Genomic DNA, 57,005 nt, shown 5'->3' with positions numbered 1-57,005 from the left:
ACTACAGGCTCTTTATCAGGATTAACAGCCTCAACAGCTTATGATGTCCAGGTGCTGGCATCGAATGCCTCAGGAGATGGTGTTTTATGCACAGCTGTATCGATGAGTACATTACCAGCTATTCCGGCAGGACTAGTTTTTACAAGCGCAACAACTACTTCAATAAACTTTTCCTGGACTGCTGTTACAGGTGCTATAAGTTACAAAATTTATAAAGATGGTGTGTATATCAGTACAGTGACCACTACCACAGGGTCCTTATCAGGATTGTTAGCCTTTACAGCGTATAATGTTCAGGTATTGGCTACTAATACGTCAGGTGATGGAGGTTTATCTAATGCTGTATCTATGACTACAGCACCAGCAGCACCGACAGGATTAGCTTTTACGAGTGCTACTGCATCAGATATAAACTTTTCGTGGACAGCTGTTGCAGGAGCTACTGGTTATAAAATTTATAAAAATGGTATTTATGTAAGTACTGTAACTGCCCCTACAACTACAGGTTCATTATCAGGATTGACAGTTTCTACGGCGTATAATGTTCAGGTATTGGCCACTAATGCGTCAGGTGATGGAACTTTATGTACTTCTGTATCGATGAGTACATTGCCGGCTGTACCCACAGGATTAGCTTTTACCAGTGCCACAGCTACGTCTATAAACTTTTCGTGGACAGCAGTTGCAGGAGCTACAGCTTATAGAATATATAATGGAGGATCAGATACGGGTATAACAACAACTGCGAACAATGGTTCATTATCTGGATTAACTGCCTCGACAGCCTATGGTATTCAGGTGCTAGCCGTTAATGGATCAGGGAGTGGTACACTCTGTCCTGCAGTATCGATGAGTACATTGCCTACAGTACCTACAGGATTAACATTTACCAGTGCCACACCGTCATCAATAAGTTTTTCCTGGGCAGCCGTTGCTGGAGCTACTGCTTATAAAATATATAAAGATGGTGTATATACAAGTACAGTAACTACTACTACGGGTTCATTATCTCTATTAACGATATCGACAGTCTATGGAGTTCAGATACTGGCCTCTAATGCTTCAGGTGATGGTGCTTTATGTTCTTCGGTGTCAATGTCTACTCTGTTAGGAGCTCCTACAGGTTTGACTCTTACAAGCACTACCACATCTTCTATAAATTTTTCATGGACTGCCGTTTCAGGCGCTATAGGTTATAAAATTTTTAAGAATGGTGATTCTCCAATAACGACTACTGCTGCTACAGGTTCTTTTTCAGGACTCACAGCTTCTACTAATTATACAATAAGGGTGCTTGCTTACAATGCTTCGGGAGATGGTTTGTCCTCTTCTGTAGTAATGTCTACGGCTTCAACACCTGTTATGTTACCAGCTCCTACAGGTTTGACTCTTACAAGTAATACTACTTCTTCTATAAATTTTTCCTGGACAGCTGTTGCGGGAGCTACAGGCTATAAAATTTTTAAGAATGGAGATTCCCCAATTACTACTACTGCTGTTTCAGGTTCTTTTTCCGGACTCACAGCTTCGACGAGTTACACGATACGGGTGCTTGCTTACAATGCCGCAGGAGATGGTATGTCAACTTCTTTAGCAATGTCGACAGCCAGTATTCCGGCCCCTGTGATAGGATTTCATGTAACCGCAGGGACGTACCCCGCAACTGTAGGAACATCAGTAAACGGAACGATTGTAAATACTCGGACCACGCCTATTTATGTTTATGCTGCAGTACAATCTTTGACAGGATCAGGATCAGGCAGTGGTGGTGGTAGTGTTAATGGGACTGGTTTATCGGTGAATGGAACATTTACGACTTCCGGACAATATTTCGTTTCTTCAAATTATGCTACGATAGCTGCCGGGGCAACGGTTACTTTTAGTGGTGGTTATGGCGGTGCAGTTGGACGACTCCTTTTTGCCTATTCATTGACACCCGGAGGAGCATTAAACTATTGGTTTGTTTCTAATTAATAATGAAGAGCTATTTAAAAATGATTGTCAGGTCAGCGTTAACTCAGGAAATTTCCAATATACTTAGTTTAAATATCAAATAAGTTACATGAAAAAAAATCTATCAATATTGTTTGTGTTGTTATTTACCAGTATGAATATTGCGGCACAGCAATTTAGTAATGAGAATTTTATTTACACCGAAGCACCGCAGAAAGCGGTACAAAGCAGTAATTATAATACCTTGTCTAAAACAGACATACAGAGAAATATAAATTATTTTGATGGTCTGGGTCGTTTAAAACAGTCAGTTGGCATAAGTCAGGGAGCTAATAAGTTAGATAATAATTTATTAGATTGGAAAAATAACTGGACATTAGGCATCGGTGCAGTATCTTTTTTTACTGAAAATGGACAACTCACAGAGAACCTCAGAATTAACGGGTTGAATCCGTTTGGGAAGACAGACCGGTTATGGAGATGCGTTAATGATGCAGCAAGCGATGCCGATGGCGGCTGGAATACTTCACTGGTTCCTATTGATAAAACCCAATCCTATCAATATGCTGTTTGGGTAAAACGCACGGGAGGACAAAATGGTACCACTTTTCATGGTACACAAAATGTTGTCAATTTAGATGGCACTGCTAATGGAAACCCTTATTTTTGGTATGGGAATTTACCCGCGCTGGATACCTGGTACCTGATGGTTGGTCTGATTCAACCCTCGACCTATGCAGGAGGATATTCCGGAATAAGCGGTGTATATGATATGGCAGGCAATAAGGTATTAAGCGGAACTGATTTTAAATGGAGCAGTACTACGACGAATTCGTATTTTAGGAGTTATTTGTATTATGCAGCAGATGTTGCTGTAAGCCAGTATTTTTACAATCCTGTTTTACAAAAAATAGATAATAATCAGGCCAGTATTTTAGGTTTAGTAAAGGGATTTGAATCCAGCGATATTATAACCCACAATGAGTATGATAATCTCGGAAGACAAGCCAAAGAATATTTACCTTATGCTGTATCGGGTACCGGAGGTTTAATACAGACAGCCCCTCTTACAGATGTTTTGGCTTATTACAATACTACAAAATATGAGAATACGGCAAACCCGTTTAGTGAAAAATCTTTTGAGTCTTCCCCATTAAGCCGTGTCCTGAAACAGGCAGCTCCGGGAAACAGCTGGAAAACCCAACTGACTTCAGGCCATGAGGTAAAATTGGACTATCAGACCAATAGTGCGACGGAAGTGAAACAATTTATAGCGGTAAGTACCGACAATCTAACAACTTTAGGTCTTTATAATCCATCAATAACCCAGACTATTAACTATAATGCCGGCGAGTTATATAAAACGGTAACAAAAGATGAAAACTGGATATCAGGTTTAGACCGGACAACCGAGGAGTTTAAGGACAAAGAAGGCCGTGTAGTCTTAAAAAGAACTTATGATAATCAGGTTCCTCACGACACGTATTATGTTTACGATCAATATGGAAATCTAAGCTATGTATTGCCTCCTTTGGCTAATGGTGCTTTTGATGATACAACACTCAATAATTTATGTTACCGTTATAAGTACGATTATCGCAACCGATTGGTGGAGAAGAAACTTCCCGGAAAAGAATGGGAATATATTGTTTATGACAAACTCGACAGGCCGATACTAACCCAGGATGCTAATCTCAGGATCGGTAAAAAATGGCTGTTTACCAAATATGATGCTTTTAATAGGCCGGTTTATACCGGAGAATATGTCAATAGTGTAACTATTACGCGTAAAGCAGTACAAGATTTGGCTACCGCTAGTGTCGCTGCCTTAAATGAACAGGCTCAGGGCGCTACAGTAATTGGGGATGCTACCGCGTATTACAGTAATGCTTCTTTCCCTAATACGGATATCAATTTAAACATTATTAATTATTATGATAATTACAGTTTTGACCTGATAGGGCCTCTGCCTTCAGCAGTTGTTTCTTATGGTATTACTCCTGTAAGCAATGCAAAAGGATTGGCAACAGGAAGTAAAGTAAGGGTCTTGGAAAAGGCCAAATGGATCACCAACGTAATTTATTACGATGTTAAGGGCAGACCGATTTATAATTACAATTACAATGATTATCTGCAAATTACAAGCACAGTAAAAAGTAATCTTGATTTTACAGGGAAAGCAACAGAAACGACCAGTACCCATACCGGAGTAGGTGTAACAACAACAGTAGTTGATGGTTTTACATACGATCATACGGGAAGACGTCTGGTACAAAAACAAAAAATAAACAGCCAGCCTGAAGAAATTATTGCATCAAACACCTATGATGATCTGGGGCAACTGGTACTTAAGTCCGTAGGCGGAAAAACAAGCCAAAACCGTTTACAAAATGTAGATTACAGCTATAATGTACGAGGATGGTTAAAAGGAATAAACAATGTTAATGCCATAGGAACAGATCTGTTTGCTTTTCAAGTGAGTTATGATATTCCTGTTTCAGGCGGGACTGCATTGTATAACGGAAACATAAGCCAGACATTTTGGCGAACAGCTAATGCGGATACCAGTTTAAGAAATTATAATTATACCTATGATGCCTTAAACCGCTTAGCATTTGCGACAGATAATCTCGGAAATTATAATGAAAATCCGACTTATGACAAAAACGGGAATATAAAGACATTATTTAGAAAAGGGAATACAGTACCGGGCACCAGCAGTTTTGGAACAATTGACGATTTGATATATACCTACAATCCTTCCGACAACAGGCTTATTAAGGTAGAAGATAGTGCACCAATAAACACCGAAGGTTTTAAAAACGGAAGCACTGCAACTACAGAATATACCTATGATGATAACGGTAATATGAAAACCGATGCCAACAAAGGTATAATAACCGATATAAATTATAATTACCTTAATCTGCCTACGGATATCGCTTTGCTGGGCGGAACCATTAATTACGTTTATGATGCGACAGGTGTTAAACAGCGTAAGATTGCAGGGACTATCACTACTGATTATGCCAATGGCTATCAATATGAGAATAATAAGCTTAAATTTTTTCCTCAACCTGAGGGTTATGCAGCTAATAATGCGGGAACTTTTAGTTATATTTACCAGTACAAAGATCATTTAGGAAATATACGTCTAAGCTATGGCGATGGAAACGATGATGGTGCTGTTAATAGTTCAGAAATCGTAGAGGAGAGCAATTATTATCCTTTTGGATTAAGACAATTAGGCTATAATGGCGCAACAGTTTTAGGAAAGGGAAATAGTACAGGTCAAAAGTATAAGTACAATGGCAAGGAATTGCAAGATGAGCTGGGACTGAATATGTACGACTATGGAGCACGAAATTATGACCCTGCATTAGGCCGCTGGATGAATATTGACCCGTTAGCGGAAAAATCTAGAAGATTTAATCCATATACGTATGCACTAAATAATCCTGTCTATTTCATTGACCCAGATGGGATGATGGCTATACCTACTCCATTAGAAGCGGCTTTAATGGCTAAGCATGTATATGCTGACCCAAAGGATAAAGTAGAATTACAAGGAGGATGGAAGCCTTCTGCAGCAATGTCGAATCTAAGTTACAGTAATGGCAAAACTGGATTCAAATCTGCATTGTATGAACGAACTGTTGATGGAAAAACAGAATATACATATGCGACAGCTGGAACAGAAGACGGAAAAGACTGGAAGAATAATGGTACTCAATTGGCTGGAGCATCTGAACAATATAATCAATCAGTAGGTAATGCAAAAGCTCTCGAAAAGGGATTGGATGGCGAAATTACTTTTACAGGGCATTCACTAGGAGGAGGGCTTGCAGAAGCAAATGCGATTGCAACTGGAGATAGTGCTATAACTTTTAATGCAGCTGGTGTTAGTTTGTTTACAGGTGGTGTATCAAAGAAATCTGATACTGATGCGTATATTATGACAACTGACCCACTAAATGCTATTCAGCAAGGCTCAAAATTTGCTGTTTCGCCATTAGTTCCAACAGCTGGAGGAGAAAAACATTTTTTAAGTCCTAGAAATGCAAGTGGAATATACAATGGACATAGTATTAATTCCATTATAGATTCATTATCTCAACCAACAGCGATTCAAAGTATGTGGAATACGATTAAACAAGCTTTAACCCCTCCAAGTTTTCATTAATTATATGGTATCAAATAATAAATTGTAATGAAAAATAAAATCATATTGATAGTTTTATTTATAGCAGTTAGCTGTAATAATAAAGAAGAAAAAATAAACAATAGAGAAAGTAAAATAAATAAAAGTGAGCTTTTAGGCAATGACATCAGGTTATTTCAAGATACACCAGCTTGGAATTTAGCTAAAGCTATTGAAGATGAGAATCTTACGTTAATAAAAGAAGAAGTACATTTAAAAAAAACAAATCCAAATTATAAAGAACCAAAATTTGGAAGTACACTTTTAATGTTAGGAATAAAAAATAACAAGTATAAAAGTGTAAATCTTTTATTAGTCTTAGGTGCAGACCCAAATTTAGGAGATTCTTATACAGGAGAAACCGCAATGATATGTGCTACGAAAAATAACGATATAAATTATTTAAAATTACTTTTGAAGTATAAGGGCGATCCTAATTCAAGAGAAAATATTCAAACAAAAAAAGGTGACCAAGCAAGAAAAACAGCATTGACTTCTGCTATTTCATATTTTGATTCTACTAGTCTTGAAAAAGTAAAATTGCTAACTGATGCAGGCGCAGATTTAAATTATTATAACGAAGGTCATACAGACTTGCCTCTTGGATTATCACTTACATTAGACAAAATGGATGTTGCTCTTTATTTAATTAAGAAAGGAGCAAATTACAATTTACCAATGTCAAAAAATGCAAAAGGTCAAAATATTTACATTTTAAAGGCTTTACGGCAATGTGTTTTTGATTTAGATTCCCCTGAATATCAACAAAAACAACAAATTATACAATATTTAAAAAATAAAGGACTTAATTATTCTAATGAGCCTATTCCTGAAAAAACATTAAAAAAGATTAAAAAAAAATACCCAAATAACTGGATGGAATATATCGAAAAATATTAAGTTAACAATTGGTAATGTATCATATGTTGGTGGTTAATTATTACATCGAACATTTCTAGATTATCAATGATTTATATTGATATTAGAAAAAATTAAAACAGCCTTCGGGCTGTTTTTTTATTTTATAATGCCTTAAATCGAAAAAAATGGAATCAAATTAAACTACGTGGTACAGATGTGTTGGTGGCGTTCGAAAGATGATAAAGTATCGAAAGACAAAGTCTGGGAATCAAAGATATATTTTGCAGAAAATGCGGGAAAATCAGAGTTGAAAATTATGTATATCTGGCTTATAAGGGAGATATAAACCAGAATATTATTCAATTAACCAAAGAGAGACTAGGAATAAGAAGCACTGCAAGAATATTAAAAATTTCGAATACCACATTATTAAAAAGAATTATAACAATTGAGGAGAATATTCATCAGTCCATTATCAGTAAAGGAAAAACTTATGAAGTCGATGAAATGTGCACTTATATCAGAAACAAAAGAAATTTTATTTGGCTGGTTTATGCTCTGAAGAAGAATTCTCAAAAGGTTGTCAGCTTTAATGTTGGCAAACGAACCAATAAAACCTTAAGTTGTGTCCTAGATACTTTAAAATTATCAGAACCGAAAAAGATATTTACCGACAGGTTAAAAAACTACAGATATTTGATTGATGAGAAGAGGGTCCGTCTTTATGTTAATTCTATTAAATATGGACCTCACAAACTCTTCTTAGTGCAGGGTCACACCTAATATAGGCCCTCACAAAATTTCATAATAAATTATTTAAGAAAGATGATGAAATTTTGAGATTTGGGTACTTCATGTCTCTAATTTGGAATTAATTATCTGTTCTGAATTCATTTAATCGGTTATAAAAATAAATATCTGCTTTTATAAACCGAAAAATTCGTCATACTCATCCGCTATGCGAATACCAATTGTAAATGTTTTAATATTTATCAGGTAAATACTCCACATGACCTAAAAATTATCCTCTTCTCGGGATTACGGAATAAAGTTTTTTTAATACTTGATGAGGTAGTTTTGATTTCATAGATACAGTACATTCCCCTGTTTTTTTATGAACAATAGATCTATCGTAGATTATTTTTTTGGTAAACTATTTTTTAAATCTTTAAAAAAATAGATTCGCCAGGCTTTTGTTGAATTCTTGAGGGATTAACTATTTGTTTTTTATTATATATGTAAAAAAAGACGTTTTTATTTATAAAATAGTTGATTTGACCCTTTTATAATGTTGTAATGCCCCCCCTTTACTTTTATGTGTAATACTAGATTTACAATGTGAATTATATGTAACAGAGATGAAGTATTCTTAAAAAACTTGTAAAAAGTAAAATTTTAAGCAGTGCTGCTTTTTTAAATTATGTTTCTGTAATTCATGAATTTAACTAGTTTATTAACCAAAAATTACAACCAAAGATGACAAATTTTATTAGGAAAATCAAAGCTCCTGATTATGTATCCGGATTTGATTTTAAAAAGAAACTCACCATATTTTGTGCATTGGTTTCTTTTTCTCAAATGCAAGCTTACACTATTAATTCCAATAGTATAACGGGGCTTGAAAAAGTCCAACAGCAAAATAACATAAGCGGACAAGTTCAGGACCAAAATGGTGTGCCACAGCCTGGTGCCTCTGTCTCGATAAAGGGAACAAAAATAGGTACTATAACAGATTTTGACGGGAAATTTAGTTTAACAGGAGATGTGAATTCAGTATTGGTCGTTTCCTTTGTTGGTTTTGTAACTCAGGAAATTGTTATAAAAGACAAATCTAATATTATTGTCCAATTAAAGGAGAATGTCGCTTCTTTAGAGGAAGTTGTAGTAGTGGGATATGGTAAAATGAAGAAAAAGGATTTAACCGGAGCAATTGTCCAGGTTAAACCGGAAGCTTTAGCAAATCAAAACCCACAGACCGTTCAGGATTTATTGCGAGGCGTTCCCGGCCTAAAAGTTGGGTATTCAGCTGATGCAAAAGGAGGAGGGTCTTTGCAAATTCGTGGACAGACTTCTGTTTATTCTGACGGAGGTCATAATTCACCACTTATTATTCTAGACGGAATGCAATTCTATGGTGAACTTTCAGAAATTAATCCTGATGATATTGGTCAGATAGATATCTTAAAAGATGCATCAGCAACAGCTGTATATGGGTCTAAAGCAGCAGCAGGGGTTATTGTTATTTCAACAAAAAAAGGAAAAACCGGTAAGCCTGTTATCAATATTACTACAAACACAACAATTAGCAGCAAAAGTGCCTATCGCGATGTATATTCTCCAGAGGGGTATGTAAAATATCGTGAAGATTGGGAGACTGCTAAAACGTATGGACCAAATACAACATCAGGACAATACGAAGCTTATATTGCAAATCGTGTTGGTCAGGTGGGGTATTTCTCAAACCCTAACCAATTAGATCAGTATGGTATATCTCAGGCTCAATGGTTAGCTTATCAACCTGCCGGACAAATACAAGGGAAGAGTCTGAATGAAGTATGGGGACTCCGTTTGGGCATTACTGACGCTACGCTTTTGAAAAATTTTACAGAAGGAAAAACGCACAACTGGTATAACAGTACTTTTAGAACAGGAATAAATCATGACAATAATTTAAGTGTTTCGGGAGCAAGCGATAAAGTAAATTATTATATGTCATTGGGTTATTTAACTTCAGAAGGAGCTATTCAGGGTAATGATTATTCTGCAGTTCGTGCGAATATGAAAGTTGATGCAAAAATCACGAGCTGGCTTGAATTTGGAGCTAACGTTAATTTTCAGGATCGTTCAGATGGAGATATCTCTGTTGGTACCGGTACTAATTATTGGGATGCAAATATGTTAAGAAACAGCCCGTTTTCTAACTTTAAAAATGCAAACGGTGAATATGAAAGACAACCTATGGGACCAACTATTGGAGGGTATAATTATTACTATGACCGCCAATTTATGGAGCTTGAGAAAGGGTATACTGTGTTGAATACCATTTTCAATACTAAGGTAAATTTGCCTTTGGGTATTACTTATTCATTTAATGTTGCGCCACGTTATGAATTTTTTTATAATCGTTATTTTCAGTCATCAGGTCATAAAGGCTGGAATCCCGCTAATATAGGGGTGGATAGAGAAAGCGGTAAAAAATTTACCTGGAACCTGAATAATACATTAGCATGGGATTATACATTTGCTGAAAAACACCATATCGTAGCAACTTTTGTTCAGGAAGTTGAAGAACTTCAAACATGGTCTGATATTATTAGAGCCCGTAACATCCTGCCTTCAGATGCATTAGGGTTTCACAATACTTCTAATGCAACACTTTTAAATAGCTCGTTTTCTACCACGGATACACATCAGACAGCCGATGCATTAATGGCGAGACTTTTTTATTCGTTTAATAATCGTTATATGATAACAGGAACGGTGCGTCGTGATGGGTATTCAGCATTTGGAGCTTCGTATCCTTACGCAACTTTTCCTTCTGTAGCATTAGGATGGAATTTTAATAAAGAAAGTTGGTTCAATTGGAATCCTTTAAGTACAGGTAAATTACGCTTGTCATGGGGTAAAAACGGAAACCGATCGCTTGCTGATCCTTACTTAGCTTTGGCAAACTTAGCTTCAGGTACCGGAGCAACAATGGGATATATAGATGCTTCAGGAAATATTGTTGATATGAAATATTTAGGAATTGATCGTATGGCAAATCCAAATCTTCAATGGGAAAAAACAACTGCAACAAATATTGGTCTTGACCTGGGTTTTTTAAATGACCGAATTACAAGCACTATAGATGTTTACAGAATGATTACCAATGATATGATTATGAGTCAGCGTCTGCCTGAATTCACTGGATTTTCATCAATTGCAACCAATCTTGGAGAGGTTGAAAATAGAGGGATTGAAATAAGTCTTACTACTTTAAATGTAAAAAATCCAAACTTTGAATGGACTACCAGTGTTGCTTTTTCATACAATAAGAACACCATTAATGCATTATATGGCAATATGGAAGATGTTAAGGATGCCAATGGTAATGTTATTGGAACAAAAGAGGCAGATGATAAAACAAATGGATGGTTTATTGGTAAACCAGTTTCTGAAATCTGGGATTATAAAGTGATTGGGATTTGGCAAAAAGAAGAGTGGCAAGAAGCTGCAAAATATGGACAACGCCCTGGTGACCCAAAAGTTGAAAATAGCTACACTGCCGACGATGTTAATGGAAAACCAACTTATAATGAAAAAGACAAACAGTTTTTAGGACAAGCGGCACCTCCAGTTAACTGGTCACTTCGTAATGAATTTAAAATTTATAAAAATTGGAATTTAGCAGTTAATATGTATTCCTACATGGGGCACAAATCGCTTGACGGACGCTATATGAATACTTATAATGATGGCAGTTTATATACAAACAACTACAATCCATTTGTAAATCCATATTGGACACTTGATAATCCAACCAATGACTGGGCACGTCTTGATGCCAGAGGGCCTGCAGGAGCCGGAACAGCAAAATTATATGACCGTAGTTTTATTCGTTTAGACAATATTTCTCTGGCTTATACATTCCCTAAAGATCTTTTAGATCGTTTGCATGTGATAAATTTCAAAATTTATGCTTCGGTTCAGAACGTTGCAACATGGTCTGCTTCCGGCGAATGGAAATATTATGGAGACCCGGAAACAGGGGGACTGGCTACACGAATGTTTAATTTAGGTTTTAACGTTTCACTTTAATAATTACTCAACAATGAAAAGATATATAAAAAATAGAATCTCAACACTTGCACCTTTAGTAGTAGCTACTGCTCTTTTGGTTTCTTGTTCAAAGGATTTTCTGGATCCGGACCCGCTTTCGTTTTACGAACCTGAAACTACATTTACTACTGAATCCGGTTTACAGGCAGTTTTAGCAAGTGCCGATAAACAATTGCGTAATAATTATATTCATTATAATGCTGCCGGTAATAGTGTGCCTATCGGTACGGAATATGTTTTCTCTGATATGGCAAAATATGGAAAAACGGATAATAGCAGCACTATTTCTGATTTTGCTAACACTATAGTACCTACCGGAAGCTTTAAAACAGCAACAAATGATGATTTTTACCTTGGATTTTACTGGGTTGAAGGTTACAACGGTATTAAACATGCCAATACCATATTGACGTATATTGATAATGTGACAAGTTTGACTCAGGAAGTTAAGAATAAGTATATCGGTCAGGCCTATTTTCATAGAGCATACCGTTATCTGAATCTGGTATATCAATTTGGAGATATACCGTTAATTACTAAAATTTTGGAGGTCCCAAAGCAGAGTTATTATTCTACCAAAAAGGAAGCGATCATCGAAATGATTACAGCAGACATGGAGAAGGCTGTAGAATGGGTACCGGAGCAGTCAAAACTGCCTTATTTGGGTTTGGTTAATAAAGGGGCATGCCGTCAGTTGCTGATTAAGTGTTATTTGGCTTCCGGCAGATTTTCGGAAGCGGAAGCACAAGCAAATATTCTTATTAATCAGTCAGGTTATTCTTTAATGCAAAGCAATTTTGGAACTTTTGATCCGGGAGGAAATCCACAAACCTGGGCAATTACAAGAAATGTCGTTTGGGATTTACACAGACCCGAAAATAAAGTTATTGCTGCTAATAGAGAAGCCATAATGGTTATGCCAAATGGGGGAGTACAATCATTTTTACCGTTTGCCTCGATGAGAATTTTTGGACCAAACTGGAATTCAGGGACTCTTACAACACCTGATGGTAAACAAGCAGCAAGTCGTTTTGCCTCAAACAATGCTAATTACCAGGTTAAATATGATTATGCAAGAGCGCTGGGACGTGGTATTGCTACTATTAGTGCTTCTTATTATTCGCAGCACCCAATGTGGGTCGTAAACGGTATTGAGGATAAGCAGGATCTTAGGCATAATAATACTGTCGGTAACTGGGTGAATATGGAAGATCTTAAATACAGTGATAAGACTTCTGCATACTACCAGCAAAATTTTAGAATGAAAGAAGGAAACGTTTTATTATCAAAGGATACCCTTCGTGAATGGTTTGATTTTCCTTTGTATAAAATCTATCTGCATGATGTTGTAAATGAAACCAATACAAATGCAACTGATTTTCAGGGAGCCAGTACCGGAAGTAAAGCCCATTGGTACTTATATCGTTTAGCTGAAACTTACCTGTTAAGAGCTGAAGCACGTTTTTATCAGGGTAATATTGGCGGAGCAGCTCAGGATGTAAATACGATCAGAGCCAGAGCGGGTGCGTCACAAATGTACGGACAGGTAACGATAGGTGATATTTGTGCAGAAAGAGGAAGAGAACTTTATCTGGAAGAATGGAGAAATGTAGAATTAAAACGTATTTCGCACTGTCTCGCTCTCAGCGGAAAACCGGATGAGTGGGGGCAGACTTACAATAAAACGGATTGGGATAAACAGTCCGGAACTGATGCAGCCGGAGGTAGTTACTGGTATCAGCGTATTGTACATTATACACTCTACAACAAATATCCTAGTGGGATTGTTGTACCAAATGGTACTAAGTTTTATACTATGGACAAACGTAATAACTACTGGCCAATTCCAAACAGCGCTATAACGGCTAATATTAAAGGTAAATTAAGCCAGAACTACGGTTATGATGGTTACGATCCTAACGTTAAGGTTTGGGATAAATGGCAGGATGCTGTTGCTGATGAAAGCACATTATAGTATGCTAAAAATACTAATTTGAATGTACCGATACCAAATAGTTTAATGGCTCAAAATTACCTAACAGTTTTGAGTTTTAAACAACTGTACATTTATTTTGAAAGAGTTAAATTTTGCCCCCTCAATTAATAATTTTTTAAAAGCATTGACCACTAAGCATTATCTGTAAAAGGATAATGCTGGCGGTCTTTATGAATCTGGATTTTAAATATTCTTTTAATCCAGTCATAATTCACATGAATAAATAAAATTTTATAGGTTAATAACTGTAGTAGTCTTTTGGTTTCTGCATCACAATAATTTGTTACTAACTAAAAAATGTAAAACAATTTTTAAATAAGACTTTATATGAAAAAAATATACACATTTCTACTAGTCTGGTTATCCGTATTTTTGTTTCGGATACAGGCACAGGCCCCTAATTTACCGGTTAAGGCAAATTTAGCGACATCATTAAGCAGTTCTAAGGTATTCAGCAATAATGCAACTTTGGATGTGATATCATTTCCATTATCCAATCAGACAGAATTTACGCTGGAAGTAAAAGCCAAAGTAAATTCGGCACAGGGAAGAGGATTGGATGTGGAAGTTAAAAATACCGCCGGACTTGGATTCAGGACTTCTTTAGATAAAACTACTTTAAATCATTCAACAGTTTTATCAGCAGTTGAAAATTTAAGTACTTCTGTGGATAATGCTCAGGAACAAACTTACAGATATGCTGTAAAAAATGGTCTTGTAAATATTTATCAGGATGGGCATTACTTAACTTCAAAAGCATTGGATTTTGTACTTGATAATTCAGCTTCACCAATTGCATACGGATCTGATAATTTACTGGGGAGATGGGCAGGAGTGGCAGGAAATAATTCAGGAAAGCCAAATGATTATGGCTGGGCAAATACTGTTGCAACACTTCCGTGGAATACAGCCAATTCTACGAGCGGTGTCCGATATCTGGATGTAACTTCCGGACATACATTCGAATCCGATAATACAGCTTACAATGGAAGGATCATGTACATTCGCTGGGATAACAGCGCTTACTCTACTTCAACCTACAGTTATCCCGTAAAATTAGAAAAAGACCTGAAATATGAATTTTCATGGATTTATGAATATATATCCAATTCGGCACCCGGAACTCCGATTAATGTAGCCATTTCAGCAGCTGCGAACGGAACCGGAGCTGTCGCTTCTAAAACATTTGTAACCGGAAATGCCAATAAATTAAGAAAAGGAGATTTTTCTTTTATCGCAACTGCTGATGGTACTTTTTACATCACCATTACCGCAGGATCCGGGCTTATGGCAATTGGAGATTTAAAACTTAAATCGTCAAATTTAATCAATACATGGGATGGTTTTGCTAATGATAATTTAGGTTTACCCACTGCTTATGGCTGGACAAATTCTGTTTCTTCAGCTATTTTCAATACTGCAAACGCAGCCAGTGGAGTTCGTTATATGGATGTAACTTCAGGACATGCCCTTGAATCGGATGGTGCGAATTACTCAGGAAGGTTACTGTATATCCGATGGGACGGCACTCAGGAAAACTCCGTTTATTCATTTCCGGTACAGCTGGAAGCTTCAAAAGATTATCAGTTTTCATGGCTATATGAGTACATTTCAAATTTAGCTCCGGGCTCTCAAATAAATGTATCTGTTTCCACATCAGTCAATGGAGGAGGTACAGTTCTTACCTCTAAAAGTTTTGTAACAGGCGATGTTAATAAACTAAGAAAAGGTGATTTGTCGTTCCAGTCTCAGACTGCAGGTACTTACTACATCAATATTACAGGTGATAAAGCACTTTTTGGAATAGGGGATTTAAAAGTTCAGACACAACAAATAGCCAATATTGTTATCGGTAAAAATTATGCAGCAGGTGCCGTTGATATGGTTGTGAGTTCCGTAACTTTTGAAAATACGGCTTATGCTCCGGAAAAAATCATCAGCCCTTCAGCCGAAACTGAAGAAATAGCGAGCAGCCTTACAGTTGGAGCTTATGCAAAATCAAATGTGGTTTTAAATTCGGCGGCTTCTTTATATTTAAAAAATGCCTATAACCCGTTAATTAATGCAACCGTGAATTTAAATTCGGCAAATGCACGATTGTATTTTGAAAATGTTAAGCCTAGTGAAGTCATTAATTCATATTTAAAATTTGTATCGATAAATGGAGCTCTGGCAAGCAATGGTATTAATGCAAATGTCTCGAATTATGCTGGAGGTGCAGTGGTAGCTCCTTATTCTGTGGATGAAAAACCATTAGAAGTTTTTACTGCTGAAAATTTTGGAGGAACTTCACAGCTATTTGCAGCGGTTACACCACATGATAATTTAGACACATTTGATAATGCTGTCAAATCATTTAAATTGAAAAAAGGGTATATGGCAACTTTTGCTACCAATGCAGACGGATCCGGATACAGCAGGGTTTTTATAGCAGAAAATCAGGATTTGGAAATTGCGGTTTTACCCGTTAATTTAAACGGAACCATTTCATTCATCAGAACAATGAAATGGCATGAAGTCAACAAAAAAGGACTCGCAGGTGGAAGTACAGAGGCTATAAATGCAACCAATATTACTTGGTACTACAATTGGAATACCGGAATGGATACTACACCAAATGTAGAATATGTACCCATAAGACAAACTAATTTCTGGCCATCATTTACTCCTGCATATACTAAAGAAGGCTACACACATCTTTTAGGATTTAATGAACCAGATAGACCAGATCAGTCAAATATGACGGTTGAAGCAGCTATAACTTCATGGCCGGCACTAATGAAATCAGGTTTACGATTAGGTTCTCCTGCAACGTCAGATCCGTTTAATCCGTGGATGGGCAATTTTATGACCCAGGCAGAGGCTAATAATTACCGAATCGATTACGTCGCTATTCACTGTTATTGGTATAAGACTGCAGCCCAGTGGAAAAGTGATTTGCAAAATATATATGACAGATACAAAAGACCTCTTTGGATTACAGAATGGAATGTCGGCGCAAACTGGACAGGCAATAATTTTCCTGACGGGCCTACGGTACTTACTGATGCAAATGCAGTTAAACACAAAAATGATCTTGCAGCAATATTGACTGTTTTGGAAACTACAGATTATGTAGAGCGCTATTCCATATACAATTGGGTACAGGATGCAAGGGCAATGTATGTTACTATAGACGATGCCTTTAAAACAAGAAATCCAAACTGGCAAAATTACGTATGGCTTCAAACTGCACCCGTAATTTCAAGCACACCTACAAGTTATGTCGTCTTAACCCCGGCGGGAGAATATTATGCCAACAATGCTTCGGCTAAAGCGTATAGTTCAAATAGAGAATTCATTCCAATCTGGAAGACAAAAGTTGAAATACTGAGTTATGAATTGTCATCAGACTACCAAAATATTATTATAAACTGGACAGGTACCAATAATGATTTAGTAAATAAATATATTGTTGAAAGAAAATTAAATGGCGAAAGTGATTTTTCGGTTTTCTATGAATCAACAGATTATAAGATTATTAAAAAGACTGATCAGGTTCATTCAAGAGCAGAATACAGAATCAAAGTCGTTGGTAAAGACAATGTAGAGTCAGCATATTCGCCTATATTGGTGTTTGAGCAAGCGCCAATAGCAGCTACTCCAACAAATATTGAAGGAAAGGCATTATCGAGATCCATAATCAATTTAAAATGGTCGGCGGTTACAGGAGCAGAATCTTACACTATTAAGAGATCGGCAACTGTTGATGGCACGTATGAAAATGTTGCTGTATATCTTAAAGAGACCACTTTTGATGATATCAATTTAGAAGAGAATAAAGACTATTTCTATAAATTGGCATCAGTGAATACTGGAGGAGAAAGTCAGTATTCTTCACCTTTACAGGTCAAAACATTATCGTTTGCGATTCCGCCTGCCGTTACAAATGCTAATTTGGTATACGGTGACGCAAAGGTAAATCTTGATTGGGATTTTATGTACGATGCTAATTTTTATGTAAAAAGATCCAACTCACCATCAGGTCCTTTTACCGTTATAGCAACTGTTACTACAAATGAATATCAGGATGTAGCTGTTGTAAACGGGAACCCTTACTACTATAAAATTTCTGCTTTTAATGCCTTAGGCGAAGGCCCTGATTCGGGTATTTTAAGTGCAACACCTGCCCAAGGACAAAAGATTACGGGGACTATAATTGGTCATTCAGGGTCTTATCAAAATAGTGGCTTGACAATCGAAAAGGCTTTTGATGAAGATGTGAGCACTTTCGTGGATGGGCCAACTGCAATAGGTTATTTAGGTTATGATTTTGGACCTGATAAAAAAGCCCGTTTAACAGACATCAGATATGTTCCCCGAAGTGGTTTTGGTGCACGCATAAACGGAAGTGAGATTCGAGGTTCGAATAGCGAGGATTATCTTAATTCTTATGCCGTTTTACATGTGATCACACAGACACCGGCCAATGATATTTTTACAACGGACAGCGGTTTGGCAACTCAAAAATATAGATACATATATTGGTATACACCAACTGGTTACGGGAATATAGCTGAACTTGAATTTTATGGCAGTATTGATTCTATCTTATCTACAAATAAATCGCAGGCAGAATTTGTTGGGAATATAACGGCTTTTCCAAATCCTACATTGGGTCAATTTGATATTAATTTTCCAACCAACGGGGATTCCCAAAAAATTACAATTTATACCGTAGATGGGAAATTAATTTCTGAATCGAATTATAAGGTTGAGAATGGTAAAATTCATTTGAATCTGGACAGTAACACAGCAGGATTATATTTTGTAAAGTTTCAGTCTTATCCGGATAAAACGATCCGAATTATTAAAAAATAGATTTATCTGACAGAAAAGAAAAGTTAGTTTATTTAGTTTTTATAGTGTTTAGTTTTTGTAGTGATTATGGGGGATCGTGAGATCCCTCATAAACTTGTTTGTTTGCTGTTTTGCTTAGCTGTTTTCCGATGCAGAAATTAGCAATCCTGTGTTTTAAAGGTGTACAAATTTTGAGATACAATAGGGTATAAATTTGAACAGAATATCACAAAATAAAACAAACTTTATCTATTAAACCCTTTTTCAAATAGAGAGACTTTACAGTCTCTCGTAAAAATAAACCTCTGCACTGAAAGCGCAGAGGTTTTTAATTTAAGTTGTTTATCTACAATGTTTTATGGTGTATCTGAAAATGTAAACCCTGTTGACCGAGGTTTTTACTCCAGGTTCAAAAACTGGATTCCACCTTTTAGGTCAATTGATACAAGTTGGCTTTCGTCTTTTGATACTTTTAATTTATTCACAGTTGCTTTATGGTCTGTTAATGATTTTAAAAGCTCTCCGGTTTTTTTATCCCAAACTCTTATAGAACGGTCAATACTGGCCGTGAAAATTTTATTTTTAGCAAATTTTGCCGTGGTAAGATTCATGCTGTATGCGTCTTCGTATACTTTACTTTCATCGTATATATCATGCGTAATCCAATTGGGATGCTTTACTTTAAATTCCGGTTGATGCGTATTGCTATTGTATTTGGTACATTCATTATAATTTAAAGAAAGAAAATTTCCTTCACTATCCATATCCGTAAATTTATTCAGGTCAACTGAAATCTCTTTTTGTACCATATTGTTATTCATATTCCAATAGATAACTTTACTTGGAGTAACAATTATTGCTATGTTTTGTTTGTCAATTTTTACAATAGTTCCTTTTGGAAAATCAGATGGCAACATCAATTCCTGGTAATTTTTGGTTACATCCCAGATATATTGGTTTTTTTTCTGGTCCTGAGTAACCAGATAATTGAAATTATCCGAAAAGAAAACCGCAATAGACCAAGTAGTTTTTAAAGGCAGTTTTTTTATGATTTTTCCATTTTTCTCATTGATTAAAAGGATACCATTTTCTAAAGTGGCTGCTGCAATTTCTTTTCGTTGGGGATGATAAGCCAAGGAATAAATTTCATCCTCAATTTTTGCAATTGCAATTTCTTTTGGATTGCCATTTATTCTTTTGGAAATGCGCCCACTGAAAGTAGAAACAAGAACTGTATCTTTAATACCGGTATAAACTACGTCTGTATAGGATACCGGATTTATATTTGTCATTTTAGGAATAAAAATATTTTGGCTCTTACAACCCAGTATTGCAAAAAGTAAAATGAGCGTTGATAGAATTTTATTATTTTTCATTTTCATATAATTTTATATTTTTATCATTCTTCTTCAATTTTACAGATGCATTTCCATCACTGGTAGATAGTGTTATCGTGTTTTTTCTATCATGGTCATTTAACATTATTGCTGCAGCACCTTGTGGCTCTGATAGTAATAACAATTGCATGTTGGTTTTCGAGTCTAAAGACAGAAACGCGTTTCCTAAACCGTCATCTGTAACATAGCCTCCTCTTTCCTGCCCTTCTGCATCATAAAGCATGACACCAGAAACGCCAACTTTATCTCTTGAATTTAATCTACTGCCATAACTGCTCAAATTAGGTTCAGGCAAATGCGAACCAATAATAACCCGCTCTACTCCAAGTGAATCAACAACAACAATACCTCTTACTTTTATTATTTTATCCTGAAAATCAACAACTTTAGTGTTTTCTTTCTTAGAAAATGAAAATAGATAGAAGCTAAAGGCTAACAGGTTGCAAATACTTAGTGCATAAAAAATTTTTGACTTCATTTGATTTATATGTTTATATATTTTTAAATCTATATTTGTCGGTATATTTTAAAAAAGTTACAGAAATAAATCTAGATTTTTGAACTGATAGTTTTAGCTGGATTAGATCCCGAGGTTTTGGGTTTCCATTTTTGTTTCTTTTGTGGATATTCTGGATAAAATGAGCCTCTAATTTCTGGATAAAAGTGGACATATAAATGAACTTTCTTAGATTATCTAAAAAAGAGGTACACTCTCAAAATGGGTTGAGAATTTTGAATAAATTTATGGTTCGAACTACGTATAAGGATCACAAGAAAATTAAAAGCCTGAAAAATATTGATTTTTCAGGCTTTTTTGGTTCTACAAAATCATCGGTAAATATGATTAGTTACTTTCAATTAGATAATTCTCCTCCAGAATCCACAATTATTTACCATATATGACTTTTAAATAGCATACTAACTTATTTTTTTAGCTTTTCTAAATGTCAATTCAAATACGAAATAACAAAGAGCCAGAATTCCAAAACCAAAAATAGCATCACCAATAGCACGCAGCCATTTCAGGGTTACCATTGTGGGCTGCTGCATAAATTCTGCAGAACGTGCATACCACATACCATGTTCAATACTCGCTACAGCCTGCCAAACACCTACGGGAAGTAAACTTAGCAATGCCATTGTCAAAAGACCAATATTGGTTGACCAGAATATAAATTTCATTAATTTTTCATTCCAGATTTCATGACGATATAAACTTCTTAAAACAAATAGCATCAATCCAATTCCTAACATTCCGTACACTCCGAATAAAGCAGTATGTGCATGAAGAGCCGTGGTATTTAATCCCTGAATATAGTATAAAGCTATTGGTGGATTGATAATGAAGCCAAATATTCCGGCTCCTAAGAAATTCCAAAATGCTACAGCAATCATAAAGTATATTGGCCATTTGTAAGCTACAATCCATGGTGTAGCTTTAGACAAGGTATAATTGTGGTAGGCTTCATATCCAATCAATACTAAAGGAACAATTTCCAAAGCACTGAATGTAGCTCCAAAAGCCATCACAGCAGTAGGTGTCCCGGAGAAATACAAATGGTGAAAAGTACCTAAAATACCTCCTGACATAAAGATGATGGTTGAAAAAATCACATTTAGTGTAGCTGTTTTTGTTTTGAGAAGTCCAAGGCGAACAAATAAAAAGGCGATAACAACCGTCGCAAATACTTCGAAGAATCCTTCAACCCAAAGATGTACTACCCACCATCTCCAGTATTCTGCAATGGCCAAATTTGTTTGTCTTCCCCACATTAAACCAGCTCCGTAAAATGAGGCAATGGCAGCACATGAAATTAAAAACATTATAATTAGATTACGTTCCTCAGTACCTTTTTTAAGCACTGGAATTAATGGACGAATCATTAAGGCTAACCATAAAAACAGACCCACTAATAAGAAACATTGCCAAAAACGGCCTAAGTCTACATACTCATATCCCTGATGTCCAAACCAGAAATTATCTACCAGGTTTAATTTTTGCATTACTCCAAACCATTGTCCGGCCATTGAACCCAAAACAATAATCAGCAAGGCAAAGAATAAAAAGTTAACTCCAAAAACCTGAAATTTAGGATCTTTTCCGGAAACAGCAGGTGCAATATACAATCCTGTGGCAAGCCAGGCTGTTGCTATCCAAAATATTGCTAATTGGGTGTGCCAGGTTCTGGTTACGGCATACGGTAAGAATTCATCCAAAGGGATTCCGTAAAAACCATTTCCTTCTACACCATAATGGGCTGTAATGACACCAAAAATAACCTGCAGGATAATGAGTAAACTGACTACCCAGAAGTATTTTTTTATTTGATACATTGAAGGTGTCATCCCTTGTTTTAATAAAGGGTCAACAGCAGGAGTTTCCAGATGCTCATCGGCACCGGATTTAACATGATAGAAAATTAAAAGACCGGTACATAAAATTAAAAGGATGATACTGACACCAGACCAAATAAGTAAATTTTTTGTAGCCACATTGCCCACTAGTTTATCAGAAGGCCAGTTGTGGGTATAAGAGATGTCAGAATCAGGTCTGTTTGTTACCGTTGCCCATGTTGCCCAAAAGAAAAAGGCACTCATTTTATGCATTCTTCCTTTGTCTTTTATAGACATTTTCGGAATGGCGTAGTCATTTCGCAATTGATCAAACTTCGGATCATTCATAAACAAACCTTCATAATAAGTGCTCAAATAAGCAATAGCTTCAATTCGGTTTTGAGAAATGGTGATCGTTTTGTTTTCTGCATTATAGGTATTTTTTCGAACGTCGTTTTGCAGGCGGATCTTCATCACGGCTTGTTGCTCGTCAGATAAATCTGCAAAGTTTTTTTGGAATTCATCTTGCGATAATTTATTCAGTATAAAAATTGCTTCGCGATGTAGCCAATCGGCAGTCCAGTCAGGAGCAACATAAGCTCCGTGCCCCCAAATTGTCCCTACTTCCTGGCCACCCATACTTTGCCAGATGTTTTGGCCATCTTTAATTTCCTGCTCGGTAAAGATGGTTTTGTTGTCTGTAGAAACAATTTTAAGCGGAATAGGAGGGGCCTTCTGGTAAATTTCATATCCATAGTATCCCAAAACTGCAAATGAAATACTCATAACGAGAGCAAACGCAATCCATAGTTTTTTTTCTCTTCTCATCTTTATTGATTTTTAAACTTATTTGTTTAATTGTTTATAATAAGTAAAAATAATGCTCCTATAATAAAGCGTTTATGAGTCAAATCATAAAAACAATACTATTTACTTAAACAATTAAAGGTCAGGATAAGATTTTTAGTAAATACTTAAAAAAGAACGTTTTAAATGTTGTTTGACGGTTTTTTTGTCGTAATGAATAGTTGAAATAATGAAGCCCGCTGCGCAGGTTTTGCAGCTTTGTCAAATAAGTTTAAGCAATTGACGGATTTGATTTTGTTCCGCTCTTGTAAATAAAAGCTTCATTTTGGCACAAAAAACTAATATCTCAAAAAAGTATCTCCCGATTTAATTCCCAAAGCCAATTCTTCCAGATTGGTATTTTCGAGCATAAAAACCAAATCGTTTCGAATAGATTTGAACTTGTAGTGCATCGGACAAGGATGTTCTTCAGAACAATTGGTCAATCCCAAGCCACAGCCCGTAAAAATGCGGTCGCCATCCAGCGCATTTACTATTTGCGCTAATTTAATTTCTTTCATCTTTTCCTTAGGAATCTCAAAACCACCGCCAACTCCTTTTATGGAATTGATAATGTTGTCTCTCGATAGGATTTGAAGAATTTTGGCTGTAAAAGCTTCGGGGGAATCTATTTTTTTTGCAATATCTTTTAAGCCGGTACGATTGCCCTGATACGATTGAGAAGCAATAAAAATAGTAGCACGAATGCCATATTCACAGGTTTTAGAAAACATAATCGGTTTTTTACAAATTTAAGAAATAAGTTTTAGTCCCTATTCCGAACTTTAAAAGGAAGTTTTAACGAAAATTTTATCCGGGCGTGCCCCTCCGTAAAAACTTCGGGTCGGGTTTTACGTTCCCGCTTTTTTTATACCGTAAAAAAACGGTATAAAAAAGAGCTCCACTGCAACCCCTCACGCGAGCAGCTGCTAAACGACAGCATTTTTTTATAAATCAAAATCCTCCAAAACGCACAAAAGATCCAAAAATAACCATCAAAACGCCAATTACGGTAACTGATACTATATGAAAAGTCATTTCGGGTAATTTCTCATTACTTTTTTCAAGCTTGGGAAGCACTCTGAATTGAGCGCTCAATGCAAAAAGAACCGTCAATAATAACAAAGCTAATTTTGTTGAAACTACTTTTTCTATAGGTGTTTCAAATTGAAACCAATATTCAATGCTGACACCATATTGATAAGCCATCAAAATCCCGGTGATAACCAATAAAACCAAAGCAGTCATTCCTACAGGTTCGTACTTTCTTTCATAATTCAGAATTATATTTTGATTTTTTTCTTTTAGTGCTTGTGGCAAAAAGCCAAAGACAAGCAACAAATGACCACCAACCCAAATGGCGGCACTCAAAAGATGAATGATTAACAATAGATGGTGACTCATAGGAGTTTTTGTTTAAGTTTTAAAATTTCAACAGATAGAAATAAAAGACCTGCCGGCAGAAAGATACTGGATAAAAATAGATTTTGATAATAATTCGGAAATGCTCCTTTGCCAAAGAAAAACCAAATGCCCTGTAGAAACAAAAGAATTTCGGTTGTGACAAATCCAAGTAAAAAAATTGCAATTCCCCATTTTTGTATACGGTTTCGCGAATTTAAAAAATCATTTTGCAGGGCAAATCCAAAAAGAAAACCCGTAATAATTCCCAACATCGTCAAATGAATATAGCCAATCACAAAGTTCCTAATCTGATGTGATACCTGTGCCAATTCGGGAATCAAAACAACCAATTGAATAACTACTTTTAAAGCCAATGAAAACAAGGCAAAACCATAAACCGTTTTTGTTATCGTTGGCAAAGCAGCAAAGAAGAATTGAAATTGCGGACGAATAAATCGTATAAAAAGTAACGCAGCAAACAACTGAAGCACTACTCCAAGAGCATTTAACCAGTAAAAAACAGGGTTAGGCAAATACCAACTCACTGGTAAAGCCAATGTTAACAAAGTCGTAGCAACAAATAAATTATAAAACAAACGAAATTTTTCAGCTTCAATAATAAGTTTTACCTGTTTGAAAAACAAAGCAAAAACGGCAAACAGAAACCAGCCATTAAATTGAAAATGAAGAAAAAACTGAATCGAAATTTGATAAAAAGCACTTGCTTTTCCTAACAATCCTACTGTGGGACCCAAACACCAAACACCCAATGTAGAAAAAATCATAAAAAATAAAGCCGTACGAAGCATCTTCTTTTCGGGCAATGTAGTTAGATTGGCATCTTTCTTAATTAAGTAACAAAAAAAGTAACTGCAAAAAATATGCAAAGTCGAAAAAAGAATAGAAGCAAAAGCATATCCCTGTGCCGGAAAATCAATCATCATTCCAATTACTGCCAGTTCTGTTATCCAAAATAATCGGTTGTAGATGGGTTTTTGTTGTTTTTCTTTTGGAACAAAAAAATGAAAAATTAAACAGTACAACATCAAATACACCCAACCCAACATCGCTACATGTGAATGGCCGTGCATTAAAAACTGAAAATTAACTTTTTCCATTGGCGCAACATACATCCAACGAAGGCATAATCCCATCAATGAAGCGATAAAAAAATTGACAAAACAGATTAAAATCCAGCTCTTTCTCATAATTTATCCTCTGTAATTAATTTTAATTTTTTCTGTAGAAAGATTATGATTTTCTAATTCTTTAAATGAATGCCCAAGTTTTTCTATTGTCGAGGCACCATTTACGAAGTGCTGAATGTAATAATCTCCTGAATATCCCAGATTTTCCAGAAAAAAAATCATTTCCTGAATATCGTCTTTCTTTAATAAAGCAGAATGCACTGTTGTCCGAACTTCAAAAGGTATGTTGTTTTGCAGCAATAAAAGCAAGGACTTTGCAAAAGGGATAAAAAGTTTAGATCGGGTAATTTTTTCAAAATTCGCAGGCATTGCTTTAAAATCAAGTGCGACATAATTAATGAGTTCTTTTTTGATCAGTTCTTCCAGTATCTCAGGTTGCGAACCATTGGTATCAATTTTGATTAAAAACCCCATTTTTTTGACTTCTGTAATAAATGAAACCGCTTTTTTATGCAATAAACATTCACCTCCGCTAAAAACCACAGCGTCCAGCAAATGAATCCTGCTTTTGAGAAACTGAAGTGCTTTGTCAAAAGAAATACTTCCTTTTCCAAATACAATTTCAGGATTATAACAATACAAACACCGCATATTACAGCCTGCAAACCAAAGAATGCAAGCCGATTGGTGTGGATAATCTAATAAAGTGAACGGCGTAATACTGTAAATAGGGGTACTAACATTTTCCTTCATTGAAATGGGTTCGTTGTTTGTGTTCTCCTTTTTTACCAATATTAAAACTTTCTACGGGTCTGTGATAGCCCATTACTCTTGTGTACACCAGGCATTTGGTGCGTAATTCCTGATTTTGTTCTAAAATCGCGTTGGTTGTTAGTTTCATTTTTACTGTTTTTAGGTTATGGGTTATAGGTTTACTGCTGGTCACAAAGAAGCGAAAAGCTTAGCAACCTTTTGCGGTTGTTTTTTTTCAAATCTCAATAAACTTCGCTTTTTCTTCAATAATAATTTCATCACATTTTGGGCAGTATTCATGTTCTCCGTTCAAATAACCATGAAGAGGGCAAACACTGAATACAGGCGTTACGGTTATGTAGGGTAGTTTAAAATTGGTAATCACTTTTTTGACAAAATTTTTGCAGGCTTCCGGGGAGCTGATTCTTTCGCTCATATACAAATGCAAAACGGTTCCTCCTGTGTATTTGCATTGCAATTGGTCCTGAAGCATCAAAGCTTCAAAAGGGTCCTGGGTAAAATTTACCGGAATTTGAGAACTATTCGTGTAATAAATATTGTCGCCCTGTCCCGCCTGAATAATATCGTCAAAACGTTTTTTGTCCTCTTTGGCAAAACGATAAGTAGTTCCTTCGGCCGGAGTAGCTTCTAAATTGTAAAGATTTCCGGTTTCCTCCTGAAACTGTTTCATTCGGTTACGAATATGCTCCAAAATTTCAGAAGCGAATTCAATACCGGTTTCAGAAGTTATATCGTCTTTATCGTGGGTAAAATTCTGAATCATTTCATTCATTCCGTTGACACCGATTGTCGAAAAATGATTTCTGAAATGCTGTAAATAACGTTTGGTGTACGGATACAATCCACGATCGTACATTTCCTGAATAAAGACTCTTTTTTTCTCTAAAGTCGATTTTGAAATCAACAAAAGTTTATCTAATTGATGAAATAATGCTGCTTTGTGACCTTTGTATAAATAACCCAAACGGGCCATATTGATAGTTACTACGCCAATACTTCCCGTCATTTCGGCACTACCAAAAAGTCCGTTTCCACGTTTTAATAATTCGCGTAAATCAAGTTGCAGGCGACAACACATGCTGCGAACGGCATTGGGCTTGTAGGCATTTTTATTTTCTGTTTGATTGCCATTTTCGTCCAAAACATATTGACTTCCAATAAAATTTTGGAAATAAGAAGAACCAATTTTAGCAGTGTTTTCAAAAAGTAAATCTGTGTTTTCGCCATCCCAATCAAATTCTTCGGTGATATTTACCGTTGGAATAGGGAATGTAAAAGGCTGTCCATTGGCATCACCTTCGGTCATTACGGTATAATACGCTTTATTGATAAGGTTCATTTCTTTTTGAAAATGTTCATAGCGCAAATGGGTTACTTTAGAAACACCTCTGTTTTTGGCTCTTGCCAAAAGGTCTGAAGTATTGATCTTTTCAAAAAGATGATGATCATTTTTAGTCGGAATTTGTGTTTTTAAATCTTCAGGAACAACCCAATCCAATGTGATATTGGTAAACGGGGATTGTCCCCATCGTGCGGGTACATTCAGGTTGTACACAAAACCCCGTATGGCTTTTAAAACTTCATTATAAGGGAGGTTGTCCTTGAATACATAAGGAGCCAAATAGGTGTCAAAAGAACTAAAGGCTTGTGCACCCGCCCATTCGCTTTGCAAAATACCCAGAAAATTGGACATTTGTCCTAAAGCTTCCCTAAAATGAGAAGGAGGCTTGCTTTCCACCCGGCCTCTTACTCCGTTGAAACCTTCATTAAGCAGCACACGCAAACTCCAGCCTGCACAATATCCCGTGAGACAATCCAAATCGTGAATGTGAAGATCACCATTCCGATGTGCATATCCTTCTTCTTTTGAATACACTTTATCCAGCCAATAATTAGCAATAACTTTTCCTGCTACATTATTCACGAGTCCGGCGTTAGAATAAGAAGTGTTGGCATTGGCATTGATGCGCCAATCCGTTTGTTGAATGTATTCTTCAATTGTTTGGGTGCTGTCGACATAAGTTGTATCATCATTCAGACCTTCAAGATGTTCGCGCTGCAGCTTTCGGGTGTGTCGGAACAGCATAAAGGAACGCATCACATCAAAATGGTTTTTATCGAATAACTCTTTTTCGATTAAATCCTGAATTTCTTCAATAGACCATACTTCTTTATTTTCCAGTTGAATAATTACACTTTCAAAAACACTTTCAAAAACACTTTCATCAACAACTACGGAGATGCTCCGGAAGCTTTTTTCAATTGCATCTTTGATTTTATAACTTTCAAATGGCTGGTACTTTCCATTTCTTTTGATGACGTAATTTTCCATAGTGGTTGATTCTTAGTGGTTGATTCTCCTTATTTTTGAGATGAGAAGTCTTTTTCAAGTTTAGCTGCTTTTGGAAACAAAATATTATTTTCCAAATGAATGTGTTTGTGTAAATCCTGTTCGAATTCTTCCAGCATAGCAAATGTTACTTTATAGGTGTTACAACCATCTGCAGGTGGTGTATAATTGTTGCTTAGCTCTGCTATTTTTCTAAAACGAACACCTTCAGCATCGTGTTCGTGCATCATCATGGCGATTGGATTTTCAATTGTTCCAAAATGAGGCAGCTCAATTAATTCATCAGATATAGCAGCATGAACCATTTTTTTGATAAAAGGGAATAAAATCAACTCTTCTTTTTTCATATGCTGTGCCAATTCTCCGGCACAACCTTTAAAGAGTTCATTAATTTCAAGCAGTTCAGGATGATTGGCTCCGTGTACTCTGCTTAACTTGTCTAAAAACTGCAGTAGTATCGGTGTTTTTTCTGATACATATCTGTGATGTGTTTTCTCAATATAATCAGCTAATAAATCAATTGGCCAGGCATTATAATCGATTCCGGAATCACTTTTTGATGACAGAACAGTTTCGATTTCCTGTAATAAAACATCTGGACTGACTGCTTTTTTCTTGCAGGCTTCTTCAATGCTTCTGTTTCCGTTACAGCAAAAATCTATTCCGTATTTTGAGAATAAAGCTGCTGTTCTAAAATCTTTTGCTACGTATTCTCCTATTGTAATTTGTTCTAAAGTTTCCATAATTTTTATTTATTAAAAGTTTCTAATGCAAAAACAATGATTGTTTTAATAAAAGAGTTCTTGTCCTTTTAATTAAAAACAATTCATTAATTCGTTGTTCTTCAATTGTGTGATTATTGTTTAGTGTATTATTTTAATACTGTAAAATTCGTTTAATTATGAAAAGGAGAATATGATTTAAATCATATCAATTTAGTTTTTAAATGATTTTTTTACCAAATAAGAGATCAATCTTATTCGGTTTTTATTTTTTAAAGGAAAAATAGCCAGTTGTAATTAGTCTTTCTCTTAAAGATTTATTTTCTAAAGAAAAAAGTAATGAACATGACAAATATCATAATAAAGGATGTTTTTGTCCTTTATTTTTACACTATAAATTTCAAACCAAAATAATATGAAAACCAAGGTTAAATTAAACAGACAAATAAGGGTGATTTTTATAATGTTGCTTGCTCTGGTGGGGCTTTTTTCCTGTAAAAAAGAAGGCGAAGAATCAAAAAATTATCAAAATATTGAAGTGAAAGGACAACAAGCAGCCGAACTCACTGCACCACCTTTGGTTCCGAAACCTATAGGAAATCGTGAAGCAACAAAATTAGTGGTCAACATGGAAATTAAAGAAATTGAAGGAGAAATGGTTGATGGCGTAAAATATACCTATTGGACTTTTGGAGGTTCTGTACCCGGAAGTTTTATCAGAACCAGAGTAGGTGATGAGGTAGAATTTCACTTAAAAAACCATCCGGATAACAAAATGCCGCATAATATTGATTTACATGCGGTAACCGGACCCGGAGGAGGAGCAACCTCATCGTTGGTAGCGCCTGGACACGAAAAAGTGTTTAGTTTCAAAACCTTAAATCCGGGTTTGTACGTCTATCATTGTGCTACAGCACCAGTTGGAATGCACATTGCAAACGGAATGTACGGGTTGATTTTAGTTGAACCGGAAGGAGGTTTGCCACCTGTTGATAAAGAATATTATGTTATGCAAGGCGATTTTTATACCAAAGGCAGTTATGGGGAGCAGGGTTCGCAACCTTTTGATATGGATAAAGCCATAAAAGAACAACCCGATTATGTAGTTTTCAATGGAAAAGTTGGAGCTATTGCCGGAGATAAGGCTTTAACGGCCAAGGTTGGAGAAACTGTGCGTATTTATATGGGAAATGGAGGCCCGAATTTAGTGTCTTCTTTCCATGTTATTGGAGAAATCTTCGACAAAGTACATATTGAAGGAGGAGAAATGATCAACAAAAACGTCCAAACTACTTTAATACCTGCAGGAGGTTCGGCTATTGTTGAGTTTAAAGTGGATGTTCCCGGAACTTTTATATTAGTTGATCACTCTATTTTCAGGGCTTTTAATAAAGGAGCACTTGGAATGTTGAAAGTAGAAGGCGAGGAAAATAAAAAATTATATTCCGGAACCATACAAGATGGAATTTATTTACCGGAAGGGGGAACCATTCAAGGGATGCCAAAAGGAAAATCCGTTCCTAAAAGCACTGTTGCAAAGACTGTTTCTGAACAAATTAAATCAGGTAAGGAATTATTTGACAGGACCTGTTATGCCTGTCACCAATCTGAAGGACAAGGTATTCCGAATGCTTTTCCTCCATTGGCAAAATCAGATTACCTGAATGCTAATCCGGACAGAGCAATTGGTGCGGTACTGCACGGATTGAGTGGAGGAATCACAGTTAATGGTAAGAAATTCAATAATGTAATGACCAGCCAAAACCTTACTGATGAACAGGCAGCAGATGTTTTGACTTATGTATACAGTAATTGGGGTAACAATAAAACAGTAATTACTCCGGAAAAAGTAAAAGCAATTAGAGCCAGGCCAGCACCAAAAGCTACTGCAGAACATTAAAATAAAGTAAAGCAAAAAAATAATTAAAAAATAAATCAAAATGAAAAAGCTTGTATTAAGTATCGTATTGATGGGAGTGGGTTTGTATGGTTATAGTCAAAATGCAGCCAATGGTAAATCGGTATATTCCAAAACCTGTATTGCTTGTCACCAACCAACCGGAGCAGGAATTCCCGGAGCATTTCCGCCATTAGCCAAAGCTGATTATTTGAATGCCGATGTAAATCGTGCCATCAAACAAGTAATCAAAGGATCTAAGATTCCGGTGGTTGTTAATGGTAAAAAGTACACCACACCAATGCCTGCTCAGGCTTTGAGTGACCAACAAATTGCAGATGTTCTAACCTATGTATATTCTAATTGGGGGAATAATAAAAAAGTGATAACAACAGCTATGGTAAAAGCTCAAAGAAAATAATAAGCAAAAAAAGAGTACCAATGACAGCACTAAAAACAATAACAATCTTTTTTACATTCTGTGTAGATACTCTTTTTGCTCAAGAAGTAAAAATGGTATCCATAAAGAGTGGCAGCTTTGTCCCCCTTTATGGTGCTACTTCTGAAAAACCGGTCAATATTGCCTCTTTTAACATCGATATATATCCGGTGACGAATGCACAATTTCTTGCTTTTGTCAAAAAATATCCTGCTTACAGTCGTTCTAAAATGAAAGGGATCTTTGCCGATAAAAGTTATCTGACGCAATGGGTAAGTGATTTTGATTATGGTACAAACAATTTAAGCAATGCTCCAATAACTAATGTTTCCTGGTTTGCTGCCAAAAAATATTGCGAATGCCAGGGCAAAAGACTGCCTACAATGGACGAATGGGAGTATGTGGCCATGGCCGATGAAAAACGTATTGATGCCCGTTCTAAAAAAGAATTCAATAAATACATTATGTCTTGGTATGAGAAACCCAAAACCTATCTGAATCCCGTGGGTCAAACCTTCAGGAATTACTGGGGTGTATATGATATGCACGGTTTGGTTTGGGAATGGACAGGAGATTTCAACAGTATATTTCTTTCCGGCGAGTCCAGAAAAGATAAGGCTACAGATAAAAATCTCTTTTGCGGAAGCGGATCCGTAAATGCCACCGATTTAATGAATTATGCCGCTTTTATGCGTTATGCCTTCAGAGGCAGCCTGAAAGCCAATTACACTACCAAAAATCTGGGTTTCCGCTGCGCCAAAGATTTAAAATAGGTTCTAAACCATTTACATTAAAAAAAAATGAAAAAACTGTTTTTGGGATTAACGTTAATCCTTTTAGTTTTACAAGGGTGTACTACTAATAAAAAATCTGAAGACAAACCGATTTCGGATTTATCCATTTACAATCTGCCTTCAAAATGGACCAATCAAAATGGACAAAATCTTGAAATGAAGGATTTAAAAGGGAAAGTACTCGTTATGGTAATGATTTATACTTCCTGTAAAGCAGCTTGTCCCAGATTAGTAGCTGATATGCGAAACATAGAATCTCGTTTGCCTGATAATATCAAACCAAATGTCAAACTTGTATTAGTAAGTATTGATCCGGAAGTTGATACCCCAAAACGCTTAAAAGAATTTGCTATTGCTAACAAAATGGATGGTGAGCAATGGGAGTTTTTGAGATCTACCGAAGAAAATACCCGGGAATTTGCAGCAGTTTTGGCAGTAAATTACAAGAAAATTGCTCCTTTAGATTTTTCTCATTCTAATATTATAAGCGTCTTTAATACCGAAGGAGAATTAACATTTCAGCAAGAAGGTTTGGGCGTAAATTCTGATGCAACGATTAAAAAAATTACTGAAGAGGCCGAAAAGATAAATTAGAACCTTCCTTAAAAACCTAAAAAATGAATAGCTTAAAAATAATTTTTCTGACCCTTGTATTAGGGTTCAGCAGCAATGCTTTTGCCCAGGAATTGGACGCAAATTTGCAAATTAGACCTCGTTATGAATTTAGAAATGGGTATAAAGCACCAATTCCTTATGGAGAAACACCCGCTCAATTTGTTTCATCCAGAACTCGTTTGAATTTGAATTTCAGGCAAGATCAATTTATTACTAAACTTAGTATGCAAAATGTTCGGGTTTGGGGAGATGTACCCACAAATACTAAATCGGATGTAAATGGAATTCAGTTATATGAAGCTTGGGTACAATACAATTTTAATGAAAAATGGAGTACACGTTTAGGCCGTCAAGTGATTTCGTATGATAATCAACGCATTTTTGGTGAAGTCGATTGGGCACAACAAGCACAAAGTCATGATGCTGTGATGGCAACTTTTAAAAGTAACAAAAACCATTTGGATGTAGCGATTGCTTATAATGCAAATACCGAAACTGAACTTGCAACACCTTATACCGTGGCAAATTACAAATCGATGCAATATGCGTGGTATCACACTGAATTAGGAAAAATAAATATGAGTTTTTTGTTTTTAAATACCGGTTACGAAAACAAATTAACTCCGCCCATTCCTACACCTCTTCCGGAGCTAAAAGTAGATTATATGCAAACTTTTGGAACCTATTGGAATGCTAAAGGAAAATCCTGGGATGGGGATTTATGGTTTTATGGGCAAACAGGAAAAAATGCAACTAATACAGTAAGCGCTTTTGATGTTGGTATTAATTTTAATTATCTGGTAACCGATAAATTTAAAATTGGTTTTGGTTACGAATATCTTTCCGGAAAAAGTCAGGAAAATACCAGTTCAGCTATAAAATCATTTTATCCTGTTTTTGGAACCAATCATGCTTTTAATGGATATATGGATTATTTCTATGTCGGAAATTATAGAAATTCCGTAGGCTTGCAAGATGCTTTTTTGAAATTTGGTTACAAAACAGATCAATGGCAATTTGCTTTATTGCCTCATGTTTTTAATTCTGCAAACACTGTTTTAGATGTTAATGGTAATAAAACGAGTTCTTATCTTGGAACAGAAATTGACTTTACTGCAGCTTATTCTGTTCATAAATATGTAACTATCTCTGGTGGTTATTCGCAAATGTTTGGAACAGATTCGATGCAAATTTTAAAAGGAGGTGATGTAGATCATACAAACAATTGGGCTTGGTTAATGATTAATGTAAATCCTCAAATTTTTTCATATAAAAAATAATTTTCAGTTCAAAGCTTTCTAAAGTACTATAATTCATCAGAAAGGTTTTTGTATAACCCTATATTGCATTGGACTATCAATTACTTTTTTTTTGCATATTCACCCTTACTTTACTTAAACTAAAAAAGTAAATTTCAAAAATCAGTTTTCCTCTTTAATAGCAATCTCTTTATATTGTAGGGGTATGCAAATACATCATTTGTTTTACAGAATGCTTCAAATTTTCTACTATCGTCAATATTGTAAAACTACATTTACAATCTTAAAATTCTACTGATTTCATGTACATCTAAATATATAATATTCAAAATAGATTATACTAAAAAAGATGTACATATATAAGAATTTAAAAAACCTCTCTAATAACTAAAAACACAATGATGAAAAAACAAATTAACAAATATACATTTTTACTGTTAATCGTTTTTGGAAACGGATATGCCCAAACAAAAAAGCATCTGGATGCCAATAAACCAATTGAAGACCGGATTTCCCTTTTGATGAAAGAAATGACTTTAGAAGAAAAAGTAGGGCAAATGAATCAATACAATGGTTCATGGGATGTTACGGGACCAAAACCAGAATCGGGTTCTAATGAAGAAAAATACAATCATATAAAGAAAGGATGGGTAGGTTCTATGCTGAGCATAAGAGGGGTTAAGGAGGTCAAGGCAGTACAAAAAATTGCTGTAGAAGAAACCCGTCTTGGGATTCCGATAATTTTTGGTTTTGATGTGATACATGGTTATAAAACCCTCAGCCCTATTCCATTGGCAGAAGCCGCAAGTTGGGATTTAGAAGCAATTAAAAATTCAGCCCGGGTTGCTGCCGTTGAAGCTTCTGCTTCTGGATTAAACTGGACTTTTGCTCCTAATGTAGATATCTCGAATGATGCACGATGGGGAAGAGTTATGGAAGGTGCCGGTGAAGATCCTTATCTGGGAAGTAAAATTGCTACTGCAAGAATTACTGGTTTTCAAGGAAAGAGTTTAAACGATAATACCTCAATTGTAGCTTGCGCCAAACATTTTGCAGCTTATGGTTTTGTAGAAGCAGGTCGCGATTATAATAGTGTAGACATGAGTAATTCTAAGTTATACAACAGCGTATTACCTCCTTTTAAAGCAGCAGTCGATGCAGAAGTACGTACTTTTATGAATTCATTTAATACATTGAATGGTATCCCTGCAACCGGAAACAGTTTTTTGCAGAGAGATATTTTAAAAGGAGCCTGGGAATTTAATGGTTTTGTTGTTTCTGACTGGGCTTCTATAGCCGAAATGATTACACACGGTTATGCAGCTGATGGTGCCGATGCAGCTCAAAAAGCCGTTATTGCCGGTTCTGACATGGATATGGAATCACATGTTTATGTGACAGAATTGGTTCAATTAGTAAAAAAAGGATTGGTTAAAGAAAGTGTGATTGATGACGCTGTCCGCAGAATTCTTCGGGTAAAATTTGAACTTGGCCTGTTTGACAATCCATACAAATATTGTGATGAAGCCCGTGAAAAATCAAGTATTGGCAACAAGGCAAATAATGATGGCGTTCTGGACATGGCTAAAAAATCGATTGTTTTATTGAAAAATGATAAAAATTTATTACCATTAAAAAAAACAGGAACAAAAATCGCTTTAATCGGTGCTTTGGCAAATGATAAAAACAGCCCTCTGGGAAGCTGGCGAATTGCTGCTGATGACAATACAGCAATATCGGTTCTTGAAGGGATGCAGCAATACAAAAACAACAGGTTAGTCTATGAAAAAGGAACGGATGTAACTATAAATAAACAAGCTTTTGTTGACGAAGTAAAAATTAATACGACTGATTTTTCCGGATTTGAAGCGGCAAAAAAAGCAGCAAAAGATGCTGATGTTGTAGTAATGGTTTTAGGTGAAATTGGTTTTCAAAGCGGCGAAGGACGCAGTAGAACGGAATTAGGCCTGCCTGGTAATCAACAGCAATTATTGGAAGAAATCTATAAAGTAAATCCAAATATCGTTTTGGTTTTAAATAATGGACGTCCGTTAGCATTACCGTGGGCAGCAGAGAATATTCCCGCTATTGTTGAAGCCTGGCAGTTAGGAACTCAATCTGGAAATGCAATCGCTCAGGTTTTATACGGAGATTACAATCCAAGTGGTAAATTAACAATGTCATTTCCGAGAAATGTTGGCCAATGCCCAATTTACTACAACTTGTACAATACGGGAAGACCGACAGATAAAGATCAAAATGTTTTTTGGTCACATTATACTGATATCGAAAAAACGCCTTTATATCCCTTTGGTTATGGATTAAGCTATACTTCTTTTGCATATAAAAATCTAAAAATATCAAAAACTTCGTTCAGGAAAGGAGAAAAAATAGAACTTTCTGTTGAGGTCACCAATACAGGTAATTTTGACGGGAAAGAAGTGGTTCAATTGTATATAAATGATGTTGCAGCGAGTATTGTCAGACCGGTTAAAGAATTAAAAGGTTTTGAACTTGTTGCATTAAAAAAGGGAGAAACCAAAACAGTTCAATTTACATTAACTGATGCAGCACTTGGTTTTTATAACAACGAGGGAAAATTTTTAGTAGAATCCGGCCTTTTTAATGTCATGGTCGGATGGAATTCTAATGAGGGACTTAGCAGCAAGTTTGAATTAAAATAAATGCTGAAAAACTTAAAGACAAAAAAATAAATCCTTTCAAGAACAGTATTTTTTTTCAAAAACCTTATTGCCTGAGTACGATTAATCTTTTTGAGATTATTAATCGGCTCAGGTTTTTGGTAATATGGTAAATTTGAGTAAAACAGCAAGTATTCTGTTTAGTTTTATTAATATTGTTTTATAAATAATTAAAATCAATTGCAATTTTTTATTTCCAAAATCGAAAATAATATTATTAAAATGTAAATGAAAAACATCAAATATATTCTTTTATGCCACTTTCTGCTTATTAATTGTCTGTTTTCTCAGGATAAATTTGACAACTACCAATTTAGAAGCATACAGGAAACTACTTCAAAAAGAGCCATTTCTTCTATTATCCAGGACAACAACGATTTTATTTGGCTGGGCACAAGTGGCGCTGGTTTATATCGATATGATGGCGTAAATTATTTCGGATACAGATATGATCAGAAAAAAACAGGTTCACTAAACAGCAATTTTATATATACCACTTTTATTGATTCCAATAATAATTTATGGATTGGTACGGATGAAGGTTTGTGTTTATACAATAGAGATTTAGATAATTTTACTAAAATCAATATTCAGGATGTAATTACAAAAGGTTATGATCAGCCAATTACTGTAAAAACAATTATTCAGGATAATAACGGCAATTTAATTTTAGGCACTTATGGTTTTGGATTATTCAAGCTTAATATAAAGACTTTAAAAGCTTCTTTAGTTCAGTCAAAATTACTAAAAAGACCGAATTTTTTAATAAAATGTTCAGTAAAAAACAAACAGGGAATTATTTATTTAGGAACCAGCTACGGTCTTTTAGAGATTGATTTAAATGGAAAAGTTAAGCAGGTTTATAAAGACAAATTTAAAAGAGAACCCTTATTGGATGATATAGAAAGTCTTGTTATAGATAAATTCGGATATGTATGGCTGGGAACCACTTCAAATGGCCTGATAAAAATTAAACCTGAAACAGATAATTACCAATTTGAAAATTATTTTATTACCAAAAACAAAATCTTATCTATTATACAAAGCAATCTGGATTATATAATTTGTGGTACCGAAAATGATGGACTATTGGTTGTAAATTATAAAGGACAAGTGCTGCAAAAATATCTGCACAGTAAGTATAATAATTTCAGTTTAAAATCCAATTCCGTTTGGTCACTATATGAAGATAAGGAAAAGCGGCTATGGTTAGGATATTTTAATAAGGGACTTGGTGTGTTTGATAAGCCCAATAACAAATTTAATTCGCTTGAATCACTCGTGAATAATGATAATTCATTGCAGACCAGCTATGTAACTTCAGTTATAAAAGATAAAAAGGGTAATTTATTAATAAGCAATGAAGGCGGAGGACTTGATATTTATAACCTTAGTAATAAAAGTTATATTCACGTTAATGAAAACAATCAAAATTACTATTCTGGTCTAAATGCTGTTGATATTCAGACGATATTTATAGATAGTAAGCAAAATATCTGGATAGGAAGCTGGGATCGCGGGATCTACTTTTTGAAAAATGGAACTACCAGGTTTATAAACTATAATACAGCCAATACATCCGGATTAAAATCGAATCGGATTTTTAGTTTTTCGGAAGATTCAAAAGGGCGAATCTGGATTGGAACTTTTATAAAAGGACTCCATTATTTTGATAATAAGAGTAATACATTTGTCCACTGTGATTCTAAACCATTTACAGAAAACGCTTTGGACATAGCTTTTATTCGAAAGGTATTTGTAGACTCTGATGATATTTTGTGGGTAGGAACTATCTTAGGACTGTATCAGGTAAGTTTAAAAGACGAATCCCGTTTTAAAGTGACAAAAATGCGGGATGCAATGTTCAAAGACATAACGAAGTATAACAGTATTCAGACTATTTTATCAATTTATGAGTCTAACGATAAAACAATATGGATAGGAACCGATGGTGAAGGATTGTTTAGTTACAGCAAAAAAAATAAGCAGTTTTCAAATTATAATGATTTTCCGGGTTTTAAAGAAAAATCAGTTCGTGCTATAATTTCTGATAATAATGGTTTTTTATGGATAAGCGGTGGATCCGGTTTAACAAAACTTGATTTTAAAAATAAAAAAAGCACCAATTTTAACAAAGATGATGGCCTTATTGATAACGATTTTAATAATAATGCTGTCTTTAAGGATGGAAATGGAGAGTTGTATTTTGGCAGTTACGAGGGCGTAAATTATTTTAATCCTAACGAAATCAAAAAAGGAGAAAAAGCACCAAGGCTGTATTTCAGTGATTTTAAATTATTCAATCGTTCGGTAAAACCGAATGAAGATTCGTCGCCCTTAACCAAAGTAATTTCGCAAACTAAAGAAATTATTCTCAACTATAAACAATCCGTTTTCACCATCGAATATGTTGGAATCAACTATAATTATCCTAAAAAAAACCAATATGCCTATTATCTTGAAGGCTTTGAAAAGGATTGGAATTATGCAGGAAATAATAGAACAGCCACATACACCAATCTCGAACCCGGGAATTATGTATTTAAAGTAAAATCCGGTAATGCAGATGGATCCTGGGGAAATGCATTAGAACTGAAAATAAAAATTTTACCGCCCTGGTGGAAAACTTTTTGGGCGTATTTAATATACATATCTATTTTAGTTTTCCTGATTATATATTTCAATAAGATTTATCAAAATCGTTTTAAAGCCAGACAGGCAATAATTTTAGAAAAAGAAAAAACTATTCAGTTAGAGAAATTAAATAATAAAAAATTACAATTTTTTACTAATATTTCGCATGAGTTTAGAACACCGTTAACACTGATCATTAATCCTCTCGAAGATATTCTGAGGACTAAAAACTTATCTCCTGAAATACATAATAAATTAAAAATCGTACATAAAAGTTCGGACAGGCTTTCCAGACTGATGAATGAGCTGATGGATTTTAATAAATTAGAATTTAATAAAATTTTTCTGCACGCCAGGAAAATTGAGGTAATAGCTTTTACACAAGGAATTATCAGCTATTTTTATGAGGAAGCCTCTGCCCGAAATATAACTATTAATTTTGAGACACCTCTTGATGAACTGGAAGACTGGCTAGATCCAAAAATGTTAGAAAAAATAATATTTAATATTATTTCAAATGCATTTAAGTTCACTCCGGATAATGGCTTTATTACTATTTCTATCGATGAATCAGATCCGGATAATTCATTATTAATTAATGGAAATAAAGTTCCTTCATTTTCAATAACAATTACAGATACCGGTTCCGGAATTCACAAAAAAGATTTGGGTAAAATTTTTGACAGGTTTTATCAGGTTGATAATGTAAATAAAGACTACTATGGCAGTACAGGAATTGGTTTAGAGGTTGTAAAAGAATTTATTGAGCTCCATAAAGGAAAAATTGATGTTGAAAGTCAGGTAGGACAAGGCACAAAATTTACGGTAACGTTTCCTTTAGGCAAATCTTTTTATAAGAAAAGAGAAATAGTTGATGAGGTTTTTAAAATAGAAAAAAATCAAATGTTACCTGAATCTACTAATGATCAGGATGATGAAGAGGATTTGATGGATCCGGAAACGGAGAATTCTGGAGTTGATAATGCAAAAGCATATACTGTTTTGATTGTTGAAGACAATTCTGAATTAAGAAATTATTTAAAAGATGAACTAAGTAAATCATACAAGGTTATCGTAGCTGAGAATGGTCAGAAAGGCTACGACCTTGCCGTTCAGAGATTACCAGATTTAATCATTACAGATGTTATTATGCCTGTAATGGACGGTCTGCAATTATGTAAAAACATAAAAGGAGATTTAAAAACCAGTCACATCCCTTTATTAATGCTGTCGGCAAAAGCAATGGTGAAAGACAGATTAGAAGGTATAGATTCCGGTGCCGATATGTATTTGAGTAAACCATTCGAATTAGATATTTTAAAATCGAGTTTGGCACAGCTTATTACAAGCAGGCAAATCATGTTTAAGAAATTTTATAGCGGAATCACAAAAAACGGAAAAGAAAAAACGACTTCGCTGGATAATGATTTCATTCAAAAAATCCTGCATTTTATTAATGAGAATATAAGTGAATCTCAATTGACAGTAGAGTTGCTTTCTTCTAAAATTTTCTTAAGCAGGAGTCAGTTGTATCGAAAAATAAAAACATTAACAGGTGTTTCTGTAAATGAGTTTATTAGAAATGTACGATTAGAAAAAGCAAAACAATTGATCGAACAGGGAAATAATAATATTAATGAAATTAGCTATAAAGTTGGGTTTACCTCGCCTTCTTATTTTGCCAAATGCTATAAAATTAAATATGGGCACCTGCCTACACAAGAAAAAAAGACAAAAAAATAGGCGCTAAAATAACTAACTGTTTAAGAAAAAAATGTAATTAAAAGAGCTTCGATTTAAATCGAAGCTCTTTTTTTGTCAGTCAATTTTTTCAAAATGGCGGCTCTGGATTTAAAATAAAATCCATATATAAAAAATATTCTTACTTTTTTTTGACAAATTATTATTTTTTTTAATAAAAATTAAGCAATACTTCAGCATCCCTTTTTTATGGTTTAATTGTTTTTTAATGATTATAGGGTGTCAGAAAGTTTTTTTGCATCATTTGTTGCACAATATGCTTCATCTATTCTATAATGGCACTCCTCAAGAATTTACTTTCGTTAAGAAATATTTAAGAAATAGTTTTTTCGTCATCACTCAAAAATTGACTGTAACAGACCTTATTATTAAATATTTTCTAAACCAAAAATTAACTAATTATTTAAGTAAACTCTAAAACAACCAAATTTTATGCAGAAAAGAACATTAAAAAAACTATTGTGTTTAATAGTATTTATGTGGGGGAATTTTTTCTTTGCTCAAACTGTTAAAGGTAAAGTAACATCGGGCGGGGCAAATTTGCCAGGTGTTAGTGTAATAGTGCAAGGAACAAATAAAGGAACAGTCACCGATTTTGATGGCAGTTTTGTTTTAAACAATGTTGACTCAAATGCTACACTGCTTTTTAGTTATGTAGGGTATAAAAATTTATTATTGCCGGCAAATACAAAATCAGTAATGCAGGTAACTATGGTCAATGACCTGGAAAAATTGAATGAAGTAGTCGTTATTGGATATGGAACTTCAAAAAGAAAAGATATTAATGGCGCAGTTTCCTCTATTAAGGCTTCTGAAATTCAGGACAAACCCTTTACTTCTATCGATCAGGCTCTTGTAGGCAAGGCGGCAGGTGTAAATGTTACTCAAAATTCAGGTACGCCCGGAGGTGGTATCTCTGTTCAAATTAGGGGAATTACCTCTATTAACGGTAATGAACCATTGTATGTTATTGACGGAACTCCGGTTTTTGCAGATAAAAATAATGACTCATTTTCATTTAGCGCATTAGGCGGAGGAAGCGGACAAACTAAAAACTCTGCTTTGGCGGGTTTGAATATCTCTGATATCGAAACGATTGATATTTTAAAAGACGCATCAGCAACTGCAATCTATGGAGCAAATGGAGCAAATGGTGTTGTTTTGATTACAACCAAAAAAGGAAAAAAAGGAAGATCAAGGCTTACATATGAAACATATTTAGCTACTCAGGAAGTAACAAATTCTGTTGATGTTTTAAACTTACCTCAATATGCCAAATATCAGGCAAAAATTTTCAAATTGAATGGTGAGCCTGTTCCTTACCAATATCAAAAGCCTGATTTATTAGGTAAGGGAACAAATTGGCAGGATGAACTTTTCAGATCAGCTACGATGTACAACCATCAGTTGTCATTCTCCGGCGAAAAAGAAGGAACACGCTATTATACCTCTTTAAATTATTTTGATCAGGAAGGAATTGTTTTAAATTCGAATTTCAACAGATTATCTATGCGTCTAAATGTAGATTCTAATGTTAAATCATGGTTAAAGATAGGCAATAACTTATCCGTAAGTAAGTCATCTCAGCAAGTAGTGAGAAACGATGACAGAGGCGGTTTAGTCATGAATACCTTAAGACAATCTCCGGAATTACCGGTTAGATTTCCGAATGGTTCTTTTGCAGGTCCAACTGGTGGTTTGGGATCTTCTGCAAATGAAGCCACTAACCCCATTGCTTTGGCGGAATATAATAATTCAACTACCGAAAGATTTAAAATTAATGGTAACTTATTTGCAGATTTTACTATCATCAAAGGATTGGTTTTCAGATCAGAGTTAGGATATGATTTGAACTTCTCAAAAAACAGTGCTTTTGTACCAAAATATACTTTAGGCAATGTGTCTGAACTTTTAAACAAATCGTTCAAACAACAGGATCAAAGCTATTATTGGAATATTAAAAATTATTTAACTTATAATAAAACAGTAAGCGAAAACCACAATTTTACTTTTCTGTTAGGTCAGGAAGCGCAAGAAAGCCGCTATGAATATTTAAGCGGTTACAGAACGGGAGTTTTTTTAAATAAAGATTTCACTAACTTAAATATAGGTGATATTGATACTGCTTTGAACGGAAATGGTTCTGGCAGATGGTCTATGGCATCTTATATTTCGAGATTAAATTATAGCTTTTCTGACAGGTATTCTTTTTCAGCTTCTTTAAGGGCAGATGCTTCATCCAACTTTGGGCCTAATAATAAATGGGGTTATTTCCCTTCGTTTTCAGGAGGCTGGACAGTCAGTAATGAGAAATTCTTTGAGCCTTTATCCAATACTGTAAATTATTTGAAATTTAGAGCAGGATATGGCTCGGTAGGAAATCAAAACATTCCGTCAAACAGATATCAAACTATTCTAACGTTAATTTCATCTCCATTTGGAGGAGTATCTCCAACAATTGATAATTTAGGTAATCCGGATATTAAATGGGAGTCACTTAAGTCTTTCAATGCCGGTTTTGAATTAGGATTACTTCATGACAGAATAAAATTAGATTTTGATTATTATATTAAAAATTCTTCAGATTTCCTGACAAAACAAATCAATGATGAATCTAATCAAAGTGCTCTTAACTATTACCTGAATACTGGTAAAATTGTGACTAAAGGAATCGAGCTTTCACTGAATACAAGGAATATTGTTACCGATAATTTTACATGGGACAGCACGATTATTTTTTCAAAATACAATAATGAGCTGACTAGTTTCCAGGGTGCAGGCAAATCTTTATTGGGAAAAGTACAATTTGATTTATATACTGTTACCAGAACTACGGAAGGACAGCCAGTCGGGCAGTTTTATGGATATGTTACCGATGGGCTATTTAAAAATGATGCTGAATTAGCAGCAGGCCCAATTCAGGAAACAGGAACCGGAGTTGGGGATATTCGTTTTAAGGATCTAAATAAGGATGGAAAAATTGATAGTAAAGATCAGGCAGCTTTAGGAAGTGCAATTCCTGATTTTACTTATGCATTCACCAATAACTTTAAATACAAAAACATCAGTTTATCAGTTGTTTTAACTGGAAGTCAGGGTAACGAAATCTACAATTTTACGCGTCATTACACTGATGGTATTTACCCGGGATTTGGAGATCGATTTGCAAATGTAAGTACTCAGGCCTTAAATGCCTTTGAAACAGGAGTAAACGAAAATACTGATGTGCCAAGAATTACACTTAATGATCCAAATGGTAATGGTCGAATTTCGAATCGATTTGTTGAAGATGGTTCTTATTTAAGAATCCAAAATGTTTCTTTGAGCTATGATTTACCAGCCAGTATATTCGAAAAATCTATTTTTTCTAAAATTAGATTATATGTAAATGTTCAAAACTTATACACATTTACAAAATATTCCGGATTCGATCCTGCTTTAGGAAATTTAGATCAAAATATAACCCTGAGTGGTATCGATTTAGGGCGCTACCCTGTGCCAAGAACGACTTCGGTAGGGATGAATTTAGAATTCTAAAATTAGAAAACACATTTAACTTAATGATTCATAATCGTTAACAAAAAATACTAGTTATGAAAAAACTTTTTAAATTTTTTATGATGGGAATGCTTATACCATTGCTGTCTCTATTTTCCTGTTCAGATGAATTTTTGAATGCACCATCTGAAAATCAATTAACACCAGGCGATTTACCGGAAGGAATTACTGCTTTTGACGGAATTGCAGAGAGTTTGTACTTCAAGCCCTGGTTTACTTTTAACGATAAATTCCTAATTGCTGTAGGAGATATGTACGCCGGCAACGCTTTTACATTTGATGGTGCCTATGCGCAATTTAAAGATGCACAGGTAACCTCACAAAACCCAATCTTAACGGAAGGATATGTTTCGTTGTTTTCGGTTATTGATCAGTCCAATAATTTAATGAGTTTAGTTGAAGAGAGAAAAAGCGAATTGCCTGAAGCATCCTATAAAAATGCTATTGCAATATCAAGATTCATGAGGGCAAATGCTTATTTCTATCTGGTAAGAACTTTTGGAGCTGTGCCTATCATTAGTAAAGCAGGTTCTGCAGCACAGCCAAAAAGAAATATTGTTTCAGATGTTTATAAATTTATAAAACTGGATTTAGAATATGCCATCGAAAATTTGCCTGAAACTTCAGCAAAGAAAGGATATGTTAATAAAACAGTAGCCATGGGTATTCTTGCAAAAGTACATTTAACGTTAAATGAATATGCAGAATGTGCCAGTTTAACCCAGCAAATTATCGGAAAGCAATATACTTTAATTCAGGATTACGGAAACTTGTTTAGCAGTCCGGAAAACAATAACAGCAATGAAAGTATGTTTGCCCTGCAATGGAAAGCTATTGCTACAGAATGGGGAACACAAAATACAAATCAGGCCTATATCGTTCCCGGAGGTACAGGAATAACTGGCGGTGGTGACGGTTGGGGAGTTTATCTTCCCTCTATCTCATTACAAGCTGGATTTGAACAAAAAGATACCAGAAAAAAGAGTACGATCATGACTGATGGCGACTTTTATCCTGAATTATTAAAAAATCAAGGTGGTTTCACTTATAAAAAAATATATTCTTCTACTGCTGCTAATTTCAGAAAATATATAGTGGGTTCTGCAGCCGAAAGAAACGATGTGTTTTTTATGAGAACATCACAAAACACAATTATATTAAGATATTCTGATGTTTTATTAATGAACTCCGAGGCAATTTTAGCCGGAGCCGGTTCTACAACTTCCGGAGCTGCTTTAAGCTCCTACAACGAAGTGAGGCTGAGAGCAGGATTACCAATTAAAACAGTACTTACAAGAGACGATTTGTTTAATGAAAGAAGAATTGAGTTTGCACTGGAAGGACAGTATTTCTTTGATTTAAAACGCCGTGGTTTGGCTGAAGCAACAGCAATTATTTCGCAGCAGGAAGTCGGTTTTTATTCTGATGATGCAAGAACGATACTGGTTTCCAGAAAGATTACTCCGGGAACCAATTATTTTGAGTTGCCATTACCGCAATCAGCTATTGATACTAATCCGTCATTATTAGAAGCACCGGTTCCTTTTAACTTTAATTAACTTTTATATTATGATCAATAAAATTAAATATAGCATTATAATTCTTTTGGCCCTGACTTCTTTTACAGCTTGCCAAAATGACGATATGGTTACTGCAAATGTAGATGCAATGGTTGCTGAACCGGGAGATTTACTTAATCAGGCTTTTCCACAAAATAAAGTCAGAGTCGAAGGTGAAGGTTTAACAGGATTAAAAAAAATTACGCTGGATAATAAAATTGATGTCAGTTTCAATCCAAACTATAATTCAGACAAAGCGTTTATTTTTACTATTCCGTTTGATGAAAAACTAGGAAGCAGATTTGGCGTACAACCGATTACATTTGTAACTGCAACCGGATCGGTCACTAAAGATATTGAGATTTTACAGCCTGTTCCGACTATTGTAAAAACAATTCCGGCTGTAGCAACTCCGGGGTTTCCGTTGGAAATTCAAGGTACCTGGTTTTATAACGTTTCTTCGATAACGTTAGGAGGAAAAGCAATCAGTTATTCTGTAAATTCATCTTCTTCAATTATTATCGGTTTACCTGCAGATGCAGTTTCCGGATCAGAGTTAGTAATCACTACACCGGGAGGTACAGCAAAAAAAACAATAGAGTTTGCTACATTAATTCTTGTAGTTGATTTTGACGGAGCTGGTCTTAGAAAAGATTGGAGTGCTTATGGTGATGTCAATACTTTTAACACAAATAGTACAGGTGGTCCAACAGGCAATTATGCAACATTTGTATGGTCGGGGTCAACTGCCAATGGTTATAACGGAAGCAGTGGTGGAGGCGGAACTAATTTTCTAAGTGTATCTAATACTGACGCAACAAGAGCTTTTCTGGATATTGATGTAAGTGCTAATGTTGTTGGTGCTCAATTTGCTATTCAATTAAATACTATTGATGGCATAAACTATGGCTATAATTTTAAAATAACCAATGTGAATTGGGCTACAAAGACAATATCATTAGCTGATTTTAAAGATAATTATGGTTATGGATCGAATCCGGCTACTATGCTGAATGTTTCTAAAATTAATGAAATTAAGGTAGGAATCGCCCAAGGGGATACACCTAACCCTAGTGTAATAAAATTTGATAACATTAAGATTCGATACCAATAATTGATTGTATTTTAATTTTTAGCTTCCGAAAAAAGATTGTAATCAAAAGCAGCTTTTTTCGGAAGTTATATAAGCCATAAATAATATAACAGAAACTATAAATAAGAGTATTTACATTACAAAAAGAATATTCTATAATAAAAAAACAGTATGAAAATTAAATTTTTACTAATGCTGACCAGCTTTGTCTTTTTTTTAAATGCCTGCTCTAAAGATGGCAACGAAGCTGCTGCTAATTTAGAAACACCTGTTGCAAACGCACCAAAAGAGGTGAATGATAATGGCTTTAAAGCTAAATGGAATTATGTTTCCCAATCGAAAAGCTATCTTTTGGATGTTTCTACCACCGAAAATTTTGCAGCATTTGTGCCCAATTACAATGCAAAAGAGGTTACTGATTTAAACGAAGTTGTAGTTGGTTTAACAGGAGGGACGCAGTATTATTACAGAGTCAGAGCCAAAAATGAAACACAAATTTCAGATTATTCAAATGTTATTAGTGTTGTAACTACAGGTTCTAGTGGTATTCCTGAAGACCCTACTTTTTTAAAGGTAAAAACGAATAAATTAGCAAACCCATTTTTTGTAGGCATGGCAGTAAAGGCCTCGCAATTAACCGGCGGAAGCCCTTATGATATAATTTTGAAAAATGAATTTAGTAGTATTTCTGCCGAATACGAAATGAAAATGGATCCAATTTCTACTGCAAGCGGTGTTTACAACTGGACAGCTGCTGATAAAATTGTTACTTACGGAAATTCAAATGGTATCAATGTTCATGGCCATGCTCTGGTATGGCATAATGCGGTACCTGCATGGTTAAAAGATTTTTCCGGGACTGATGCCGAATTTGCGTTGGAAGTAAAAAAATACATTACTGCTGTTGTTACCCATTATGCAGGAAAAGTAAAATCCTGGGATGTGGTTAATGAAGCAGTAGATGACAATGGTAGTATGAGAAATACTCTTTTTCTTAATCGAATGGGACCTAACTATATAAAAGATTGTTTTCAATGGGCAAGAAATGCCGCAAATGCAGCAGGCGACACAAACTTATTATTGTTTTATAATGATTATGCTACTTCAACAAATATGGCAAAACAAGACAAAGTTTTTAGCATTGTAGATGATTTAAAAGCTGGTAATCTTATTGATGGCCTTGGTTTCCAAATGCATAATAAGTATTTAACTCCAACCAAAGCTCAAATAGAAACTGATATTAACAGAGCTGTGGCAAAAGGTTTAAAAATTCACGTTTCAGAGTTAGATATACAAGTGAATCCATCTAATGATATCTCTACTTTTACAAATGAAAGAAGGTTAGCACAGAAAGAAAAATACAAAGAGATGGTGCAACTATATAATGCTCTTCCTGCAGCAAATAAATATGCCTTAACCATTTGGGGAATGAGGGATAATGACTCTTGGATTCCATACAGTACCGAACTGAACCACACAGGAAATGATTGGCCATTACTGTATGATTCAAATTTTGCTGTCAAAAGTTCGCATACAGGATTCTTAGAAGGTTTGGATTAAATTTAAACATCTTCTAAGTAGGATGTCTTAAAAACGGATTATTTATGATAAAGATTAAACATAAAAAGGGTTAAGAATTATACTATCAGGGTTATAAGAAGTCTGTAAAATCTAATTTTACAGACTTCTTTATGTTTCATTTAAAAAGCAAAACCTATTGTTCTATTTCGATTTTATATTTCATTCTATTTGAATTCCTTATCATTCAATAGCGTCATTATTCCGAAAATATCCAATTTAGTTATAAATAATATTCCGGTATAAAGTCGCTTCATTACTTTATACCGGAATATTATTATTCTAAAATTAGCTTTATATTATATCAAATTGGTCTTTTATAAACCGTTACATCATCAACCCACATCATTACACTGGTAAATAAATTTATTTTATTTGGGTCTATAAAATTAGAGTCTTTTGACCCGACGTTCATATTAAAAATAACAGAATGCGTTCCGAAATTATTAAAATTAAGATTGGCTGCGCTACTGTTAGTGTATGTTGCAACAGTTACATTATCAACCTTTATGGTTACGGTTACTACATTGTTTTTCATTTTCCAAAAAGATTCATACAAATGCCATCCGTTATTTCCGTTTATGCTAAAATTACCTGTATAGTTTCTTTCAGCTGAGTTTCCTAATAAATTATTTCCCGCAGAAGTTCCATAAAAAATATTGGATGTAAAACGACTTGAATTAGGCGCAAAAGAATAACCTTCCATGATATCGATCTCCCCTTTTGTCGGCCAGGCATTTCCCTGCACGGACCAAAACGCTGGCCAGGCACCGTAAGTGTCTGTAAAAGATTTGTAAGTTCCACCGTCCATCGCTATTAACTTAATATTAGCTGATAGCATGTACTCTGTATTATTTTCCGGTTTGTATTGGTAATTGGAAGTAATGAAACCAGATTGATATTTGTATGTGCTTAATTTTGTAGTCTTAATTTCCAAACATTGTTTTCCATCACGCCATTGTGTGGTAGGAACTGAGCTATGATAGTCACAGTACCAGGAATTATAATCTGCTCGCTGTTCTTTTGTCCATTGTGAGAGATTAGAGCCTACATCAAATGTATCTTCAAATTGTTTCACCCAGGGAGCAGCTGCATATTTACCTGTATTGCTTTTACCTTCAGTTTTCAATTGATTTTCTGCTACAGTATCAGGATTATCTGAGCAATAGGTAAATCCTAAGGAACAGGTTAGCAGTAATGAGATCAAACTTAATTTTTTCATAATTTTTCTTTTAGTGGTTAATTTATAGTAAAGTGTTAATTGAAGCAGTTTTTACAGGTGAAAATTCTACTCTAAGTCAGGATTATTTCTGAAAACAAACATAAAATACTATTTATCAATAAAATAAGATGTTGTATTAAAGTAAAATGGTTTTGATAAAATTAGTTTAATATTAAAAATCCTAATGCCGTATTTGAAGCAATTGATAAGACAAATGATGTATAATAGATACCATTTTTGATAGTTATATACTTGAATGCACAAACCACAAAAAATGCTCAAATTTTATTTCCGATTGGAGAATGTCTAATTAAGCTAATTATAAATTTATTAAACATTACTTGAAAATTTAATTAGACTCCTTTTTTACTTTTTTTATCTATCTCACTGGGATTTTTACAAAAAAACAGGCTGCAGTCATGGTCAACGCCAAAGTCCAGAAAGACAAAATTTTGATTCACTAGGCTGTTAATTCCCCGGAAGAATGGCAAAAGGTGAACAAAAAAGGATTTGTAGTTACCAGAACTACAGTATTACGAGACGGAAATGTTTTACCTAAACCTGAAAAAATATTCCTCACTCAGAAACCATTGATTCCGGAACCTTTAGATTCCTGGATTGACCTTGTGCAAAAATAAAATTCATGGATGATGAAAAAGAATATCAAAGCGCACAAAAAGCAATTAAGCTATGAGCGGAGTTTACATTGGCAAAGGGCAATGAGAAAAAGGTATAAAAATAATAAAGTAAAAAATAAGTAAACACAGATTTATTAAAAGAGCCATCTCAGGAATTAGAACTGAGACGGCTTTTTTGTTTATCCTGACGGAATGTTTTAAAAATTAACCCATTTTAAATCTAACATAAACTCCAGTTTTTGTCCAGAAATTCATCCTCGCCAGGCTCCTCCGTCTTATAAGCAATTGCTTCCGGAATAGATGTCTTAGGTATGTTTACATGTACAATGGTATTTTCCTTAATGCTGTCAAGCTGTCTCAAAACCTCCTCGAGTTCGTCGATACTGCTGACTTCAAAACCTTTGCCTCCAAATACATCAACAAGTTTCGCATATTTCCAACGGTGCATTTCGTTGTAATCATAAACGTTGTTTAAATCAGGAACGCTATATTTTACCTTGTCAGCACCACGAAACGGATTTGGATTAACAAGCATTTGTTCAATACCATAAATACCATTATCTAAAACAAAAACAATGGTGTCGTGTTTCAGTTTATTCTGTGTAGATATGGCCTGACAGGTTTCCTGAAAAGCACCGTCCCCAACAAATACTACCGGTCTTTTATTAGGTCTGGCACATTTTATTCCGGTTGCTGCAGGAACAGAATAACCTATCGAAAGCCATGATGCCTGTGCTATGAATCCGTTAGGTTCTGCAATACGGATGCCCTGGGCACCCAATAAAGGAAAACCTGCATCGGCAACCACTATATGCCTCTCATCTATAAAATCATTGATTCGCTTGAAAAATGTATCATAAGTAAGCGCCGGTTTCCCTTTTTTAATTATTCTGTCATCAGCCACAAAAAATGATTCAGGCAGCTTCTTTGCATCATACATTTCGTAAGCACTAAATGTAACTTTGGTAAGTTCGTCTTTCAGGAATATCATAAAATCTCTTAGCGATACATTGGCCATATAAGAAGCACCAATCCTTACACCGCTGTGATTGGCAAGTACAGTATCTTCTTTCCAGACATCAAAACCACCCAGGTTTTTGCCGGTGGTCCATACGCCAAGGCCAATTTTTAGCTGGGCTTTTTCGAATTGTTCCTTGACATCTTTTGGCGATGCCTTGCCATTAAAAACACCTTTGAACTTAGGATGGTTTTCGGATACGATTGATTTCCCGAGTATAGAGGTCACAAATTCTGTATCGGTACTTTCGATCAGATCCAGGAATTCCTTTTGAATACCGTAGCGCTGGACCTCAATGCCGCCCCAGAAAATAATTTCTTTTCCGCGTGCCATTGCAGCTACTCTTTGGGCAGCCTTGCGTGCACTTGTTTGACATTTAGATGCCTCTCTTTCTGCCAATGGAGTGACAGGGGGATTGCATTCCATTCGCCATACATCTTCAAAAACCTCAAGATAAACCGGTCTTCCATATAAAATACAGGCATTCAGCACTGCATCAATTTTATAAGGAGCATCTGATGAACCTGTTATTTGTTCTGCCGCAACGGTAACATTTCGGAATACATTGATGTTACTGTACATATCACCTGTCATATGTGATGCCAGCATACCCTGAACGAGGCTTCGTTGCTGGTCTTTGTTGGTCGGAGCCCCATTAATGACAAGCACGGGACAGTGCTCTACATAAGAACCTGCAACCGAATTGAGCAGTGTAAATGCTCCCACGCCATACGTTACCGCTACTGCAGCGAAACCGTTTAGACGTGCATAGGCATCAGTGCAATGCCCGGCGTTTATTTCATTTGTGTCGTTAACGATTTTAATTTTTGCATTTTTGTCTTCGTGAATCGTATTTAAAAACGGCGCGGTATAATTGCCCGCAATTCCAAATAAATGCGTGAGTCCTAATTGTTCCAGGCGTATTTGCAGGTACTTTGCAACGGAGATTTTTTTCTGTGACATCTTAAATTGGGTTATTCAGGTTACCAGTATTTTCGTTGACTTCGAGTGCGGTGCGGATTCCGGACTCGATGGCGCCTTCAATCCAGGCATGTTTCAGGGAAGTATGCTCTCCGGCAAAATGTGCTTTTCCATTCCATTCGGTTGAGATGATATGACGCTGCAATAAGTGTAACTGTCCCGGATTAAATATTGCCGCTTCACCATAAGCATACGGGTCGCGCATCCAGCTTTGTGTTGCGGCACCGATTAATTTTCCGGCTTTGTCTTTACGGTCCTTGATGCTCGAGGTAATTACGGCAAGGTCGATAATGCGCTGCTGTTCCTTCTCGTTATCGGAGTGCATGATGGCCAGGTTTTTAAGCGCATAAAAATACCTGTCGTCGTCATCCATAGAATCCCAGCGGCTTGCTTCGTCAGACCAGCAATAAGATGCCAGCACGACACCATGTCCTTTACTTCCCAAATCATTGCTCGGATAATAGGTGAAACGGTTCGAAAAATCAGTAATTGTACCGCCGCCAACAATATTATAAGGTGCTTCCTGCCACCATTTCTCACGAAATTCCAACAATATTTTAGTAGCAGAATCGTAGTGCAGTTCCCGGATTGCTTTTCGTTTAAGCTGCTTGAATTGTGGTGTTACGTACACATGTCTTAATGCCGAAAAGGGTATGGTGACAATCACTTCATCAAATTCCAGATCACCAACAGGTGTTTTTAATGCTTTGAATCCTGCGTCTTCATAAAACTGAAAGTCACGCTGCACTTCAATATCCACTTCTATTTTTACCTTGTTGTTAATGAGCATCATTTTGGTCATCCTGCAATCAAAATAGGTGTTTTCTTCGAGACTATGAGCTTTAAAGAATGCATTTGGCAGCATGTCGCTTCCGCCCACAATTTCCATAAACCGGGTAGTATCCTTGATAATATTTTGCTCAATAAAACTCTGAATAAAATCATAAGACATCCTGGACTCCAGATTTTGCAGGACTCCAATCATCTCGATGGCATTCTCTGAATACATCGAGTTTTCTTTTAAGAAACGACGCATCGAATATTCTCCATAGCGCTCAATCAGCAAAGGCCAGTTTTTCTCAGGATTTTCTGCAATAAAAGCCTTAAGCGGATTAATGATATTGTCCATTAAATCGCTGGCATGCTTGTTTTCACTTTTGCCCAGATTAAAGTCCAGTAATTCGTTTACATCAATATCTTTTCGAATATATTCATTCTGTACAACACGTTTACGGTTAACATAGAAAAGAGAATTTCTAGTAGTATCAGGCTCCGGTTTAGTGGGGTCTGCCTGATGTGCGATTGCCTGTTCCTTATCGACAGACAGATAATAAAAAGGCTCGGTTTTGAGTCCGAGTTTATCAATGTATTTGAGTACCATCTGGTGTATGGTCGGGATGCGCATCGCACCCGCTTCGCCATAAACAGTGTCGTCTTCAAAATATTTTTTGTTTTCAGAATTCCTGAAAGTCTTGATTCTGCCACCAACACGGGTGTTTGATTCGACTATCGTAACATTATGACCGGCCTGTTTTAACAGACCTGCGGCTACCATTCCGGCCATTCCGGCACCAATGATTAATACGTCTTTTGATTTATCCGTACGCGGGATTCCCTCGTCAATGTACTTTAAGTATTGCTGGATAATAGGGTCGTTGTCTTCGTCGAGTAAGCCGTGTAAATAGTTTTCCATGATCAGCTGGTTTAGTTATTGATTTATTCTTTTTGCGAATGAAATTCTTTAACAAATAAACTCAGTAAAATCCAAATTTTTAAGCGTAATTCTACCTGTTTTTATATTGTAGAATACAGGATTTTTAATTCTCCAGATCAAAAGCACTGTTTTTTTGTATGACAGCAATCTTTATTTTATTGTTTTACTCAATTTAAATTTATAATCCAAAAGCGACACCAATCAAAGATCGCAAACCTTCATTATATGGTTAGGAGATGGTCTTTCTGCTATAATTATTTCAGAAAGAAAGTTTATTAGAGGCCTTTCAGGTTTGTTTGAAGAATAATAGTCAACTTTATATATCTATCAATGAATTTGAAAACTGCATATTTTTTTTGGAACAAGATATCATTCCACTATTCAATGAGAAATTTAAAACCCCAGACCTCCGAAGTATTCTAATAAAAAGTTGTAAAATGTTTCTATAGTGCTTATTTATAGTGTTTTAATGTTTTGTTTAGTAGTGTGTTTTTGTGTTGTTTTACGGTCTTATTTACCGATACAGAAATTAATAACTCAGTTTTTACTGGAGTTTATAGATTTCGAGGTACAGTACACGATAGAGTAACTCTCAAAAAATTATATTTTCTAACAATATTAAAGTAGTAAAAAAAACACACACATATAACAAAGTTTAAGCACACACTTTAAATCTAAATATATTCTATATACCGAAATATTCGAACATATTTTCGATTTTATTAGTTGGAATTAAATATTTTTAAATTAATCATTTAAAAATACAGTAAACTTTTCCTGCATAAAAAAAACTTCCAAAGTCTAATTTGATTTTGGAAGTTTTTTTTATGATTAATATTTCTTTCCCTCATCACAAAAAAATGCACCATAAATACTGGTTTGATCAATACAACTATTCAAATACTGTAATTGCAACAAGTTAGATAGCTTTTCGATACAAAAGGATACCATAGCACAACGAAGTTTTAATGAGGTTTGCAGATGAAATTTTTTATTGTATGACAAGCTGAACAGGAATGCTTAAGCTTAAGTTAGTTTACTTTTTAAACGTGGGAGTTTTATAGTCTCCCTTCTTATTCTTTGTAAATACATTAATCATATTTTATTGCACTAACTGATAGTGATTTTTTTTTTAGAGTTCACATTTAGAATAGTAATTACAAGGATATAAAATTCTTTAAATAATGTTCATTTTATCTGATGGTTAAAAAATCGAATGACATTTTTACTAAAAAACATTTTTTATGAAGACCCAAGTTCTGACAATTAAAATCTATGATGACCACAAACTTTGGAATAAACTTAAAGCAGGCGATGAAAAGTCATTTTCTCTGCTTTTTGAAAAGTACTATGGTGATTTAATTAATTATGGAAACTCATTTTGTCGTTTTCCTGAAAGAGTTCAGGATTGTGTCCAGGACGTATTTGCAGATGTTTGGTTATATCGTGAGTCTCTGCAGGAACCGGATGTGGTAAAGGCTTATTTATTATCCAGTGTACGAAAGAGAATTGCACGTTTGTACGAACGGGATCATATCTTTAGAAAAACTACAACTACAGATTCAATTGAATTTCTTTTTGATTTTTCGATGGAGCATGAACTTATTAATGATGAAGCAACTGCGGAAAGTGTTTTCTATCTCAATAAATTATTAAACGATTTGCCTCCACGTCAAAAAGAGGCTTTATTTTTAAGGTATAACCAAGGGCTGGGGGTAGAAGAGATTGCCGAAATGTTAGATGTTAATTATCAATCAGCAAAGAATCTTTTGCATCGCGGATTACTTACTCTTCGTAAGGAATGGAAGGGGAGTTTTTCGATTATTGCATTGCTGTCTTCAAGTGTTTTTTAAAAAAAAATAAAAAAATATATAAATAGGTGAGTACTTAATCACCA

The 57,005-nt window shown here is 35.1% G+C and carries 33 protein-coding genes; 20 read left to right on the top strand and 13 right to left on the bottom strand.

Annotated features, from left to right (window positions below; translation table 11 throughout):
• From PMI10_RS11730 to PMI10_RS11705, 7 genes are all read left to right on the top strand, one after another.
• Positions 1-1,974, top strand: a 1,974-nt coding sequence (locus PMI10_RS11730; RefSeq protein WP_007808053.1) for a beta strand repeat-containing protein, incomplete at its 5' end; no start/stop codon positions are given.
• Positions 1,975-2,062: 88 nt separating this feature from the next.
• A complete protein-coding gene (locus PMI10_RS21685) occupies positions 2,063-6,136 on the top strand; it encodes an RHS repeat domain-containing protein (RefSeq protein ID WP_081491462.1) in 4,074 nt (1,357 codons plus the stop codon).
• Positions 6,137-6,163: 27 nt separating this feature from the next.
• Positions 6,164-7,054, top strand: coding sequence for an ankyrin repeat domain-containing protein (locus tag PMI10_RS11720; RefSeq protein ID WP_007808045.1), 891 nt, complete (start codon positions 6,164-6,166; stop codon positions 7,052-7,054).
• Between the two features lie 468 nt (positions 7,055-7,522).
• Entirely contained in the window at positions 7,523-7,798 is a 276-nt protein-coding gene (locus tag PMI10_RS22330) for a hypothetical protein (protein ID WP_238539467.1), read from the top strand.
• Positions 7,799-8,491: 693 nt separating this feature from the next.
• On the top strand, positions 8,492-11,815 hold the full coding sequence (locus tag PMI10_RS11715; protein WP_007808042.1) for a SusC/RagA family TonB-linked outer membrane protein: 3,324 nt from the start codon (positions 8,492-8,494) through the stop codon (positions 11,813-11,815).
• 13 nt (positions 11,816-11,828) lie between these two features.
• Positions 11,829-13,811, top strand: a complete 1,983-nt coding sequence (locus PMI10_RS11710; protein WP_007808040.1) for a RagB/SusD family nutrient uptake outer membrane protein — start codon at positions 11,829-11,831, stop codon at positions 13,809-13,811.
• Between the two features lie 348 nt (positions 13,812-14,159).
• The gene (locus tag PMI10_RS11705) at positions 14,160-18,692 is read left to right on the top strand and encodes a glycosyl hydrolase (protein WP_007808038.1); all 4,533 of its coding nucleotides are present in this window, start codon (positions 14,160-14,162) and stop codon (positions 18,690-18,692) included.
• 377 nt (positions 18,693-19,069) lie between these two features.
• Here PMI10_RS11705 and PMI10_RS11700 read toward each other — a convergent pair whose 3' ends face one another.
• The 10 genes from PMI10_RS11700 to ric all read right to left on the bottom strand — a co-directional run bounded on the left by PMI10_RS11700 (position 19,070) and on the right by ric (position 29,667).
• Positions 19,070-20,047 carry a hypothetical protein gene (locus PMI10_RS11700; RefSeq protein ID WP_157489802.1) on the bottom strand — a complete coding sequence of 326 codons (978 nt, stop codon included), beginning with the start codon at positions 20,045-20,047 and terminating at the stop codon, positions 19,070-19,072.
• Positions 20,037-20,546 (bottom strand): hypothetical protein, encoded by a 510-nt coding sequence (locus tag PMI10_RS11695; protein ID WP_007808034.1) that lies wholly within the window; start codon positions 20,544-20,546, stop codon positions 20,037-20,039. Before PMI10_RS11695 ends, PMI10_RS11700 begins: the two co-directional genes overlap by 11 nt.
• A 440-nt stretch (positions 20,547-20,986) precedes the next feature.
• Complete coding sequence (locus PMI10_RS11690; RefSeq protein WP_007808030.1) at positions 20,987-23,230, bottom strand: nitric-oxide reductase large subunit; 2,244 nt, start codon at positions 23,228-23,230, stop codon at positions 20,987-20,989.
• A 317-nt stretch (positions 23,231-23,547) separates the two neighbouring features.
• Entirely contained in the window at positions 23,548-23,982 is a 435-nt protein-coding gene (locus PMI10_RS11685) for an RrF2 family transcriptional regulator (protein WP_007808028.1), read from the bottom strand.
• Positions 23,983-24,202: 220 nt separating this feature from the next.
• Positions 24,203-24,652 carry a CopD family protein gene (locus PMI10_RS11680; protein WP_007808026.1) on the bottom strand — a complete coding sequence of 150 codons (450 nt, stop codon included), beginning with the start codon at positions 24,650-24,652 and terminating at the stop codon, positions 24,203-24,205.
• The gene (locus PMI10_RS11675; RefSeq protein WP_007808024.1) at positions 24,649-25,860 is read right to left on the bottom strand and encodes a hypothetical protein; all 1,212 of its coding nucleotides are present in this window, start codon (positions 25,858-25,860) and stop codon (positions 24,649-24,651) included. Before PMI10_RS11675 ends, PMI10_RS11680 begins: the two co-directional genes overlap by 4 nt.
• A 3-nt stretch (positions 25,861-25,863) precedes the next feature.
• Positions 25,864-26,553 (bottom strand): anaerobic ribonucleoside-triphosphate reductase activating protein, encoded by a 690-nt coding sequence (locus PMI10_RS11670; protein ID WP_007808022.1) that lies wholly within the window; start codon positions 26,551-26,553, stop codon positions 25,864-25,866.
• Positions 26,537-26,701 carry an anaerobic ribonucleoside-triphosphate reductase gene (gene nrdD, locus PMI10_RS21890; RefSeq protein ID WP_007808020.1) on the bottom strand — a complete coding sequence of 55 codons (165 nt, stop codon included), beginning with the start codon at positions 26,699-26,701 and terminating at the stop codon, positions 26,537-26,539. Before nrdD ends, PMI10_RS11670 begins: the two co-directional genes overlap by 17 nt.
• 87 nt (positions 26,702-26,788) lie before the next feature.
• Entirely contained in the window at positions 26,789-28,906 is a 2,118-nt protein-coding gene (locus PMI10_RS11665) for a ribonucleoside triphosphate reductase (protein WP_007808012.1), read from the bottom strand.
• A gap of 29 nt (positions 28,907-28,935) precedes the next feature.
• On the bottom strand, positions 28,936-29,667 hold the full coding sequence (gene ric / locus PMI10_RS11660; RefSeq protein WP_007808009.1) for an iron-sulfur cluster repair di-iron protein: 732 nt from the start codon (positions 29,665-29,667) through the stop codon (positions 28,936-28,938).
• Between the two features lie 394 nt (positions 29,668-30,061).
• Between ric and nirK the strand changes: the two genes are divergently transcribed.
• The 11 genes from nirK (at position 30,062) to PMI10_RS11605 (ending at position 49,517) form a co-directional block, all read left to right on the top strand.
• On the top strand, positions 30,062-31,546 hold the full coding sequence (gene nirK, locus PMI10_RS11655) for a copper-containing nitrite reductase (RefSeq protein ID WP_007808007.1): 1,485 nt from the start codon (positions 30,062-30,064) through the stop codon (positions 31,544-31,546).
• Between the two features lie 40 nt (positions 31,547-31,586).
• Complete coding sequence (locus PMI10_RS11650) at positions 31,587-31,964, top strand: c-type cytochrome (protein WP_007808005.1); 378 nt, start codon at positions 31,587-31,589, stop codon at positions 31,962-31,964.
• Between the two features lie 20 nt (positions 31,965-31,984).
• Positions 31,985-32,755 (top strand): formylglycine-generating enzyme family protein, encoded by a 771-nt coding sequence (locus PMI10_RS11645; protein WP_007808003.1) that lies wholly within the window; start codon positions 31,985-31,987, stop codon positions 32,753-32,755.
• Between the two features lie 27 nt (positions 32,756-32,782).
• The gene (locus PMI10_RS11640; protein ID WP_007808001.1) at positions 32,783-33,370 is read left to right on the top strand and encodes an SCO family protein; all 588 of its coding nucleotides are present in this window, start codon (positions 32,783-32,785) and stop codon (positions 33,368-33,370) included.
• A gap of 23 nt (positions 33,371-33,393) precedes the next feature.
• The gene (locus PMI10_RS11635) at positions 33,394-34,671 is read left to right on the top strand and encodes an alginate export family protein (protein WP_007807999.1); all 1,278 of its coding nucleotides are present in this window, start codon (positions 33,394-33,396) and stop codon (positions 34,669-34,671) included.
• 380 nt (positions 34,672-35,051) lie between these two features.
• Entirely contained in the window at positions 35,052-37,334 is a 2,283-nt protein-coding gene (gene bglX, locus PMI10_RS11630) for a beta-glucosidase BglX (protein WP_007807997.1), read from the top strand.
• Between the two features lie 246 nt (positions 37,335-37,580).
• A complete protein-coding gene (locus PMI10_RS11625) occupies positions 37,581-41,729 on the top strand; it encodes a hybrid sensor histidine kinase/response regulator transcription factor (protein WP_007807996.1) in 4,149 nt (1,382 codons plus the stop codon).
• A gap of 450 nt (positions 41,730-42,179) precedes the next feature.
• On the top strand, positions 42,180-45,284 hold the full coding sequence (locus PMI10_RS11620) for a SusC/RagA family TonB-linked outer membrane protein (RefSeq protein WP_007807993.1): 3,105 nt from the start codon (positions 42,180-42,182) through the stop codon (positions 45,282-45,284).
• A gap of 56 nt (positions 45,285-45,340) precedes the next feature.
• A complete protein-coding gene (locus tag PMI10_RS11615; protein WP_007807992.1) occupies positions 45,341-46,864 on the top strand; it encodes a RagB/SusD family nutrient uptake outer membrane protein in 1,524 nt (507 codons plus the stop codon).
• Between the two features lie 10 nt (positions 46,865-46,874).
• Positions 46,875-47,978, top strand: a complete 1,104-nt coding sequence (locus PMI10_RS11610) for a hypothetical protein (RefSeq protein WP_007807989.1) — start codon at positions 46,875-46,877, stop codon at positions 47,976-47,978.
• 150 nt (positions 47,979-48,128) lie between these two features.
• On the top strand, positions 48,129-49,517 hold the full coding sequence (locus PMI10_RS11605) for an endo-1,4-beta-xylanase (protein ID WP_007807987.1): 1,389 nt from the start codon (positions 48,129-48,131) through the stop codon (positions 49,515-49,517).
• Positions 49,518-49,839: 322 nt separating this feature from the next.
• On the opposite strand, the gene PMI10_RS11600 is transcribed toward PMI10_RS11605, so the two are convergent.
• Positions 49,840-50,757, bottom strand: coding sequence for a glycoside hydrolase family 16 protein (locus tag PMI10_RS11600; RefSeq protein ID WP_007807985.1), 918 nt, complete (start codon positions 50,755-50,757; stop codon positions 49,840-49,842).
• Between the two features lie 494 nt (positions 50,758-51,251).
• Between PMI10_RS11600 and PMI10_RS22080 the strand changes: the two genes are divergently transcribed.
• Entirely contained in the window at positions 51,252-51,395 is a 144-nt protein-coding gene (locus PMI10_RS22080) for a hypothetical protein (RefSeq protein ID WP_157489800.1), read from the top strand.
• 220 nt (positions 51,396-51,615) lie between these two features.
• On the opposite strand, the gene PMI10_RS11595 is transcribed toward PMI10_RS22080, so the two are convergent.
• Together PMI10_RS11595 and PMI10_RS11590 are read right to left on the bottom strand one after the other, a co-directional pair.
• The gene (locus tag PMI10_RS11595) at positions 51,616-53,376 is read right to left on the bottom strand and encodes an alpha-keto acid decarboxylase family protein (protein ID WP_007807978.1); all 1,761 of its coding nucleotides are present in this window, start codon (positions 53,374-53,376) and stop codon (positions 51,616-51,618) included.
• A 1-nt stretch (position 53,377) separates the two neighbouring features.
• Positions 53,378-55,087 (bottom strand): flavin monoamine oxidase family protein, encoded by a 1,710-nt coding sequence (locus PMI10_RS11590; RefSeq protein WP_007807976.1) that lies wholly within the window; start codon positions 55,085-55,087, stop codon positions 53,378-53,380.
• Positions 55,088-56,352: 1,265 nt separating this feature from the next.
• Between PMI10_RS11590 and PMI10_RS11585 the strand changes: the two genes are divergently transcribed.
• Complete coding sequence (locus tag PMI10_RS11585) at positions 56,353-56,961, top strand: RNA polymerase sigma factor (protein ID WP_007807974.1); 609 nt, start codon at positions 56,353-56,355, stop codon at positions 56,959-56,961.
• The last annotated feature ends 44 nt before the right edge of the window (positions 56,962-57,005 follow it).

Origin of the sequence: Flavobacterium sp. CF136, from assembly GCF_000282055.1 — a bacterium.
GTDB lineage: Bacteria > Bacteroidota > Bacteroidia > Flavobacteriales > Flavobacteriaceae > Flavobacterium.
The sequence above is the reverse complement of the archived record's forward strand: the minus strand, read 5'-3'. Positions and strand labels throughout refer to the sequence as shown.

Excerpts from the sequence above, each read along its gene's own strand:
- nrdD (WP_007808020.1), bottom strand. The coding sequence starts at position 26,701 with ATGAAACTAACAACCAACGCGATTTTAGAACAAAATCAGGAATTACGC.
- PMI10_RS11680 (WP_007808026.1), bottom strand. The coding sequence starts at position 24,652 with ATGAGTCACCATCTATTGTTAATCATTCATCTTTTGAGTGCCGCCATT.
- PMI10_RS11710 (WP_007808040.1), top strand. The coding sequence starts at position 11,829 with ATGAAAAGATATATAAAAAATAGAATCTCAACACTTGCACCTTTAGTA.
- PMI10_RS11590 (WP_007807976.1), bottom strand. The coding sequence starts at position 55,087 with ATGGAAAACTATTTACACGGCTTACTCGACGAAGACAACGACCCTATT.
- PMI10_RS11715 (WP_007808042.1), top strand. The coding sequence starts at position 8,492 with ATGACAAATTTTATTAGGAAAATCAAAGCTCCTGATTATGTATCCGGA.
- PMI10_RS11640 (WP_007808001.1), top strand. The coding sequence starts at position 32,783 with ATGAAAAAACTGTTTTTGGGATTAACGTTAATCCTTTTAGTTTTACAA.
- ric (WP_007808009.1), bottom strand. The coding sequence starts at position 29,667 with ATGGAAACTTTAGAACAAATTACAATAGGAGAATACGTAGCAAAAGAT.
- PMI10_RS11700 (WP_157489802.1), bottom strand. The coding sequence starts at position 20,047 with ATGAAAAATAATAAAATTCTATCAACGCTCATTTTACTTTTTGCAATA.
- PMI10_RS11665 (WP_007808012.1), bottom strand. The coding sequence starts at position 28,906 with ATGGAAAATTACGTCATCAAAAGAAATGGAAAGTACCAGCCATTTGAA.
- PMI10_RS11720 (WP_007808045.1), top strand. The coding sequence starts at position 6,164 with ATGAAAAATAAAATCATATTGATAGTTTTATTTATAGCAGTTAGCTGT.
- PMI10_RS11685 (WP_007808028.1), bottom strand. The coding sequence starts at position 23,982 with ATGTTTTCTAAAACCTGTGAATATGGCATTCGTGCTACTATTTTTATT.
- PMI10_RS11595 (WP_007807978.1), bottom strand. The coding sequence starts at position 53,376 with ATGTCACAGAAAAAAATCTCCGTTGCAAAGTACCTGCAAATACGCCTG.
- PMI10_RS11705 (WP_007808038.1), top strand. The coding sequence starts at position 14,160 with ATGAAAAAAATATACACATTTCTACTAGTCTGGTTATCCGTATTTTTG.
- PMI10_RS11690 (WP_007808030.1), bottom strand. The coding sequence starts at position 23,230 with ATGAGAAGAGAAAAAAAACTATGGATTGCGTTTGCTCTCGTTATGAGT.
- PMI10_RS11610 (WP_007807989.1), top strand. The coding sequence starts at position 46,875 with ATGATCAATAAAATTAAATATAGCATTATAATTCTTTTGGCCCTGACT.
- PMI10_RS11670 (WP_007808022.1), bottom strand. The coding sequence starts at position 26,553 with ATGAAGGAAAATGTTAGTACCCCTATTTACAGTATTACGCCGTTCACT.
- nirK (WP_007808007.1), top strand. The coding sequence starts at position 30,062 with ATGAAAACCAAGGTTAAATTAAACAGACAAATAAGGGTGATTTTTATA.
- PMI10_RS11695 (WP_007808034.1), bottom strand. The coding sequence starts at position 20,546 with ATGAAGTCAAAAATTTTTTATGCACTAAGTATTTGCAACCTGTTAGCC.
- PMI10_RS11615 (WP_007807992.1), top strand. The coding sequence starts at position 45,341 with ATGAAAAAACTTTTTAAATTTTTTATGATGGGAATGCTTATACCATTG.
- bglX (WP_007807997.1), top strand. The coding sequence starts at position 35,052 with ATGAAAAAACAAATTAACAAATATACATTTTTACTGTTAATCGTTTTT.
- PMI10_RS11675 (WP_007808024.1), bottom strand. The coding sequence starts at position 25,860 with ATGAGAAAGAGCTGGATTTTAATCTGTTTTGTCAATTTTTTTATCGCT.
- PMI10_RS11625 (WP_007807996.1), top strand. The coding sequence starts at position 37,581 with ATGAAAAACATCAAATATATTCTTTTATGCCACTTTCTGCTTATTAAT.
- PMI10_RS11585 (WP_007807974.1), top strand. The coding sequence starts at position 56,353 with ATGAAGACCCAAGTTCTGACAATTAAAATCTATGATGACCACAAACTT.
- PMI10_RS11620 (WP_007807993.1), top strand. The coding sequence starts at position 42,180 with ATGCAGAAAAGAACATTAAAAAAACTATTGTGTTTAATAGTATTTATG.
- PMI10_RS11650 (WP_007808005.1), top strand. The coding sequence starts at position 31,587 with ATGAAAAAGCTTGTATTAAGTATCGTATTGATGGGAGTGGGTTTGTAT.
- PMI10_RS11635 (WP_007807999.1), top strand. The coding sequence starts at position 33,394 with ATGAATAGCTTAAAAATAATTTTTCTGACCCTTGTATTAGGGTTCAGC.
- PMI10_RS11645 (WP_007808003.1), top strand. The coding sequence starts at position 31,985 with ATGACAGCACTAAAAACAATAACAATCTTTTTTACATTCTGTGTAGAT.
- PMI10_RS11600 (WP_007807985.1), bottom strand. The coding sequence starts at position 50,757 with ATGAAAAAATTAAGTTTGATCTCATTACTGCTAACCTGTTCCTTAGGA.
- PMI10_RS22330 (WP_238539467.1), top strand. The coding sequence starts at position 7,523 with ATGTGCACTTATATCAGAAACAAAAGAAATTTTATTTGGCTGGTTTAT.
- PMI10_RS21685 (WP_081491462.1), top strand. The coding sequence starts at position 2,063 with ATGAAAAAAAATCTATCAATATTGTTTGTGTTGTTATTTACCAGTATG.
- PMI10_RS11605 (WP_007807987.1), top strand. The coding sequence starts at position 48,129 with ATGAAAATTAAATTTTTACTAATGCTGACCAGCTTTGTCTTTTTTTTA.